The organism is Streptomyces sp. NPDC107521, from assembly GCF_055598485.1.
The window spans coordinates 1-57,671 of sequence record NZ_JBVKAT010000013.1; the positions used below are offsets into that span (position 1 = coordinate 1).

A 57,671-nucleotide genomic window follows, 5' to 3' on the forward strand; every position below is an offset into this window, starting at 1 on the left:
ACCCTCGACAGCACCAGAGACCCCGGACACCCGGACGCCCTGGTCACCGGCACCCTGCGCCGCGGCGAAGGCGGCTGGACCCGCCTCCTCACCTCACTCGCCGAAACACACGCCCACGGCGCCACCGTCACCTGGCCCGGCCTCGACCCCACCGGCCGCACCCTCGACCTCCCCACCTACCCCTTCCAACGACAGCGCTACTGGCTCACCCCATCCCCCGCAGGAGACCCCCGCGCCGCCGGCCTCGACACCGCGCACCACCCCCTGCTCTCCGCCGCACTGCCCCTGCCCGACGACGAACTCCTCCTCACCGGACACCTCTCCACCACCACCCACCCCTGGCTCACCGACCACGCCGTCCGCGACATCGTCCTCCTCCCCGGCACCGCACTCGTCGAACTCGCCCTGCATGCCGGGGACCAGGCCGGCTGCGACGTCCTCGACGAACTCACCCTCCAGGCGCCGCTGCTGCTGCCCGAGGACGGCTCCGTCCAGGTGCAGCTCCGCGTCGGCGCCCCGGACGGCGAGGGCCGGCGCCCGCTCACGGTCCACTCCCGCCCCGACGCCGAACGGCCCTGGACCAGACACGCGGACGGCCTGCTGGCCACCGGCGCCGAGCGGCCCGGCTGGGATCTCGCCGCTTGGCCGCCACCCGGTGCGGAGCGGATGGACATCGAGGACCTGTACCCCCGCCTCGCCGGGGACGGCCTCGGCTACGGTCCCGCGTTCCAGGGCCTGACCCTGCTCTGGAAGCGCGGCGAGGAGCTGTTCGCCGAGGTCCGGCTGCCGAGCGAACTCCACGAGGACGCGGCCCGGTTCGGGGTGCACCCGGCCCTGCTGGACGCCGCTCTGCACGCGGCCGCGGCCGCCGCCGGACCCGGCCCGGTCCGGTTGCCGTTCTCCTTCGACCGGGTGACCCTGCACGCCACGGGCGCCACCGCCGTGCGGGTGCGGCTGGCCCCGGAGGGCGCGGAGGGCGTCTGCGTCCGGATCGCCGACGGCGCCGGTGCCCCGGTGGCCGAGGTGGCGTCGCTGTTCAGCCGTCCGGTCGCCGAGGAGCAGTTGCGGGCCGCCCGCGCCGAGCACGCGGATCCGCTGCTGACGGTGGAGTGGACCGAACTGCCGGCCTCCGGCCCGGACCCGGCCATCACCCCGGTGCTGCTCGGCGGCGACGCCGCGCTGCCCTTCCCCTCCCACCCGGACCTGGCCGCGCTCGCCGAGGCCGTGGAGCGCGGCGCGGCCGTCCCGGACGCCGTCCTGGTACCGGCCGTCGCCGACGCGGAGCAGCCCGCCCCGGCCGCCGTCCGCTCCGCCCTGGAGGGGGTGCTGACGCTTCTCCAGCAGTGGCTGGCCGACGAGCGGTTCGCCGCCGCCCGGCTGGTGCTGCTCACCCGGGGCGCGGTCGGTGCCGCCGAGGGCGAGGGCGTGCGCGACCTCGTCCAGGCCCCGCTGTGGGGGCTGCTGCGCTCCGCCCAGACCGAGCACCCGGGCCGGTTCGTCCTCCTCGACGTGGACGACCACCCGGCCTCGCGGGCCGCGGTGACCGCCGCGCTCGCCACCGGGGAGGAGCAACTGGCCTTGCGTGGGGGCCGGTTGCTGGCACCCCGGCTGGTCCGGTCCGCCTCGGAGGAGTTGCTGCTCCCGCCGGCCGATGCCGGGCACTGGCGCCTGGACACCACCGGCAAGGGCACCCTGGAGAACATCGCCCTGCTGCCCCACCCCGACGCCGGGGCGCCGCTCGCCCCCGGCCGGGTGCGCGTCGCCGTGCGCGCCGCGGGCATGAACTTCCGCGACGTGCTGCTCGGCCTCGGCATGGTCGACCAGGACGTGATGGGCGGTGAGGCCGCGGGCCTGGTGCTCGAGGTCGCCCCGGACGTCACCGGCTTCGCCCCCGGCGACCGGGTGATGGGCATGGTGCCCGGCTCGTTCGGCCCGGTCGCCGTGGTCGATCACCGGCTGCTCGTCCCGCTGCCCGCGGGCTGGAGCTTCACCGACGGCGCCACCGTGCCGATCGCCTTCCTCACCGCCTACTACGGCCTGGTCGACCTCGCCCGGCTCTCCCCCGGTGAGTCGGTGCTGATCCACTCGGCCACCGGCGGCGTCGGCATGGCCGCCACCCAGCTCGCCCGGCATCTGGGGGCCGAGGTGTACACCACGGCCAGCCCCGCCAAGTGGGAGACGCTGCGGGCGCTCGGCGTCCCCGAGGACCGCATCGCCTCCTCCCGCAGCCTCGACTTCGAGCAGCGGGTCCGCGAGACCACCGGCGGCCGGGGCGTGGACGTGGTGCTGAACTCGCTCGCCAACGAGTTCGTCGACGCCTCGCTGCGGCTGCTCCCCGAGGGCGGCAGGTTCGTCGAGATGGGCAAGACCGACATCCGGGACGCGGACCGGGTCGCCGCCGACCACCCCGGCACCCGCTACCTCTGGTTCGACCTGATCGAGGCGGGCTACGAGCGCATCGGCCGGATGATGGGCGAGCTGATGCCGTTGTTCGAGCGGGGCGTACTGCGGCCGCTGCCCGCCGCCACCTGGGACGTGCGGCGCGCACGGGACGCGTTCCGGTTCATGGGCCAGGCGCGGCACACCGGCAAGGTGGTGCTCACCATGCCGACCGCGCCGGACCCGGACGGCACCGTGCTGATCACCGGTGGCACCGGCATGCTGGGCGGTCTGGTCGCCCGTCATCTGGTCACCGAACACGGCGCCCGCCACCTGCTCCTGCTCGGCCGCCGCGGTCCGGAGGCCACCGGCGCCGGAGAACTGCGCGACGCGCTCACCGCGCTCGGCGCCGAGGTCACCATCACCGCCTGCGACACCGCCGACCGCGACGCCCTCGCCGAGGTACTGGCCGCCGTCCCCGCCGAGCACCCGCTCACCGCCGTCGTCCACGCGGCCGGCGTCCTGGACGACACGTTGATCGCCTCGCTCACCCCGGACCGGCTCGCATCCGTACTGCGTCCGAAGGTGGACGCCGCCTGGAATCTGCACGAGCTGACCCGGAGCGCCGACCTCGCCGCCTTCGTCCTGTTCTCCTCCTCCGCCGCCGTGCTCGGCGGGCCCGGCCAGGGCAACTACGCGGCGGCCAACGCCTTCCTCGACGCGCTCGCCCAGCGGCGCCGGGCCGAGGGCGCGGGCGGTCTCGCCATCGCCTGGGGCCTGTGGGAGCAGGCCAGCGCGATGACCGGCCACCTGGACGCGGCCCAGCTCACCAGGATGCGCCGCTCCGGGATCGGCGCGCTCGGCGACGCCGAGGGCCTGGCCCTGTTCAGTGCGGCGCTGCGGGCCGACCGGGCACAACTGGTGGCGATGAAGCTGGACATCGCGGCGGCCCGCGCCGGGTTCGCCGCCGGTCCGGTGCCGCCGCTGCTGCGGCGGCTGGTCGGCGGCACCGCCCGGCGGGCCGTCGCGGCGGCGGCCGGGGGTGACGGCGGGAGTCCGGCGCTGGCCGCCCGGCTGGCCGGGCTGCCCGAAACCGGCCGGGCGCGGGTGCTGCTCGACCTGGTGTGCGGCCATGCCGCCGTCGTGCTCGGCCATGCGGGCGACGACGCGATCCAGCCCTCCCGAGCGTTCAAACAGCTCGGCTTCGACTCGCTGACCGCCGTCGAACTGCGGAACCGGGTGAGCCAGGCCACCGGGCTCCGGCTGCCCGCCACGCTGGTCTTCGACCACCCGACACCCGAGGCGCTGGCCCGGTTCCTGCTCGCCGAACTGGCGCCCGCCCGGGCGGAGTCGACGGACGCCGATCCGGTGGCGGACGCCGAGCTGGCCCGGCGGCTGGCCGCCGTCCCGCCGTCCCGGCTGCGCGCGGCCGGACTGCTGGACGCGGTGCTCGCCCTGGCCGACGGACCGGGACCGGACGGCCCCGCGGCACCGGGCGGGGACGGCCGGGCCGAGGAGGACGAGCTGGCCGAGATCGACGGCATGGGCGCCGACGACCTGATCGGCCTGGCGCTCGGCACCGGCGATCACGACGACCTCGGCACCACTGACTTCTGAGAGCGCGGAGACCAACGATGGCTGCATCACAGGACAAGGTGCTGGAGGCGCTGCGGGCCTCGGTCAAGGAGACCCGGCGGCTGGAGCAGCAGAACCGCCGGCTGACCGAGGCCCGGCACGAGCCGATCGCGATCGTCGGCATGGCCTGCCGCTTCCCCGGGGACGTGCGCTCCCCGGAGGACTTCTGGCGGCTGCTGGCCGACGGCCGGGACGCCGTCGCCGAGTTCCCGGCCGAACGCGGCTGGGACACCGAGGAGTTGTACGACCCGGACCCGGACCGCGCGGGCAGGAGCTATGTCCGGCACGGCTGCTTCGTGCGGGACGCGGAGCGCTTCGACGCCGCGTTCTTCGGCATCAGCCCGCGCGAGGCGGTGGCGATGGACCCGCAGCAGCGGCTGCTGCTGGAGACCTCCTGGGAGGTGTTCGAGCGGGCCGGCATCGACCCGTCCTCGGTGCGCGGGAGCCGTACCGGCGTGTTCGTCGGCGTGTCCCCGCTCGGCTACGGCGCCGGGCCGCACACCGCCGAGGGCGCCGAGGGCTATCTGCTGACCGGCACCACCGTCAGCGTCGCCTCCGGGCGGCTCTCGTACGCCTTCGGCCTGGAGGGCCCGGCGGTCACCGTGGACACCGCGTGCTCCTCCTCGCTGGTGGCCCTGCACCTGGCGGGCCGGGCGCTGCGCGACGGCGAGTGCACCATGGCGCTGGTCGGCGGTGCGGCCGTGATGGCGGCGCCGCACATGTTCATCGAGTTCAGCCGTCAGCGCGGGCTCGCCCCGGACGGCCGGATCAAGGCCTTCGCCGGGGCGGCGGACGGCACCGCCTGGGGCGAGGGCGTCGGCGTGCTGCTGGTCGAGCGGCTCTCCGACGCTCGGGCCAACGGGCACCCGGTGCTCGCGGTGGTGCGCGGCTCGGCCGTCAACCAGGACGGCGCCTCCAACGGCCTGACGGCGCCCAGCGGCCCGGCCCAGCAGCGGGTGATCCGGCAGGCCCTGGCCGACGCCCGGCTGACGCCCGACCAGGTCGACGCCGTGGAGGCGCACGGCACCGGCACCCGGCTCGGCGACCCGATCGAGGCACAGGCGCTGCTCGCCACGTACGGGAAGGAGCGGCCCGCCGAACGTCCTTTGCAGCTCGGCTCGGTGAAGTCCAACATCGGCCACACCCAGCTCGCCGCCGGTGTCGCCGGGGTGATCAAGATGGTGCTGGCGATGCGCCACGGCGAGCTGCCCGCGACGCTGCACGTGGACGAGCCGACGCCGCAGGTCGACTGGGGGCACGGCGGCGTCGAGGTGACCACCGAGCGGCGGGCCTGGCCGGGTGTCGACCGGCCCCGGCGGGCGGCCGTGTCCTCGTTCGGGATCAGCGGCACCAACGCCCACGTCATCCTGGAGCAGGCCACCACCCCCGGGGAACCGCGGGAAGCGCCCGCCGGGGCGCCCGCCCTCACCCCGTGGCCGCTGTCCGCCCGCACCCCGCGGGCGCTGGCCGCCCAGGCCGACCGGCTCGCCGCCGCCGTCGCCGCACACCCCGGCTGGAGCCCGGCGGACGTCGCCCACACGCTCGTCACCGCCCGGGCCGACCTCGACCACCGGGCCGTGGTCCTCGGCCACGACCGCGCCGCCCTGCTCGCCGGGCTGGACGCGCTGCGCACCGGGACGGCCGCCCCGCAGGTGGTGCGCGCCGACGCGACCCGCCCCGGAAAGCTCGCCTTCCTGTTCACCGGCCAGGGCTCCCAGCGGCCCGGCGCGGGCCGTGAAGCGTACGCCCGCTTCCCGGTGTTCGCCGCCGAGCTGGACCGGGTCTGCGCCCTGCTGACGGAGCGCACCGGTCTGCCGGTGCGCGAGGTGCTGCTCGCCGGGGACGGCGCGGACAGGGCCCGGCTGGACGGGACGGCGTTCACGCAGGCCGCGCTGTTCGCGCTGGAGGTGGCGCTGTACCGGCTGGCCGAGTCCTGGGGGCTGCGGCCCGACTTCCTGCTCGGCCACTCCATCGGCGAACTGGCCGCCGCGCACGTCGCCGGGGTGTTCTCGCTGGAGGACGCCGTCACGGCGGTCGCCGCGCGCGGCCGGCTGATGCAGGAACTGCCCGTCGGCGGCGCCATGGTGGCCGTCGAGGCGGAGGAGGCGGAGGTCGCCGCCCTGCTGGCCGGGAAGGAGGCGCTCGCGAGCGTCGCCGCCGTCAACGGCCCCCGCGCGGTGGTGGTCTCCGGCGACGAGGCGGCGGTCACCGAGCTGGCGGAGCGGCTGCGCGCCGAGGGCCGGCGCACCAAGCGGCTCACCGTCAGCCATGCCTTCCACTCCCCGCGGATGGAGGGCATGCTCGACGCGTTCCACGAGGTGCTGTCCGGCCTGGATTTGCGGGAGCCGCTGATCCCGCTGGTGTCCGACCTCACCGGGCTGCCGGTGGACGGGGCCGCGGTCCGTACGCCCGAGTACTGGGTGCGCCACGTCCGGGAGGCGGTGCGCTTCCACGACGGGGTGCGCCACCTGCTCGGCCAGGGCGTCACCACGTTCCTGGAGCTGGGCCCGGACGGCGTGCTGTCCGCGCTGGCGCAGAACGCCGCCGGCGAGCGGGCCGCGGCGATCGCCGCCCTGCCCCTGCTGCGCAAGGGCCGCCCGGGGCCGGAGACCGCGCTGACCGCCCTCGCCGGGGCGCACGCGCGCGGTGTCCCGGTGGACTGGTCGGCCGTCCTCGGCACTCCGGACGCCCGGCGGCTGGACCTGCCGACCTATCCGTTCCAGGGCGAGCGGCACTGGCTGGACGCCACCCGGGCCGCCCCGGCCGAGCCCGCCGGTCTGGGCGTCGCGCCCGCCGGGCACCCGCTGCTCGGCGCGGTCGTCACCCCGGCCGAGGGCGGCGGGCTGATCCTCACCGGGCGGCTGTCCGTCCGCTCGCACCGCTGGCTGGCCGACCACGTGGTGCTCGGCTCCGTCGTGGTGCCCGGCACCGCCTACCTGGACCTGGCGCTGCACGCCGCCCGGCTGACCGGCTGCGCGGTCGTAGAGGAGCTGGACCAGGAGGCGCCGCTGGTCCTCACCGGCGACCGCGCCCACCAGATCCAGCTGGTGGTCGGTGCCGACGACGGCACCGGCCGACGGCCGATCGCCGTCCACTCCCGACCGGACGACGGCGACGCGTCCCCGGAGGCAGCCGGGCCGCGGCCGTGGACCCGGCACGCGGGCGGCGTCCTCGGCGTCGCCGGAACCGGCGGACCCGGCTGGCGGGCGGACGGCGTCTGGCCGCCCGAGGGCGCCGAGCGGGTGTCCGTCGACGACTTCTACGAGGCCGTCGCCCACGCGGGCTTCGCCTATGGTCCGTCGTTCCAGGGGCTGCGGGCGATGTGGCGGCGCGGCGAGGAACTGTTCGGCGAGGTCACCGCACCCGAGCAGGCCCGCGACACCGGCTACGGCGTGCACCCGGCGGTGCTGGACGCGGCGCTGCACACCGGCCTGGTCGGCACCACCGGCGAGCGGGTGCTGCTGCCGTTCGCCTGGAACGGCGTGCGTCTGCACCGGACCGGCGCGACCGCGCTGCGGGTCCGCCTCGCCCCCGCCGGTCCGGACGCGATGTCCCTGGACGTGGCCGAGGCGACCGGCGCGCCGGTCGCCTCGGTGGCCTCGCTGCGGGCCCGGCCGGTCTCGGTCGGGCAACTGCGGGCGGCCTCCCGGGCCGGGGCCGGCGACGCGCTGTTCCGCGTCGACTGGACGCCGGCGGAGCCGGTCACGGGCGGCGTCGGCCGCTGGGCCGTCATCGGCGACGGCGCACTGGGCGCGGACATCGCCGCCGAGCGCCACCCGGACCTGGCCGCGCTCGCCGCCGCCGGGGCGCCCGACGCCGTCTTCCTGCTGCCCGGGGAGCCGGGCGACGGCGGCCTGCCCGGCGCCGTGCGCGCCGCGCTGCACCGCACCGCCGCCTTCCTGGCCGCCTGGGCGGGGGACGAGCGGTTCGCCGCCTCCCGTCTGGTCGTGGTGACCCGGGGCGCGGTCGCCGCCGGTGCCGACCGGGACGTGCCGGACCTCGTCCAGGCACCGCTGTGGGGCCTGGTCCGTGCCGCCCAGGCCGAGCACCCGGGCCGGTTCGTGCTGCTCGACCTCGACCCGGCCGGCGCCGACCCCGCCGACGCCCTGCGCACGGCGGCCGTCACCGGGGAGCCGCAGCTCGCCCAGCGGGCCGGGGCCGTGCTCACGCCCCGGCTGGTCCGGGCCCGGTCCGCCGATCCCGTCGCGCCCATGGCCCTCGATCCCGGGGGCACCGTCCTGGTCACGGGTGGCACCGGCATGCTGGGCGGTCTGGTCGCCCGTCATCTGGTCACCGAACACGGCGCCCGCCACCTGCTCCTGCTCGGCCGCCGCGGTCCGGAGGCCACCGGCGCCGGAGAACTGCGCGACGCGCTCACCGCGCTCGGCGCCGAGGTCACCATCACCGCCTGCGACACCGCCGACCGCGACGCCCTCGCCGAGGTACTGGCCGCCGTCCCCGACGAGCACCCGCTCACCGCCGTCGTCCACGCGGCCGGAGTGACGGCGGACGGCGCCCTCGCCGCTCTCGACCCGTCGCACTTCGACGCCGCGCTGCGCCCGAAGGCCGACGCCGCCTGGCACCTGCACGAGCTGACCCGGGACACCGGGGCCGCCTTCGTCCTGTTCTCCTCGGCGACGGCCACCCTCGGCGGCGCCGGGCAGGGCGCCTACTCGGCGGCCAACGCCTTCCTGGACGCCCTCGCCCGGCACCTCAGCGCTCAGGGCCGGCCCGCGCTCTCGCTGGCCTGGGGGCCGTGGGAGCAGCGTGGCGGCATGGCCGGGGCGCTCGACGGGGCGACGCTGGGCCGGATGCGGCGCGCCGGGGTCCTCCCGCTCACCGAGGCGGAGGGCCTGGCCCTGTTCGACGCGGCGCTGACCGGCGGCGAGCCCGCCCCGCTGCCCGTACGGCTCGACCCGGCGGTCCTGCGCAGCGCCGGCCCCGGCCTTCCGCCGCTGCTGCACGGACTGGCCGGCCCCGCCCGCACCCGGGAGGCCGGGGCGGCCGAGGACCTGCGGCTCCGGCTCGCCGGGCTGGCCGGGCCGGAGCGCGACCGCGCCCTGCTGGATCTGGTCAGGGCCCAGATCGCGGTCGTGCTCGGCCACGCCGACGCGGCGGCGGTCGGCGCCGAGCGCACCTTCGACGACCTGGGCTTCGACTCCCTGACCGCCGTCGAGCTGCGCAACCGGCTGACCGACGCCAGCGGCCTGCGGCTGCCCGCCACGCTGGTCTTCGACTACCCGACCGCCGCCGAGCTGGCCCGATACCTGGACGGCGCGCTCCCCCGCGAGGGCGCGCCGGCGGCCGCCCCGGTGCTGGACGACCTGGACCGCCTGGAGTCCGGCCTCGACCGGCTCGCCGCCGACCACCCCGACCGGGCCCGGATCGGCGCCCGGCTGCGTGCCCTGGCCGCCCGCTGGAGCGACCAGCGCGCCACCGGCGAGGGCGAAGCGGCGGAGAGCGCGCTGGAGCTGGAGTCGGCCGACGACGACGAGGTGTTCGACTTCATCACCAACGAGCTCGGCATCTCCTGACCAGCCGTCCGCCTGTCCCACCGTCCAGTCCTCCTGAAGGGTTTGCACCACCGTGGCGAACGAGACCGAGGAAAAACTCCGCTACTTCCTCAAGCGGGTGACCGCCGATCTGCAGGAGACGCGCAGGCGTCTCCAGGAGCGGGAGTCCGTCGAGGGCGAGCCGATCGCGATCGTCGGCATGGCCTGCCGGTACCCCGGCGGCGTCGACTCCCCCGAAGCCCTCTGGCGACTGGTCGCGGACGGCACCGACGCGGTCACCGGCTTCCCGGCCGACCGCGGCTGGGACGTCGAGGGCCTGTACGACCCGGACCCGGACCGGGTCGGGCACACGTACGCCCGTGAGGGCGGCTTCCTGGACGCCGTCAAGCGCTTCGACGCCGGGTTCTTCGGCATCAGCCCGCGCGAGGCGCTGGCCATGGACCCGCAGCAGCGGCTGCTGCTGGAGTCCACCTGGGAGGCCTTCGAGCGGGCCGGCATCGACCCGGCCACCCTGCGCGGCTCCCGCACCGGCGTGTTCATGGGCACCGGCCAGCAGGACTACGCGGCACTCGCCCAGCGCGCCACCGAGAGCCTGGAGGGGTACCTGCTGGCGGGCGGCGCGGCCAGCGTCATCTCCGGCCGGCTGTCCTACACCTTCGGGCTGGAGGGCCCGGCGATCACCGTCGACACGGCCTGCTCCTCCTCGCTGGTCTCGCTGCACCTGGCCGTCCAGTCGCTGCGCCGGGGCGAGTCCACGATGGCGCTCGCGGGCGGCGCCGCGGTGATGGCCTCACCCGGCATGTTCGTCGAGTTCAGCCGTCAGCGCGGACTCTCCCCGGACGGCCGCTGCAAGGCCTTCTCCGCCGCCGCGGACGGGACGGGATGGGGCGAGGGCGTCGGCGTACTGCTGCTGGAACGGCTCTCGGACGCGGAGCGCCTGGGCCATCCCGTGCTGGCGGTGGTGCGCGGCTCCGCCGTCAACCAGGACGGCGCGAGCAACGGACTCACCGCGCCCAACGGCCCCTCGCAACAGCGCGTCATCCGCCAGGCACTGGACAACGCCCGGCTGGCGACGGGCGACGTCGACGCCGTGGAGGCGCACGGGACGGGCACCACGCTGGGCGACCCGATCGAGGCGCAGGCGCTGCTGGCCACCTACGGGCAGGACCGGCCCGCCGAGCGGCCGCTCTGGCTCGGCTCGGTCAAGTCCAACATCGGCCACACCCAGGCGGCGGCCGGGGTCGCCGGAGTGATCAAGATGGTGCTCGCGATGCGGAACGGGGTGCTCCCGCGCACCCTGCACGTGGACGAGCCGACACCGCACGTCGACTGGGACTCGGGCGCCGTCGCGCTGCTCACCGAGGAGCGGGAGTGGCCCGAGGTGGACGGGCGTCCGCGCCGGGCGGCGGTCTCGGCCTTCGGCGCGAGCGGCACCAACGCGCACGTGGTCCTGGAACAGGCGGCCGACGGAGAACGGACACCGGACGGCGCGCGGGCGGCGGACGGCGCGCGGGCGGCGGACGGCGCGCGGGCGGCGGACGGCTCGCAGGGGACGGACGGCGACCGGGGAACGGACGGGACCGACTCGCCGTCCACCGTGGTGCCGTGGGTGCTCTCCGCGCACGGTGAGCGCGCCCTGCGGGCCCGGGCCGGGCAGTTGTCGGCCTATCTGCGGGAGAACCCCGACGCAGATCCGCGGGCGGTCGGGCACACCCTGCTCACCGGCCGGGCCTCGCTGGAACAGCGCGCCGTCGTCCTCGGCCACAACCGCGAAGAACTGCTCACCGGCCTCACCGCCCTCGCCGACGGCACCAGCGCGCCCGGACTCGTCACCGGAACCGGCAGCTCCGACCGCCCCGTCTTCGTCTTCCCCGGCCAGGGCTCCCAATGGCTCGGCATGGGCACCGAACTCCTCGACACCAGCGACGTCTTCGCCCGGTCCATAGCCGACTGCCAGGCAGCACTGGCGCCCCACATCGACTGGGACCTCACCGACGTCCTGCGCGGCAACGGCGACCTCACCCGCGTCGACATCGTCCAACCCGCGCTCTTCGCCATGATGGTCTCCCTCGCCGAACTCTGGAAATCCCTCGGCATCCAGCCCGCCGCCGTCATCGGACACTCCCAGGGCGAAATCGCCGCCGCCACCGTCGCCGGAGCCCTCACCCTCCACGACGGCGCCCGCATCGCCGCCCTCCGCAGCCAGGCCATCCGCCACCACCTCGCCGGACAAGGCGCCATGGCCTCCCTCGCCCTCCCCCCAACACAAACCCAACAACTCCTCACCCCGTGGCAAGGCCGCATCTCGGTCGCCGCCATCAACGGACCCAACTCCACCGTCATCGCAGGCGACCCCGACGCCCTCGACGAACTCCTCACCCACTGCGACACCACCGGACTCCGCGCCCGCCGCATCGACGTCGACTACGCCTCCCACACACACCACGTCGAAACCATCCAGAAACACCTCGCAAAAGCCCTCGCAGGCATCACCCCACGCCCCACCGACATCCCCTTCTACTCCACCGTCACCGGCACCCGCCTCGACACCACCCGACTCGACGCCGACTACTGGTACACCAACCTCCGCCACACCGTCCGCTTCACCGACGCCACCCACGCCGCACAAACAGACGGCCACCACACCTTCATCGAAACCAGCCCCCACCCCGTCCTCACCCCCGCCATCGAGGAGACGTTGGACAGCGCCGAGGGCACCGGCAACGAGACGGTCACCGTGACCGGCACCCTGCGCCGCGGCGAAGGCGGCTGGACCCGCCTCCTCACCTCCGCCGCCCACCTCCACACCCACGGCACACCCGTCGACTGGACACCGCTCCTCCCCGCCGGCACCCACCCCGACCTCCCCACCTACCCCTTCCAACGGCGCCGCTACTGGGTCGAGACCCTCCCTGACGTGGCCCCGCACCCGGGTGTGTCCGCCGCCGAGCCGGACGAGAGCGAGAGCGGTACCCCGGGGTCCGGACTGCGCGCGCGGCTCGCGGCCCTCGCCCGGCCCGACCGGGAACGGCTGCTGCTCGATCTGGTGACCGAGCACATCACCGCCGTGCTCGGCCTGGACGACCCGGTCGTCCCCGGCCGCCCCTTCCGCGATCTGGGCTTCGTCTCGCTCACCGCCGTGGAACTGCGCAACCGGCTGATGGCGGCCACCGGCCTGCGGCTGCCGGCCGCCATCGCCTTCGACCACCCCACTCCCGAGGGGCTGGCCGGATACCTGCTCGCCGAGCTCGCCGGCGCCCCGGGCGAGGACCGCGCCGCCCCGGTACGGGCCGCCGCCGACAGCGACGAGCCGATCGCGATCGTCTCGATGGCCTGCCGCTATCCCGGCGAGGTCGCGGGGCCGGACGACCTGTGGCGGCTGGTCGCGGAGGGCCGCGACGCCGTCACCCCGTTCCCCGGGAACCGCGGCTGGGACCTGGACGGCGTCTACGATCCCGACCCGGACCGCCCCGGCCGCAGCTATGTGCGCGAGGGCGGGTTCCTGCACGACGCCGACCGCTTCGACGCCGCCTTCTTCGGCATCGGGCCGCGCGAGGCCCTGGCCATGGACCCGCAGCAGCGGCTGCTGCTGGAGACGACCTGGGAGGCCGTCGAGAACGCCGGGATCGACCCGACCACCCTGCGCGGCTCCCGCACCGGTGTGTTCGCCGGTTCCAGCGGCCAGGACTACCCGCTGCTCACCCAGGGCACCGGCGGCGAGGGCTACATGCTGACCGGCAACGCGGCCAGTGTCATCTCCGGCCGGCTCGCCTACACCTTCGGGCTGGAGGGCCCGGCCGTCACCGTCGACACCGCGTGCTCGTCCTCCCTGGTCGCGATGCACCTGGCCTGCCAGTCGCTGCGCTCCGGCGAGAGCACCCTGGCGATCGCCGGCGCCGTCACCCTGCTGACCACGCCGCACGCGTTCATCGACTTCAGCCGCCAGCGCGGCCTCGCCCCGGACGGGCGCTGCAAGCCGTTCGCCGCGGGAGCGGACGGCACCGCCTGGGGCGAGGGCACCGGCGTGCTGCTGCTGGAGCGGCTCTCCGACGCGCGCCGCAACGGGCACCCGGTGCTCGCCGTGGTGCGCGGCTCGGCCACCAACCAGGACGGTGCCAGCAACGGCCTGTCCGCCCCCAACGGCCCCGCCCAGCAACGGGTGATCCGCCAGGCGCTCGCCAACGCCCGGCTCGCCCCGGGTGACGTGGACGCGGTGGAGGCGCACGGCACCGGCACCCCGCTCGGCGACCCGATCGAGGCCGAGGCGCTGCTCGCGACGTACGGCCGGGACCGGCCGGAGGGGCGCCCGCTGTGGCTCGGCTCGATCAAGTCCAACATCGGCCACACGGCGGCCGCCGCGGGCATGGCCGGGGTGATCAAGATGGTGCAGGCGATGCGGCACGGCGTGCTGCCGCCCACCCTGCACACCGACGAGCCGACCCCGCACGTGGACTGGTCCGGCGGTGGCCTCGCGCTGCTCACCGAGCCGGTCGCCTGGCCGGAGCACGACGGTCCGCGGCGCGCGGGCGTGTCCGCCTTCGGCATCAGCGGCACCAACGCGCACGTCGTGCTGGAGCAGGCGCCCGCTTCGGCGCCCCGGCCCGCGCCGGCCCCGGCCGAGCGGGCACCGCTGCCGCTGGTTCCCTGGCCGGTGTCGGCCCGGGGCGAGGCCGCGCTGCGGGCCCAGGCCGAGCGGCTGGCGGCGCACCTGGCCCGGCCGGGGACCCGGGGCGATGCCACGGCGCCGTCCCCGGCCGAGCCGCACCCGCTGGACCCGGCCGCCGTCGGCCGCTCCCTGGCGCTGACCCGGGCCGCCCTGCCGCACCGCGCCGTACTGCTCGGCCGCGACCTGGACGAACTGCGCGCCGGACTGGAGGCTCTCGCGGCGGGTACGCCGGCACCGGGTCTGGTGCGCGGCACCGCGGTCGGCGGCGGCCGGGTCGGATTCCTGTTCCCCGGCCAGGGCAGCCAGCGACCGGGCATGGGCCGCGGTCTGCACGAGGCGTTCCCGGTGTTCGCGCGCGCCCTGGACGAGGTGTGCGACGGGCTGGACGAGCACCTGGCGGCCCCGGGCCGCCCCGCGCTGCGCGAGGTGCTGTTCGCCGAGGAGGGCACCCCGGCGGCCGCGTCGCTGGACCGGACGGAGTACACCCAGGCCGGGCTGTTCGCCGTCGGCCTGGCGTCCTTCCGGCTGCTGGAGTCCTGGGGTGTCACCCCGGACTGGGTCGGCGGCCACTCGATCGGCGAGCTGACGGCGGCCTGCGCGGCCGGGGTGCTGTCGCTGGACGACGCCTGCCGACTGGTCTCGGCGCGCGGCCGGCTGATGCAGGCGTCGCCGGAGGGCGGCGCGATGACGGCGGTGGAGGCGGCCGAGGCGGAGGTGCTGCCGCTGCTGGCGGGCCGGGAGGGCGTGCTCGCTCTGGCCGCCGTCAACGGGCCCCGGGCGACGGTCGTCTCCGGGGAGGCCGAGGCCGTGGAGGAGGTGGCGGCGCGGCTCGCCGCGCAGGGCCGCCGCACCAAGCGGCTGCGCGTCACCAGGGCCTTCCACTCGCCCCTGATGGACGGTGTGCTGGACGAGTTCCTGAGGGTGGCCCGGGAGTTGGAGTACCGGCCGCCGCGGATCCGGCTGCTCTCCAACCTGACCGGCGGGCCAGCGGTGACGGAGGAGGTGTGCACCCCCGAGTACTGGGTGCGGCACATCCGGGAGACGGTGCGCTTCCACGACGGGGTGCGCGCGATGGCCGGGGACGGGGTGACGGCCTTCCTCGAACTCGGGCCGTCCGGTGTCCTGTCGGCGCTGGTCCGGGACGCGTCGGCGGACCGGCCGGAGACCGCCGCGCCGGTGGCGGTGCCGCTCCTGCGGTCCGGTCGGCCGGAGGCGGAGAGCGCGCTCACCGCGCTCGCCCGCGCCCATGTGCACGGGGTTCCGGTCGGCTGGGCGGCGGTGTTCGCCGGCGTCGCGGCGGAGCCCCTCGCCCTGCCCACCTACGCCTTCCAGCGCCGCCGGTTCTGGCCCGAGGCCGTCGCCGGGGCGGCCGTCGGCGCGGCGCCGGTCCTCGCCGCGTCCGCCGCGTCCGCCGCGCCGAGCGAGCCGGCCGAGCCCGTCGGAGCCGCTCCGTCGCAGCCGCTGCGGGAACGGCTCGCGGGCCTCGAAGCGGCCGAACGGCACGCGCTGCTGCGGGATCTGGTGGCCGCCCAGGTGGCCGCCGCGCTCGGCCACGCGTCGGTCGAGGAGGTCGAGTCGGGTCTCCCCCTGCCGGAGCTGGGCCTCGACTCGCTCGCCGCCACCGAGCTGAGCGCCGCGCTGGGGGCCGCCACCGGTCTGTCCCTGCCGGCCACGGCCGTCTTCGACCACCCCACCCTGGACGCGCTCGCCGCCCGGCTGCGGGACGGGCTGGACGCCGCTCCCGCCGGGGCGGACGCCGCCGCGGCCGGTGGCGGCCTGCTGACCGCGCTGGCCCCGCGCGCCGCCGCCGAGGGCCGGTTCGCCGAGTTCGGCGAACTCCTCGCGGCGGCGGCCCGGTTCCGGGACACCTTCGACACCCCGCCCGCTCCCGGCGAGCGCCCCGCACCCGTGCGGCTCGCCCGGGGACCGGCCGCGCAGCGCTTCTTCTGCTTCCCGTCCTTCGCCACCCGCTCGGGCGCCCAGCAGTACGCCCGGCTGGCCGCGGAGGTGCGGGGGCGGCACGAGCTGTGGGCACTGCCCGCGCCCGGATTCACCGCCGGTGAGCGGCTGCCCGCCGACCTCGACGCGCTGGTGGACCTGCACACCGAGGACGTCGAACGCCTCGCCGCGGGAGCGGCGTTCGTCCTGCTGGGGCACTCGGCGGGCGGCTGGATCGCGCACGCCGTCGCCGAGCGGCTGGAGAAGCGGGGCACCGCACCGGACGCGCTGGTCCTGCTGGACAGCTACCGGCCCGGGAGCGAGGTCCTGCCCCGTGTCCAGGAGCGGATCGCCGGCCATCTGACGGACGACCGGACCGCCTGGGACGACGCCTGCCTGACCGCGATGGGCGGCTACGGCCGTCTGTTCGCGGACTGGCGGCCGCACCCCCTGGCCACCCCCACGCTGCTGTTCCGGGCCGACCGGCCGCTCCCCGGCTTCCCGGCCGCCGGGTGGCGGGCGGACTGGCCCCTCCCGCACACCGGGACCGAGGTCACCGGCGACCACTTCACCCTGACCGGCGAGCACGCCCCCGCGACCATGCGGGCCGTCCTCGGCCGGCTCACCGCACCGACCGCGTGACCCGCGGGCCCCGAACCGAACCAGCAGCCCGAACGAACCGGAGAAGAGCAGGATGACCAGCACCGACCACGACCACCGCCCCGGCGTCTCCCTGGAGCAGGCGGTCGACGACGGGCAGTCCCCGTACCACAGCCGCAACCTCGCCTTCTACGACTTCATCGTCTTCCGCGGCAGCGCCCCGCTGTTCTGGCGCGCCTCGCCGCGCGACTTCCTGAAGATGTACAACACCTGCCTCGGCGCCAAGCACCTGGAGATCGGCGTCGGCACCGGCTACCTGCTGGACCGGGCCCGCTTCCCCGTCTCGAACCCCGAGATCACGCTGGCCGACCTCAACCCCACCACGCTCGACTTCGCCGCGCAGCGGCTCGCCCACCTCAGGACCACCAAGGTCGTCGCCAACTGCCTGGAACCGCTTCCGGTCCCCGAGGCCAGTCACGACTCCGCCTCGCTCAGCTTCCTGCTGCACTGCGTGCCCGGCAGCCTGCGCGAGAAGGGCCGGGCGATCCGGCACGCGGCCACCGCCGTCCGCTCCGGCGGCACCGTGTTCGGCCACACCGTCCTGTCCTCCGGAGTGCCCGTGTCGGGCCCCGGCCGCTGGCTGATGAAGAACCTCAACCAGAAGGGCGTCTTCCACAACGACGAGGACGACCTGGCCGATCTGCGCGACCAGCTCAAGCAGAACTTCGACGATTTCGACCTGGTGACGCGCGGCAGCGTCGCCCTCTTCCGGGGCCGCAAGCCGTAGTTCCGCAGAGCCCTCGCCCCCACCCCCTCACGCACCGACCGCACGTCCCGGGAAAGGACCCGTCCCCATGGCCCGCCGCTGGTATCCGATCGAGGAGGCCGACGACTCACTGTTCGCCTCCGCCCCGCTGTACCACGCCCGCTCCGTCGAGGTGCCGTTCTCCGCCGAGGAGACCTGGGCCGCCCTCGTCGGGGACGGCGTGTCGAGCTGGACCAAGGGCATGCGGCAGCTGACCTGGACCTCACCGCGCCCGTTCGGCGTCGGCACCACCCGCGAGATCGAGATGAACAGCGGCCTCGTCCTGCGCGAGCGCTTCTACCGCTGGGAGGAGGGCACCCGCAAGACGTTCACCGCGGTCGAGGGGACCAGCCCGATCTTCCGCCATCTGGTCGAGGACTACGTCGTCGAACCGTCCGGGGACGGCTCCAGGTTCAGCTGGCGCTGGGCGGCCGAGCTGAACCGCCCGTACTCCTTCGTGGGGGGCGCGCTGGACCGCTTCTTCTTCGCACCCACCGGACGCTCGCACATCGACGGCCTGCCCACCTACATGGCCGCGCGGCGGCGCGACCCGCTGAGCTGACCCCCTCGGGGGCATCCGGCCCCCTGCTCCCCTCTCCCGACCGACCGAAGGAACACGCGAATGTGCGGGATCGCCGGCTGGATCGACTTCCAGCTCGACCTCGAACGTGAACTGCCCGCCCTGCGGGCCATGACCGAGACCATGGTCTGCCGCGGCCCGGACTCCGGCGGCACCTGGGTGTCGCGCGGCGCCGCCCTGGGGCACCGCCGGCTCGCGGTGATCGACCTGGAGACCGGCCTGCAGCCGATGGTGGTCGAGACGCCGGACGGCCCGGTCGCGCTGACGTACAGCGGCGAGGCCTACAACTTCACCGAGCTGCGCGACGAACTGCGCCGCCGCAACCACGAGTTCCGGACCACCAGCGACACCGAGGTGGTCCTGCGCGGCTACCTGGAGTGGGGCCTGGAGATCGCGGACCGGCTCAACGGCATGTACGCGATGGGCGTGTGGGACGGCCGGGTGGACCGGCTGGTGCTGCTGCGCGACCGGCTCGGCATCAAGCCGCTCTACTACCACCCCACCGAGAACGGCGTGATCTTCGGCTCCGAGGCCAAGACGCTGCTCGCACACCCGGCGGTCCCGCCGGTGGTCGACACCGACGGCTTCCGCGAGCTGTTCGGCTTCGTCAAGGAACCCGGCCGCTCCGTCTGGGCGGGCATGCACGAGGTCAAACCGGGCACCATGGTGACCTTCGACCGCTCCGGACTGCGCGAGCACGTGTACTGGCGGCTGGAGGTCGACGAGCACCACGACGACACCGAGACCACCGTGCGGCGCGTCCGTGAGCTGCTGGAGGACAGCGTCGCCCGGCAGCTGGTCGCGGACGTCCCGCAGTGCGTGCTGCTCTCCGGCGGTCTCGACTCCAGCGCCCTCACGGCGCTGGCCGGCCGGCAGATGGCCGACCGGGGCGAGCGGACCCGCACCTTCACCGTCGACTTCGAACAGCCCGCGGCCTTCCGCCCGGACGACTGGCGCGGTTCGCAGGACGCGCCGTTCGCCCGCGCCGTCGTCGAGCACGTCGGCACCGAGCACCACGACATCGTGCTCGACCACCAGGAGCTGGCCAACCCCGAGGTGCGCCGGGCCACAGTGACCGCGCGGGACCTCCCGTTCGGCTTCGGCGAGGCGGACAACTCGCTGTACCTGCTGTTCAAGGCGGTCCGGCAGCACTCGACGGTCGCGCTGTCGGGCGAGTCCTCCGACGAGGTCTTCGGCGGCTACCCGTGGTTCCACCTCCCGGCCGTCCAGGAGGTCGAGATGTTCCCCTGGGTGACCGCCGCCGGGCTCATCCCCAAGTCCCACCCCACCAAGCTGATCGACCCGGAGCTGCTGCTGCGCACCCTGGACGTGCCCGGGTACTGGGCGCAGCGCTACGCCGACACCGTCGCCGGGCTCCCGGTCCTGCCGGGCGAGTCCCCGCACGAGCAGCGGATGCGCCGGTTCTGCTACGTGCACCTGACCAGCCTGCTGGGCCAGCTCCTGGACCGCAAGGACCGGATGAGCATGGCCGTCGGTCTGGAGGTGCGGGTGCCCATCTGCGACCACCGGCTGGTGCAGTACGTGTTCAACACGCCGTGGGCGATGAAGACCTTCGACGGCCGGGAGAAGAGCCTGCTGCGCGCCGCCGTCGCCGACGTGCTGCCGCGTTCGGTGCTGGAGCGGCGGAAGGCGCTCTACCCGAACACCCAGGAGCTGCGCTACGTTGCCGAACTGCAGCGACAGGTCGGTGAGTTGCTCTCCGGCGGCCACCAGGCGGTCGAGTTCTTCGACCGCGCGGCACTCACCGGCGCCGCTCGCGGCGCGGCCGGGGCCGTCAGCCGGGACGAGCGGGAGGCCTTCGAGCGCGTCCTCGACCTGGCCGTCTGGCTCGACCTCTACCGCCCGACCATCAAGCTCTCCTGAGGGGTACCCGACCGTGGCTGTCGACAACGACGTATACAACAACCTTTCCTGGTGGAACGACGACCAGCCGTTCGCCACCCTGGAGGCGTTCACCCCGGCGCGGTTCGCGTACTTCCGCAAGGTGCTGACCACCCGCCTGGGGATGGAGCTCAAGGGCCTGAAGGTGCTGGACATCGGCTGCGGCGGCGGTCTGCTGGCCGAGCTGTTCGCCGGCGCGGGCTGCGACGTGACCGGGATGGACCCGTCCGGGCCCTCACTGGCGGCCGCGGCCGCGCACGCGAAGGAGTCCGGCCTGGAGATCGGCTACCAGCAGGGCGTCGCCGAGGAACTGCCCTTCGACGACGCCGGCTTCGACCTGGTGTACTGCTGCGACACGCTGGAGCACGTCACCTCGGTGGAGAAGGCCGTCTCCGAGGCGGTCCGGGTGCTGAAGCCCGGCTCCTACTACCTCTACGACACCATCAACCGGACCTTCCGCTCCAAGCTCGCCATGATCAAGATGGCGCAGGACTGGAAGTCCGTCAGCTTCGCGCCCAAGGACCTGCACGACTGGAAGGCCTTCATCAAGCCCCAGGAACTGCACGCGGTGTTCCGCCGGCACGGGCTGGAGAACCAGGACCTGATCGGCTTCGCCTCGAACCGGCCGCAGCTGGACCTCCTGCGCGACATGCGGCTGCGCGCCAAGGGCGGGATCACCTACGGCGAGCTGGGCCGCCGCTTCCAGCTCACCGAGCACAAGGACACCTCGGTGGTCTACGCCGGGTACGCAAGGAAGGCTTCCTCGTGAACGACCGCGCCACCCCCGACGTCCGCGTCCCCGTCCTGATCGTCGGAGCCGGCCCCGCCGGCCTGACCGCCTCGCTGGCGCTCTCCCGCTACGGCGTGCGTCACCTCGCGGTCGGCAAGTACCCGGGCACCGCGCACACCCCGCGCGCCCACCTGCTCAACCAGCGCACCGGCGAGATCCTCCGCGACCTCGGTGCCGAGCGGGCCGTGCTCGCCCGGGCCACGCCCCGCGAACTGCTCGCCGACTTCGTCTTCATGACGACGTTCGCCGGTCCCGAGGTCAGCCGTCTCGGCGCCTACGGCAACGGCCCGGACCGGGTCGGCGACTACCAGGCCGCCAGCCCCAGCGTCATGTGCAACCTTCCGCAACATCTGATGGAGCCGCTGCTCGTGGACCAGGTCCGCGAGGCCGGTGTCGGCGAACTGCGCTTCGGGCACGAGTTCCTGAGCCTGGAGCAGGACGAGGACGGCGTCACCGCGGTGATCGCCGACCGGCGGTCCGGGCTGCGGTACACCGTGCGCGCCGACTACGTGATCGGCGCGGACGGCGCCCGCAGCCGGGTCATGGAGCAGCTCGGGCTCACCGTCGAGGGTGCCACCGGCCTGGCCAAGGTCGCCTCCATCTGGTTCGAGGCCGATCTCTCCCGCTACAGCGCCCACCGCCCCGGCATCCTGTACATCGGCGCCGTCCCCGGCAACCCGCCCGAGGACGGCCGGGTGTTCGTCAACGTCCGCCCGTGGAACGAGTGGATGTATCTGCGGTTCCACAAGGACGGCGACTCCTTCGACCCGGAGGACCACGCCGAGATCATCGCCCACCTGCGGGAGAGCATCGGCGACCCGGTCGTGCCCGTCACGGTCAAGCGGGTCTCCCCCTGGGAGGTCAACGCCACGGTCGCCCCGCGCTACGGTGCGGGCCGGGTGTTCTGCGTGGGCGACGCCGTCCACCAGATGCCGCCCACCAACGGTCTCGGCCTCAACACGGCCATCGCCGACTCCTTCAACCTCTGCTGGAAGCTCGGGCTGGTCCTGGACGGCACCGCCGCCCCGAGCCTGCTCGACACCTACCAGGAGGAGCGGCAGCCGGTCGGCGGCCAGGTCGTCGACCGCGCGGTGCGCAGCATGCTCGACTTCCTCGGCATCCCCGCCGCGCTCGGCTACACCGCCGGGCAGAGCGCCGCCGAGCAGTGGGAGCTGCTGCGCTCCCTCGGCGACGTCGGCGAGGAGGCCGATGCCCGGCGTGCCGCGCTGGCCGCCGCCACCGACCGCATCAACTACCAGGCCAACGCGCACGGTGTGGAGATCGGCTACCGCTACCGCGGCGGCGCCCGGGTCGACGACGGCACCCCCGAGCCGGCACCCGAGCGCGACCCCGAGCTGTACTACCGGCCCACCACCTGGCCAGGCGCCCGGGTGCCGCACGCCTGGCTGGAGGACGGCGGCCACCGCCGCTCCACCCTGGACGTCACCGGTCGCGGCCGCTTCGTCCTGCTCACCGGCCGGGGCGGCGCCCCCTGGCACGACGCCGCGCGCGAGGCCGCCCGCCTCACCGGCGTCGAGGTCACCGTGCGGGTGATCGGCGCGACCGAGGGTCTGCGCGACCCGTACGGGCAGTGGGAGCGGCTGCGCGAGGTCGAGGCCGACGGCTGCGTGCTGGTCCGCCCCGACGGGCACGTCGCCTGGCGGGCCCGGACGGCGGAGGCGGCCGGGGAGCTGCCGAAGGTGCTGGCGGACGTGGTGCACTCCGCGCGGGCCTGAGCAGGGCCGGCGGCCGGTGCCGTGGGCGTGGTCCGGGGGCCGGCGTCCGGCCGGGGCCGTTCGTGTCCCTCCGGTGCCGGCCGCGCGGCCCCCGGTGGCGCGGAAGCGGCCGGACGGCCCCGGAACGGTCCCGCCCGTCGGGGCAGAGCGGGGGGCGGGACACCGATGGCGCGGGTGGCCGGGCGGTGCCGCCGCCCGGCCCGCCCCGGTCGGCGGGGCCGGGAGTCACCGGCGCCGCCGGCCGGCCACGACCCCGCCCCCGTACCGGGCGGGCCCGTTCCTCAGCACCGGCCGACGACCGGGTCCCCGCGCAGGATCGTGCCGAACAACTGCTGCAGCTCCGCGCCGGGGTCGACGCCGTACTCCTCGGCCAGCGCCCGGCGGGTGCGGTGGTAGGCCTCGATCGCCTCGGCCCGCCGGCCGGTCCGGTAGAGGGCCTTCATCAGGAGCCAGCTGAACCGCTCGCGGGTCGGGAACCGCATCGTCAGCGTCGGCAGTTCGGCCGCGATCACCGAGAAGTCGCGCTCCTCGGCCAGTTCGGCCTCCCACAGGGTCTCCAGGGCCAGCAGCCGTAACTCCTCGAACCGCGACGCCGTCTGCGCACCGAGCGCGTAGTCGCTCACCTCGGGGAACGCGGGTCCGCGCCACAGGGCCAGCGCGCCGGCCAGCGTCAGGCCCGCCTGCCGGTAGGCCCCCGACTTCAGCTGCCGACGCCCCTCGTACAACTGCCGCTCGAAGCAGACCGCGTCGATGCCCTCCGGGTCCACCACGAGCACGTACCCGGCCGGTTCGCGGCGCAGCATGGTGTCCCGGCTGCGCGGCTGACGGCCGGGCTCCAGGATCCGCCGGAGGTTGGAGACGTAGCTGTGCAGGTTCGCCATCACGTCGTTGGGCGGGTTCCGGGGCCAGACGGCCTCTTTGAGCTGTGCCGGTGCGACCGGCTGTCCGGGCGTCAGCAGAAGGGCCGTCAGGACCGCGCGCTGCCGGGCCGAGCCCGGATTCACCGGGATTCCGTCGGACCGAACTCCCAGCGGACCCAGCACGTCGAATCGAATCGCGTGAGCCTCCGCCACAAGTCACCCCCCAGTAACGAAGAAACGTGGTCGACCGTGCACCGGAATCGCTCCCGGTGCCGACAACACCCCGGGAAGTCGAACTGGCTCTCGCACGGCAGGTGACAGCGTACTGGCAAAACATTGCGGGAGAAGGGCTGGATACCAGGGGCTCGTGCTGGTATGGCGGACGAACGGACGGCCGCGCCGCGGTGGCCCAACAGCCCTCTGACGTCGTTGATGTGACGCGATATCACCCCTCTGGGGCGATGAACTGTTTGAACTCTGCACGACCTTTCGTTCGGGTGTCCGATCCCGTCGGCCCAACGCCGGTTCGGTAAGCGGGAATCCGGCCAACTCGCTTCCCGCGCGCCGGACGGAACGGGCGTCGGCGGGGGACATTTTTCGGTCGAGTCCCGATCCGGGCGGCGGGATTTCCCATGGAAATCTTTCGCGATTCATGGTTTGAACTCCGTGAGCTCGGTATTTGGGACTTCTCCAAGATCGATTCGAGCAGGTCAGGCGCGGAACGAGGACGACCGGGCCGGGACGGTGACGCCGGACGCGGACCGGCTCGGCCCGGACGGGTGGCGCCGCCTGCTCGGGGCGGGTACGGCCCGCCCGGCGGGTCGCGCCTCCTCACGGCGACGTCCCGGCGGCCCGCCCTCCCACGGAGAGCCGCTCCCGGCGGACGCCCGCACCGTCCCCCGGTCGCCGGCGGCGGCGGGCGCGACCGGTGCTCGCGTTCCTCGCGGGGCGGACGGCTTCCGGAGCGCCGGGGCCCGGGGCCCGGGGCGGAGGACTGAGCGGCGGCCCGCCTTTCGACGGGAGCCGGGCGGGGCGGTGCCAAGCGGGGGTGGTGCCCGGCGGGGCGTGCCGCGCGGCCCCTCCGTCACGGCGTCGGCTCGGCGGTGTGTCGGGCCGTTTCGGGTTCGTGAACGGGATCGCGATCTTCTTGACCGGCTCACCGGGCGGCTGGGAGCGTCCCTGGGCATGGGGCCGTCGCCGCCCGGCGGCGGCCCGCCCGGCTCACCGGGTCCTCCGCCCTCCCCGTCGTCCCCCACCCCCGAGGATCACTCATGCCCGGAATATCCCGTCGTGCCTTCGGTGGTCTGGTCGGTGGCGGGGCGGTGGCGAGCGCCGCCGGTGTCACCGCGCCGGCCTCCGCCGCCCCCTCCCCCACCGTCGAGCGTCCGTTCCGCTCCCGCCCCGGCTCCCCACGGCCCCGCTCCCGGCCCAACTTCCTGTTCATCCTCGGTGACGACCTCGGCTGGGCCGATCTGTCCTCGTACGGCGCGCCGCACATCAGAACCCCGCACCTGGACCGGCTCGCCGCCCGGGGTGTGCGGTTCACCGACGCCTACTCCGGGTCCGCGACCTGCTCCCCGACCCGGTTCAGCCTGTACACCGGGCGCTTCCCGGGGCGCACCCCCGGCGGACTGGCCGAGCCCATCGGCAACCGCGCCCAGGGGCTGGACCCGGACCACCCCACGCTGGCCTCACTGCTGAAGAGGGCGGGCTACGACACCGCGCTGATCGGCAAGTGGCACTGCGGCTGGCTGCCCCGCTACAGCCCCACCCGCTCGGGCTGGGACGAGTTCTTCGGCAACTTCGGGGGCGCCCTGGAGTACTTCTCGAAGCTGGGCCAGCTCGGGGAGTACGACCTCTACGAGGGCGACGCCACCCACCAGGACCTGCGGTACTACACCACGGTGCTCACGGAGCGGGCCGTCGAGTACGTCGGCCGGCGCCACGACCGGCCGTGGCTGCTGAACCTCAACTTCACCACTCCGCACTGGCCCTGGCTCACCGAGGAGGACGGGGAGACGGGCGCGGAGATCGCCGGGCGGATCCGTTCCGGCGAGGTGCTGGGCGCCCTCCAGCACCGCGACGGCGGCTCCGTGGACAAGTACCGGGAGATGGTGGAGAACCTGGACGCCTCGGTGGGCGAGGTCCTCGCCGCGCTGCGGCGCTCGGGCCAGGAGGAGAACACGGTCGTCGTCTTCGCCAGTGACAACGGCGGTGAGCGGTTCTCCTACCAGTGGCCGCTGAGCGGCGGCAAGTCGGAGCTGCTGGAGGGCGGCATCCGGGTGCCGACGGTGCTGCGCTGGCCGGCCCGGGTGGACCCCCGCCAGGTCAGCCGGGTGCCGGTGTACTCGCCCGACTGGACGGCGACGCTGCTGGAGCTGGGCGGCGCCCGGCCGGACCCCGGCCACCCGCTGGACGGCCACAGCCTCGCCGGGTACCTGCTGCGCGGGGAGCGGGTGCCCGAGCGCGACCTGTTCTGGCGGGTGCGGCGCAACCGGGCACTGCGGCGGGGCGGCTGGAAGTACTACCGCGACGCGTCCGGCCGCGACCACCTCTACGACCTGGCGTCCGACGTCCGCGAGCAGGCGGACCGCGCCGCGGACCGACCGGAACTGCTGGCGGAGCTGAGGTCCGCCTGGGAACGGGTCGACGCCCAACTGCTGCCGTATCCGGCGGGCTGAGCGCTCCGGTCGGCACCACTGCGGACGGCTGCCGCGCCGCGCGGCACCGCCGGGGCCGGATGCCGGTCCGCCCGGTGCCGTTCGCCGACCGTGCGCACGGGAGGCGGGGCGACGGCCGGGCAGGGGTGTGTCCGGCCCCGTCATCGGGGCCGGACACTCGACCGGTGGGCGCGCTCGCGCTCCGCCGGGAACCGTGGAGCGCCGCCCGCGCCCGGTCAGGCGGTGGGTGCGGTGCGCTCCTCGATCATTAGCAGGGCCTGCTTCAGGTAGGGCGCGAAGCGCGGGTAGTTCTCGCTCATCGGGAAGTGGCCGATGTCCTTCATCTCGATGAACTCCGCGCCGCGGATCCGGTCGGCGGTGCGCCGTCCGTCCTCGGGGGTGGTGAGGTAGTCGTAGTCGCCGGTCAGCATGATGACCGGACACCGTTCGCCGTCGATCTCGCCGAGCCGGTCCCGCAGGTCGTGGTCGACGGAGTAGAAGTACAGGTCGCCCTTGAACGCCTCCGAGCCCTGGCTGTAGTAGAACCAGGTGGCCCAGCGGTCCGCGTCGGGCGACTGCGGCGCCATGAGGTCCCACACGCCGCTGGCGCACACCTGGGCGGCGTTGGCGTGCGGGTGCTGCCACCAGTCCAGGTAGAAGCCGGGCGAGTGGTCGGCCGCCTCGACCGGGATGACCCCCTTGAAGAGGTCCGGATGGCGCAGCGCGAGCTGCAGTGCCACGTTGCCCCCGAACGACGAGCCCATGAAGATCGGGTCCTCGAGTTCCAGGGCCTCGCAGAAGGCCGTGATGAAGGCGACGTAGTGGTCGGCGGTGAGCTGGTACTCGGACTTCCACCACTCCTGGTTCAGGGGCGGATCGCTCTTGCCGTGCCGGGCGAGGTCATAGGCGATCACACGGTAGTTCTGCGTGATCTCCTCGTCCTCCAGGAGGTCGCGCCACTGGTGGTTGTGGGCGCCGGCGGTGTGCTGGCACACCAGGGGCTGCCCCTGGCCGTTCTCCAGATAGAAGACCTTGTACTGGACACCTTCCACGTCGATCGTGACGTAGCGGCCGGTCACCGGGGAAATGCGGGAAGAAGTCATCGGATTCCTTTCGGTGCGAATCGAATCGGGGTCAGCCCAGCGGTCCGGTGACGCGCAGGAGTTCCAGCTGCCGGGTCAGGCAGCGCAGGTTCTGCATGAGGACCAGAAGGTCCCCTTCCAGGCGCATGCCGCTGCGGAAGGTCGCCGACCAGATGCCGTGGTGCATGGGCGGCGGGACAGGCCGGCAGAAGCCCTGCCAGGTCCCGGCGTCGGCGCGGATCGCGAAGTCGTAGCCCGCCAGCGGCTCGGGGTCGACGATCAGTTCCTCGACCCGTCCCCGGTGCATGCGCACCAGGAAGGAATGGGATTCCATGTCGAGCAGGAAACTGCACGAATAGAATGCGCCGTGGGCCTGCAGTTCAGCATCGCTGTCACTGAGCCGGCGGAAGTGATCCACCGGCTGCTCCGTTGCGGTTGCCATGTCGCTCTCCTCGTAAATGCGGAGTTTTTGTGGCGAAGTTTCCGCAAACATTAATGCCGTGCATGAGCGGAAGACCAATACTTGTTCCGCCGCGATCCATAACCAGGAGCTATCGATCGGGAGGTCCGCCGCACAGTGGTGGGGCGCGCGAACGGAGGTAGCATCTCCGGATGGATCTGGACGTGCGTGTGCTCAGATACTTCGTCGCCGTGGCCGAGGAACTGCATTTCGGTCGCGCGGCCGGGCGGCTCCACATCTCCCAGCCCGCGCTCAGCGTTCAGATCCGCAAGCTGGAGCGCATGCTGGGTGTGGATCTGTTCGAGCGCACCAGCCGCCGCGTCGAGCTGACCGAGGCGGGCACGGCGATACTCGACGAGGCGCGCGTCACGCTGGCCGCGGCCGACCGGACCCTGGCGGTGGCGCGCAGCGCCGCCCACGGCAAGCGCCGCCTCACCGTGGGATTCGTGGCCAACGCCGCCGCCGAGCTCACTCCGGTCATCCTCCAGGAGTTCGGGCGCCGCCATCCGGGCGTCGACGTCCGGATGCGGCAGTACGCGTTCGCCGACCCGCTCGCGGGACTGGGCAACGGGGAGGTGGACGTGGCGTTCGTCCGGCCTCCGGTCCCGTCGGGTCCGGCCATCGGGAGCGCCACGATCCTGAGTGAGGAACGGGTGCTGATCCTCTCCGAGCGCCATGCGCTCGCCCAGCAACCGTGGGTCACCATGGGCATGCTGCTGGACGAGCCGTTCGTGGCGCGCAGGGCTCCGAACGACTGGCGGGACTTCTGGCTGGGCGTCGAACATCGCGACGGCCACGAGGTCCGGATCGGCGCCGAGGTCTCCACCGTCGACGAGTGCCTGGAGGCGGTCCTCACCGGCCGGGGCGTCGCCTTCACCCAGGCGTCGTCGCAGCGGTTCTACGCCCGCCCCGGGCTCGCCTTCGTTCCGGTGGCCAGCCTGTCCGGGAGCACCGTGGTCGTCGCCTGGCGGCGGGACTCGGCCGGCACGCTCGTGGACGACTTCGTCTCGGCCGCCCGCGTCGTGGGGGACAGCGGCTGCGGAATGCTGGTCCCGGACCGTCCGGCCCTCGCACGGCCTCCGGACGAGTGACTGGTCCCCGCGGTGGACGCACGGAGCGGAGTACCGCAACCGGGTGGTCCCGGCCGCGGAGCCTCATGCCGGGTACCGGGCCCCGGCGGTGAGGAGGTCGTCGTGGACGATCGAGGCGTTCACCAGCGGATCGCCGACGACGGTGCGGCGAAGCCCCGCCCGACGGGCGCGCCGTCGACGCCCGCGCGCAGCAGGGGCAGCACCGGGCCCCTGCGTCCGGCACCGCCCGGCCGGCCGGTGACCGGGCCTCCGTCCTTGCCCGCCCATCCGTAGTGGTGGCGGACGGCGTCGAGGAGCGGCGGAGGCAGGCGCTCCACCACCCTCCGGACGGCCGGATCGATGATCCTCCCTCCCTCGTCGAAGATCTCCTCGGCCGCACGGCGACCGGCGCGCGGGGCAGCGGGCATGCCGGTGGTCCTCGGCTTTCGGGGTGCGGGGTCCGCGCCCGGGGTTTCGTCATCGGCCAACGAGCCGACGGCACCGGACGACACGGTGCGCACCGATGCCGTCGAGCACGTGGCCCGTTGGTGCCGACCGCACTCCGGGAGCCCGCCGGCCGACGACGTCTCGGTGCCGTGCGCTCCGGATCCGACGGCAGAGGGCACCGCCCCCTCCGTCTTCCTGGTGGCCGGCGGATCCGGGACTCCGGCGGCATGCGGCCGGTACGTCGCCGAGCGGGGCGACGGCGAAGGCCCACCGCCGAGGTCGGCCGGCCCCCGGTTTCCACCCGTCCGGTTCCCTGCGGTCGTGGCCCGGCCCCCGGCACGAGTGGTCGTCACCGACACAGGACCAGGGCTCTGTCACGGTCCCGGTGACACCGCGCGGCCGCGGGCCGGGGACCGGGTGAGCACGCGGACGCTTCCGAGGCGGTCCGAGAGCCAGCCGCCCACCGGCCGCGTCGCCACCGCGAGGAGCACGAGGCCGCCATGCGGTTCGCGGCGTCCGCCCTGGGCCGGTGCGTAGCCGATGTGCGGAGGGCCACGGCCCGGACCGGCCGAGCCGCGCGGAGGGCGCCCCGGTGCCGTTCCCGCCGGGGGAACGGCCGCGTCCGGCCCCGGACTACGGGCCGGACGCGGCGACCGAACCGCCCGCCACGCCTCGTACGCTCCGCCGCCCGGGCGGCCGGGACGGGGACGTGGCCGCCGACGCGGGCGCGGAGTGCCGTCGTACGGGGCGTACCGATGGGCGGCATCGGTTCGGTCACCACCCAGCATGGGCGCTTCCCCGGCTCCGCCTCACCGGCCGACCGGGCCCCGCCCGCAGGGCCGTTGGTCCCCTTCCCGGCGCCCCCGGTGGGGCCACTGGTCCGGCGGTGCCGGGTCCTCCGGCCCCGGGTGCGCCGCAGCGCGGTCACCTGGCGTTCCGGGCCGGGGCGGCACGGAGTCGTCAACTCACCTTCGGAACAGGGGTGTTCACCATATGACGCGGCCCCATTCGTCCCGCCGGCCCATACGGCTCCGACATCCCGGTGCGCCCGGTGGGGCCGGTGCGCCCGGTGCGGCCTCGCGAGCGGCGGCGGCCCGCGCCCCGTCGTGCGGCCGGGCGCACGACGGGGACCGCTCAGCTCCGCCGGGCCCCGATCCCGCCTCGGGCTCCCGCCCCCAGCTCCCCCGCAACCCACGCCGGGCTGCCGCCGGTTCCGGGCGCCGGGCGCAGGCGCCGCGCGGGAGGGCCGGGAGGGTGCGCCCCGGGGCCGGTCGGCCCTGCCGGGAGGGACCCGACGGGCCCTCACCCGGTCCCGCCCGGTGCCGCACGCTGACCGCACGGGGTCGGTTCGTACCGGAGGGAACACATGGTGAGGGACGGCCGTACGGTGTGGTTCCGGCGCCTGCGGCGCGGCCCGCTGCGGCGGCGGGTCGACATCGTGGACGCCTGGGCCGCCCTGATGGCGGTGCTGCTGCTCCTCCTCGCGCCGGTGGCCGGTGTGCTGACCGCGTCCGCGGTCGAGCGCGCCGCCCTCGCCCCGGCCGACGGGCTGCGCCGCACCACCGCCCGCCTCACCGAGGACGCGACCGGGTCACCCGCCGGGCTGCCCGCCGCGGCGGCGCCCCCGGTGTGGGTGCCCGCCCGGTGGACGGCGCCCGACGGCGGGCCGCGCGTCGGCACGGTCCCCGTGGTCCCCGGCAGCGCCGCCGGAACACCGGTCGCCGTCTGGACCGACGGCTCCGGGGTCCTGCGCCCCGGCCCGCCCGGTCCGGCCGCGGCCCGCTCGGAGGGGATCGTGCTGGGCGCGGCGACGGGGACGGCCGTGTTCCTGCTGGCCCTGTGCGGCCGGCGGGTGGTGCGCGCCGGGCTGGACCGGACCCGCCACGCCCAGTGGGAGCGGAGCTGGGCCGCCTTCGACGCCCAGCGGGGCCACCGGACCGTCTGAGGGCCTTCGGGGAACACATCCGGAAGCGGCGCGTCCGGCTCCTGCCGACCGGGACTTCTCGGACACCTCACCCACCGCCCGCGTCCCAATGCCCGATGGCCGAATGACACTCCCGGACAATCGCTCCCCGGCCGCGCCGCGTTCGTGGCCGAGCACCGCCTCGCGCGCCCCGGCCGGGCCCGCCGGACGCCACCGCTCCCCTCTCCGGGCGGCCGTCGCCCCGGGGGCGCCCCATGCATCGCCCGTCGGTCACCGCAGGGCCCCACCCGCAGTTCCGCCCCGTCCGCGACCGCCCCGGACGCGCACAGGACACACCACGGGACGCCTCCGTCCACGCCGGCGCCGCAGCGCCTCGCGCCCGCGAATCCCGCACCGGGCCGCTTTTGTCCAGACCCATAAGCAGCCATCCTCGGAATACCCCCGCCCCCTTCTCCATCTCATCAGAATTACCGCGATGACCTGCGTCGACAAAGATTTTTCCGGTCTTGCTCACGATTTGAGCTCTGGCATATGCACGGTTGACGTTTGGCTGACTGTGGCTATAGCTTCCGGACGAATTCAGGGGGGTACCGCCGAATGGGTGCCCCCGGCCGAACCGGCGGTCTGCACAGGAACGTCTCCACCGCCCGGGAGAAAACCCCGGGCGGCGGGCTTGTAGCGTGTTCAGGGGGAACCTCTTGATCAACTCGGTCACCAAGCTCTATGTCGAAAGGTGCGCCCGAACCGGAACGCCGCTACGGCACGCGGCACGGAACCTGGAACTCCCGGACGTCTACGCCCGGTCGTTCGGCCAGGTCCTGCTGGACCGCCCCCTCTTCGCCGGCCGGGTGGAGACCGAGGCATTCGCGGACGACCTCCGCACCCTCTTCCACGTCCTGACGTCGCTGCCCGGGCGTCTCCACGGAGGCGATCTGCGCGCCTATTGCGCGTCCATCGGAATGGACGACCGCCTCGCCGCGCTGATGTGCCGCGGCTCGGAGGCATCCCGCCCCGCCCTGAACGCCCGCGCCGACGCCTACCACGACGGGGACCGGTTCCACCTGCTGGAGCTGAACGTCGGCAGTGAGCTGGGCGGCATCGACACCGCCCAGCAGAACCGGGCGTGGCTGCGGGTGCCCGAGTTCGCGGCCTTCGCCGAGGAGCACGGCCTGCGCCACGTCGACACCGTGCCCCGGGTCGCCGCCGCCCTGCGCCGCGCCGCCGAGCCCGTCACGGGTGGTAGCGAACCGGTCGTCGCGCTGATCGAGAGCACCGGCGGAATCGCGGCCCACGAGCACGTGTTCGCCGCGATCCGCGAGGCAATGGTCGCCCAGGGCATCCGCCTCCTGCTGGGCGAGATCCACGAACTCGGCGAGCGCAACGGCAAGATCACGCTGCGCGGCACACCCCTCGACGTCGTGCTCCGCTACTTCGTCGCCGGCGAACTGCTCGACGACCCCACCGGCCAGGCCGTCCTCGACACCCTCGTCCGGGCCGACCGCGAGCACCGCACCGCGCTCTTCCTGCCCCTGGACTGCGGCGCCTACGCCAGCAAGGGAAGCCTCGCCCTGCTGCACGACCCCTCGGTGCGCACCGCGCTGACCGGGGCGGAGCTGGCCGCCGTCGACCGTGTCGTCCCGTGGACCAGGCTCCTCGGGGAGGACCGGCTGACCGACCGGGACCGCTCCGCCCTCGTCGAGCGCTGCCGCGCCGAGCGCGAGGAACTCGTCGTCAAGCCGGGCGTGGGATACGGCGGTGTCGGCACCGTCATCGGCCATGAGACGGACGACGCGGGCTGGAGCCGGGCCCTGGCCGACGCGGCCGCCCAGGACGGCGTCGTCCAGCGGCGGGTCCGCCCGGCGGGCGAACCGGTGCTGGACGCGGCCACCGGACGCGTCGAGGACTGGTCCGCCAACTGGGGGGTCTTCGTCGACGACGACGGGTACGCCGGAGCCTTCGTGCGCGCGCTGCGCCCCACCCAGGGTGCCGTCATCTCCTTCTCCAACCCGGGGACGCGCAGCACCTGCGTCTTCACGGCCGGCTGACCGGCCGGAACCGCGCCCCCGCGCAGCCCCTCCCCGCACCTCCTCCCCACCGCTCTCCCCCGATTCCCTCCCCACCGCCGCTTCTCCCCCTCCGCTCCCCACCCCGATCCCCCTCTCCCCCCATCCGTTCCGCGCGCCGTCGCACCAAGGGCGCGCCACGCCCTCATCCGTCACGCGCCAAGCTGCCATGCCGTCGTCCCGCGCCCGGGACGGGCAGCCGTGAAGGGATCACCGATGTCCGGACACGCCCCACGGGGGCAGGACCGCCCCCACACCGTCGTCATCAACCGGTGGCAGGAGCACTACGCCCACTACGCCGCCTACCTCGACCACTCCGCCCACCGGGTCAGCTATGTCTCCACCGAGGTGGGGCTCGGGTCGGTGCCCGCGGCCGCCGCCGGCACCGAGGTCGTGCGGGCCACGGACGACCTGCCCGCCGTCCGGGCCGCCGTCGACCGGCTGGCCGCCCGCCACGGGGAGCCGCGGGCGGTCGTCGCCCTCAAGGAGGACGACCTGCTCGTCGGCGCCCGGCTCCGCGAGGAGCGCGGGCTGCCGGGTCCCCGGCCGGACGACCTGCTCCGGTTCCGCGACAAGTACCTGATGTGCCGGGCGGTCGAGGCCGCCGGGCTGCCGGTGCCCGCCTTCGCCGCGGCCGAGCGGCCCGCGGACGTGCTCGCCTTCGCCCGCGGCGCGGGCTGGCCCGTCGTCCTCAAGCCCCGCGTCGGCAGTTCCAGCGCGGGCGTCCGCGTCCTCACCGGGCCCGACGGCCTGGCGCCGGACGAGGAGTTCGGCGAGCCGATGCTCGCGCAGCGCTTCGATCCCCGTCCCATCCACCACGTGGACGGCGTCTTCGACGGCCGGCGCGTCGCCCGGCTGCGGGTCTCCCGCTACCTCAACACCTGCCTCGGCTTCCGCGAGGGGACCTTCCTGGGCTCCGTGGAAGTGGACGACCCGGCCGTGACCTCGGCCGTGGAGCGGGCGGCCAGCGCCTATCTGGCCGCTCTCACCGACACCGTGACCCCCTTCCACCTGGAACTCTTCATCAACACCGGCCCCGGGGGCACCGAGTGCTCCTTCCTGGAGGTCGGCGCCCGGGTGGGCGGCGCGGAGATCCCGTTCATCTGGCGCGACCTGCACGGCTACGACCTGATGCGGGCCGCCTTCGAGATCCAGCTCGGCCGCGCCCCGTCCCCGGCCGGGGGACGGCCGACCGGTGAGGTCGGAGGCTGGCTGCTGGTGCCCGCCCCGGCCACCCGCCCCTGTCTGATCACCGGCGTCACCTCGATGCTGGGCCTCGACCCGGGGCCGTACGCCGAGGTCATGCTGAGCCCCGGCGGCATCCTGCCGGAGGCCGACGCCTACTACGAGCACGTCGGCGGGCGCTTCCGCTTCCGGGGGCGCAGCAGCGCCGAGGTGACCGAGGTCCTGACCCGCACCGCCAGGGGCTTCCGGGTCAGCGCCGAACCCATCCTGCGGACCCCGCCCGGTCGTCCGGCACCGGACGACCGGGTCCCGGCCCGCTCCGCACCGGCCGCACCCGTGGAGGCGACCCGATGAAGGACTACTCCGAACAGATCCTCGACGGCGAGGGCGACAACGACTACACCCGCTACATGCGCACGGACGCCCTGCTGTCCCTGCAGCGGACCCCCGGGGAGTGGATCCACCGGGACGAGATGCTCTTCCAGGTCGTCCACCAGACGACCGAGCTGTGGCTGAAGCTGGCCTGCGCCGAGGTGGACGAGGCGACGGCACGCATCGAGGCCGGTGAACTGGACCCCGCCGCACGGTTCCTGGAGCGCGCCTCGCTGGGCGCGCGGCTGGTCACCCAGCAGTTGGAGATGCTGCGCCGGCTCTCCCCGTGGGACTTCCAGACCATCCGCACCATCCTCGGCCACGGCTCCGGCGCCGACTCCCCCGGCTGGCGGGGGGTGCGCGGCAGCAGCCGTCTGGTCGGTGCCGCCTTCGGCAAGCTCGTCGCCGACCGGGGCGTCGATCTGGCCGAGGTCTACCGCACCGGCGAGGACACGCCGGAGTACCGCCTGGCCGAGGCGATGATCGACTGGGACGACCGCATCTCGCTCTGGCGCGTGCAGCACTTCAAGGTCATCACCCGGATCATCGGCCACGAGTCCGTCGGCACCCAGGGCACCCCCGTCGACATCCTCGCCAAGCTGATATCCCACAAGTTCTTCCCCGAACTGTGGGAACTGCGGACCGAGTTGACGGCGACCGGCCCGATGGGCGACCAGCCGGTGCGGGAGGGTCTGTGAGCGGCCCCGCTCCCTCCGCCCCCCTCCCCTCCGTCCCGGCCGCCGACGCGCGGGCCGCCGACGCCCCGGCCGCCGACGCGCGGGCCGAGGCGCCGCGCCCGCCGTCCCTGAGCAGCGCCGGGTTCCGGGCGGCGTTCCCGATGCTGGAGCGCACCACCCATCTCGCCTGCTGCGGGCTGGCCCCCCGCTCCACCGCGATGGACGACGCCCTGTCCGAGATGCTGGAGGCGATGTCCGAACACGGCGCCCCCTGGCACCTGTTCGAGGAGCGCACAGAGCTGGCCCGGCGGCGGTTCGCCGCCCTGGTGGGCGCCGCGCCCGAGCAGATCGCCGTGGTGCCGAACGCGTCGGTCGGCGCCTACCAGACCGCGTCCACCATGGACTGGAGCGCCCGGCCCCGCCTGGTCACCACCCCGCTGGAGTTCCCCTCGCTGGCCCATGTGTGGCTGGCGCAGCGCCCTCGGGGCGCCGAGGTGGTCCACGCCGAGGGTGCCGAGGGGTACGCCGACGCGGTCGACGGGCGGACCCGCCTGGTGTCGGTGCCGATGACGGGGTTCCAGGACGCGCTGCGGATGCCGGTTGCCGAGCTCGCGGAACTGGCCCACGCGCACGGCGCCGAGCTGTTCGTCGACGCCTACCAGGCGGCGGGCGTCGAGCCCGTCGACGTGGACCGCCTGGGCTGCGACTACCTGGTGGCCGGCACCTCCAAGTACCTGCTGGGCCTGCCGGGGCTGGCGTTCCTCTACGCGCGTCGTCCCGAACAGGCCGACCGGGAGCCGTCGTTGACCGGCTGGTTCGGCCGCCGGAACCCGTTCGCGTTCGATCCGCGCACGCTGGACTTCTCCCCGACCGCCCGCCGCTACGAGACCGGGACACCGCCGGTGCCCGCCTGCTACGCGGCCGCCGCCGGGCTCGGCCTGCTCGCCGGGACCGATCCGGCCGCCGTGCGCTCCCATGTCTCGGCGCTCACCGCGCACGCCGCCGAGGCCCTCACCGCCCAGGGCGAACGGGTCCGGGAGGTGCCCGCCGGGCGGCGCGGCGCCCACGTCGGACTGCTCGACGAGCGGCCCGCCGAGCTGGCCGAGGCGCTGGGGCGGCGCGGCGTCGCCGTGAGCGCCCGGGGCGACGTCGTCCGCGTCGCCTTCCACTACTACAACGACCCCGACGACATCGCCTCGCTCTGCGAGGCACTGCGCGAGCACAGGTCCCGCTGAGCAGCACCGCACCGAGCACACTCCTACGACCAGTGGCAGGAATGATGTTCACAGCCGAACTCGCGTCCTGGGCCGGAGAACCCGACCCCGGACGATTCCCCTACGACGCCGTCCTGCGCGAGTACCAGCGCGTCGGCAAGCACTTCGTCTCCCCCGCGCTCCTCGGGGAGCTGGCCCGGGTGCGCGACACCCTGCCCGATGTGCACGGGCCCTGGCCCGAGGTGCGCGCGCTCGCGGCGTTCCTCGACACCGCGCTCGACAAGCACGACGGACGCTACGACTACCCCACCTATCTGGCGCTGTCCGTCCTCGAACTGCCGGGCCGCGACGACCCGGTGGCGACCGCGCCGTTCGCCCGCTCCCGGTGCGACCGGCTCACCGCCCAGCTCATCGCGGACGCCCTCGACTTCGAGCTGGCCGCGCTCGACGGGGTGAGCGTGCGGCTGCCGGAGGCGCGCCCGGACGGCGACCTGGTCCTCAAGCGCTGCAAGCACGGGTTACGGACCGTCATGCCGGCCCTGGAGCGGATGGCCCTGGACCGCGGCGTGACCGCCGGGGGTCACATCGACCGGGCCCGCCAGGTGCGGAGCCTGGTGCGCACCGACATGTCCCTCGCCGAGCGGCGAGCGGTCGGGCTCAGCATGCTTCCGGTGTACGTCTCGCACGACGAGTACATGTTCCTGCGGGTCCTGCAGTGCTTCGAGACCGTCTTCGTCCTGCTCTCCACCCATCTGCGGGCCGCCATCCACGCCCTGGGCGAGCGGCGGGCCGAGGAGGCCGTGCACTTCGTCCGCGGCGCCGAGCGGGCCGTGCGCGAGTCGGCGCCGCTGTTCTCCATGCTCGCCACGATGCAGGTCGACTCCTTCCGGACGTTCCGCGAGTTCACCGAGGGCGCCAGCGCGATCCAGTCCCGGGGGTACAAGCTGGTCGAGGCACTGTGCCGGACTCCTGACCGGGAGCGGGCCGAGTCGCCCGCCTTCCACTCGGTGCCGGAGATCCACGCCCGGCTGGAGGGGCACCCCAACCTCGACGACGCGTACCGCGAGGCCCGCGACTCGGGCGGCCTCGACGCCGACGCGGCGGACGCCGTGGCGGCGGCGATGACGGCCTTCGCCCAGGCGCTGGGGCGCTGGCGCAGCACGCACTACCGGCTCGCCGTGCGGATGCTCGGCGACGCGACCGGCACCGGATACACCGAGGGCACCCCGTATCTCGCGGCGGTGCGCGACATTCCCGTGTTCCATCACACCGCCCCCGCGGGCACCCGGACGGTGAAGAGCCGATGACGACCGTGGACGCTCCCGTGGGCATCGTCGGCGCGGGCCCCGTCGGCCTGGTCGCCGCCCTGCGACTGGCCGGGCTCGGCGTGGCCAGCGTGGTCCTGGACGCAAAGCCCTCCCTGGTCAAGCAGGGGTCCAAGGCATGCCTCATCCAGGGCGACGTCCTGGAGATCCTCGACAAGGAGGGGTGCGCCGACCCGATCGACGACGAGGGGGTGACCTGGCGGGTCGCGCGGACCTACGTCGCCAACGAGCAGATCCGCGCGGTCACCCACCCGAAGCCGCTGGGCTACGGCCCGTTCGTCAACATCTCGCAGTTCCGCATCGAGCAGGTGCTGGCCGAGCGCGCCGCCGCGGAGCCCCTGATCGACCTGCGCTGGAACCACCGGGTCGAGGAGGTCGCCCAGGACGGCGAGGGGGTGACCGTCACCGTCGCCTCAGGCGAGGAGCGGCGGAGCCTGCGGGTGCGCCATCTGGTCGCCTGCGACGGGGTGCGCAGCACGCTGCGCGAGCTGCTGGGCGTGGAGTGGACCGGGTACACGCACAAGGACCGGTTCCTCATCACCGACATCAAGGCGGAGCTGCCGCTCGCCAAGGAGCGGCACTTCCACTACAACCCGTCGTTCAACCCGGGCCGCCAGCTGGTGATGCACCCGCAGCCGGACGACATCTGGCGCATCGACTGGCAGTTGCCGCCGGACGCGGACATCGACGCCGAGCGGGCCGACGGGCGGTTCGACGCCCGGGTGCGCGCGGTGATCGGCGACGTCCCGTACACCGTCGACTGGGTGAGCACCTACCGCTTCCACCAGCGGGTGGTGGCGCGGCTGCGGGTGGGCCGGGTGCTGTTCGCGGGGGACGCGGCGCACGCCCTGCCGCCGTACGGGTCGCGGGGGATGAACAGCGGCATCCAGGACGCCGACAACCTGGCCTGGAAGCTCGCCCAGATCGAACGCGGGCTGGCGGGCGAGGAGTTGCTGGAGAGCTACCACGAGGAGCGCTACGCGGCGGCCCGGGAGAACCTGCGGGTCACCGAGGCCACCATCCGCTTCATGGTGCCCCCGCACCCCCTGCGCCGCTGGGCCCGCGCGGCGCTGCTGCGGCTGTCGAAGGCGCTGCCGTTCGCCGAACGGCGGGTCAACAGCGGCCACATGGCCGAGCCGTACGTCTACCGGGAGTCGCCGCTGGTCCCGGGGGCGGCGGGGCATCCGCTGCTGGGCCGCTTCGCCCCGGACGCGGCGCTCACCGGCGACGGTGCCCCCGGGCGGCTGCGGCGCCTGTTCGGACGCGGGTTCACCGCCCTGCTCGTGGCCGCCGACGGGGCGTCGGCCGCCCGGCTGGCCGAGCGGGCCCGCTCCCGGCCCTGGGCGGTGCCGGCCGAGCTGGTCGCGGTGCTCCCGGCCGGCGCGTCCGCCGACGGGCTGCCCGAGGACGTGACGGTGGTGCGCACCGGTCCCGACGGGCTGCCCGCCGGATACACCGACGGCGCCCCGGTGTGGTGGCTGGTCCGGCCGGACGGCCACCTCGCCGCCCGCTCCACCCGCGGCGAGGACTTCGCCGCGGCGCTCGCGACCGCCGCGGGCGCGTCCGCCGGCGGACCCCCCGCCGGCCGTACGTCCGGGAACGACGGGGCGACGGTCCCCGCGCTGAGAGGAACCCAGGCATGACCGCACAACCACCTCCGTTCGCCTGGCTGAACGGGTCCGTCGTCCCCTGGGACCAGTGCGTCCTGCACGCCCGCAGCCAGGGGGCGTTCTGGGGGGCCAACGTCTTCGAGGGGCTGCGCGCCTACCGCGACCCGGACGGGCGGCGGCAGGTCTTCCGCGTCCAGGACCACCTGGACCGGCTGCGGCGGTCGATGAAGAGCCTGCACCTGGAGATCGGGTACTCCGACGCGGAACTGGTCCGTGCCTGCATGGACCTGCTGATCGCCAACGACTTCGACGCCGACACCCATGTGTGCGTGGTCGCCTACTTCGGGCTGGGAGCCACCTTCGACCCGATGGCGCACACCACGGAGACCGGTGTGCACATCACCTCCACGCCGGTCCCGCGCGGCGCGGCCCACCGGGAGGGGGTCGCCGCCTCGGTCTCCTCGTGGCGCCGCATCAGCGACGACACCATGCCGCCGCGGATCAAGACCGGTGCCAACTACCACAACAGCCGGCTCGCCCAGCACGAGGCGCTGCGCAACGGCTACGACACCACGCTGCTGCTCAACCAGCGCGGCACGGTGGCCGAGGCGCCCGGTTCCTGTGTGGTGATCGTCCGGGACGGCGAGCTGATCACCCCGCCCGGGACCAGCGGCGTGCTGGAGGGGATCACCGTGGACACGGTGGCCCGCCTCGCGGACGAGCAGCTGGGGCTGCGGCTGCGCCACCGGGAGGTCGACCGCACCGAGCTGTACGTGGCCGACGAGATCTTCCTGTGCGGCACCATGTCGGAGCTGCTGCCGGTCACCAGTGTCGACCGGCTGACCATCGGCGACGGCACTCCCGGTCCGCTGACCCGTCTTCTGCAGGACCACTACGACGACGCCGTCCGCGGCCTGGGCAAGCACCCCGAGTGGTGCGTCCCGGTCACGGATCCGGCCGGAGGTGCCGCGTGAGCGTGCTGGACGCACTGGTGAGGGCGGTGCGGGCGGGAGACGTCCGCGTCGTCGACCTGACCTCCCCGCTCAGCGAGGAGACCCCGATCATCGACCTGCCCCCGGACCGGGGCCAGCCCTGGCCCTTCAGCCGGGAGGTGATCAGCCACTACGACGCGGCCGGTCCCACCGTCTACTGGAACAACATCCGCCTCTCCGAACACACCGGCACCCACTTCGACGCCCCGGTGCACTGGCTGTCCGGCAAGGAGGGCCACGACGTGTCGCAGGTGCCCGCCGACCGCCTCGTCGGACCGGCCGTGGTGGTGGACCTCTCCCGGGAGGCGGCCGAGGACCCGGAGTTCCTGATGCGCCGCGAGCACGTGGAGGCGTGGCAGGAGGAGCACGGGCCGCTGCCCGAGGGCGGCTGGCTGCTCTACCGCACCGGCTGGGCGGAGCGGCAGGACGATCCGGCGGCCTTCCACAACGGCCGCCGCACCCCCGGTGTCAGCCCGGACTGCGCGCGCTGGCTGGCGGAGGAGACCCCGCTGAACGGCATCGGCGTGGAGACGGTCGGCACCGACGCGGGTCTCGCGGGCGAGTTCGAGGACCGCCCCTTCCCCTGCCACTGGTACTTCCACGGGGCGGGCAAGTACGGCCTGACCCAGTTGCGGAACCTGGCCCGGCTGCCGCCCACCGGGGCGGTCCTGATGGCCGCTCCGCTGCCCATCGTGGGCGGTTCCGGCAGCCCGAGCCGGGTCCTCGCCCTCGTCGAGAACACCCCCGAAGGAGGATGACCGTGGAGGACGCCACCGGCTTCGAGCGCGGGGTCGACCTGCTGCACCGGCACGCCCAGGACGCGGCGCGCCCGGAGGAGTTCACCCTCCTGGACCGCCAATGGGAGCTGCTGGACGGGGTGTTCAGCCCCACCTACACCCCCGTCACCGGACTGTTCACGAGCTGGCTCCCGCTCCCCCGGGGTGGTTCGTTCCTGGAGGTCGGTTCGGGCGCGGGGGTCACGGCCGTGGTCGCGGCGCAGGAGGGCTGCGACCGGGTGGTGGCGCTCGACCTGAGCGAGGCGGCGGTGGAGAACACCCGGCGCAACGCCCGGCGGCACGGTGTCGAGGACCGGGTGCGGGTGCTGCGCAGCGACCTGTTCTCGGCGCTGGGCCCCGAGGAGCGCTTCGACCTGATCTACTGGAACTCCAACTTCGCGGAACCGCCCGAGGGTTTCGTCAACGAGACCGATCTGCACCACGCCTTCTTCGATCCCGGCTACGACGCCCACCGGCGCTTCCTCGCCGAGGCCCCGGGCCGGCTCAACCCGGGCGGGCGGGTGCTGCTGGGCTTCTCCAGCATCGGCAACATCGATCTGCTGCACCGGCTGGCCGCCGAGTCCGGCCGGGAGCTGGCGCTGATCCACCGTCAGGCGCGGGACCTGGGAACGCTGGTGATCGAATTCCAGATGTGGGAGCTCACCGGGGAGTGAGCCAGGACACAATCGACGGACCGGCCGTGCAGCACGGCACCGGCCCCCGACCGAAGGACCGCACGTGGCCCACCAGGACGCAGCCAGCAGCACCCCCGCCCTCCTCGACCGGCACCGCCGGGGTGTGGTGGTCACCCTCAAGAGGGACGGCCGCCCGCAGCTCTCCAACGTGGACTTCACCCATGACCCCGCGACGGGTGCCGTCCGCTTCTCCACCACCGACGATCGCGCCAAGGTCCGCAACCTGCGGCGCGATCCCCGGATCAGTCTCCATGTGACCACCCCGGACGGCGGCGCCTACCAGGTGTACGAGGGCACGGCCGCCCTCTCCGCCGTCGCCGCCGACCCCGGCGACGAGGCCGTCGAGGAGCTGATCGACGTCTACCGCGCCGTCCAGGGGGAGCACCCCGACTGGGACGAGTACCGCGCGGCCATGGTCCAGGACCGCCGCCTGGTCGTCCGGTTCACCATCGAGCACACCTACGGCTGGGTGCCCGGCGCCTGACCGGCGCCGCCGCCCCGCCCGCCCCGCCCCTTCCGCCCCCATCCCGCGAGGAGTTCCGCACATGCCCCGCCTGCACATCGTCATCGCCTCCACCCGCCCCGGCCGCACCGGCCCCGCCGTCGCCGACTGGTTCCACCGGATCGCCGAGGAGCACGGCGGGTTCGACGTCCACGTCATCGACCTGGCCGAGGTCGGCCTGCCGCTGCTGGACGAGCCGCACCACCCGGCGGAGCGCAACTACACCCAGCAGCACACCAAGGACTGGAGCGCCTCGGTCGACGCCGCGGACGCCTTCGTCTTCGTCGCGCCCGAGTACAACTACGGCATCAACGCGGCCCTCAAGAACGCCCTCGACTACCTGTACTTCGAGTGGCAGTACAAGCCCGTGGGCATCGTCAGCTACGGCAACACCTCCGCCGGGCTGCGGGCCGCGCAGATGACCAAGCAGGTCGTGACCACGCTGAAGATGGTGCCGGTCAACGAGTCCGTCGCCATCCACTTCATCGGCAGCCACATCGCCGAGGACGGCGCCTTCCGGGGCACCGAGCAGATGGCCGAGGCGGCCACCGGGATGCTCGACGAGGTCGCCAGGCTCGCCGGGGCGCTCCGTCCGCTGCGCGAACCCGCCGTCTGATCCGACCGTCCCGACACCGCCTGGAGGTACTCCCGTGCCGCAAGCCCACATCATCCTGGTCGGAAGCGGCGGACAGCCCTACCGCGACTACGCCTTCCGGTCACTGCTCGGACGGTACCGGCTCTCCGCCCTGCTGCCGTCGGAACCCACCTGGCAGCGGGAGTACCTCCAGGACTGGCGGACCGCCGACCTGTCCGACCCGGACGCCGTAGCCGGTGCCCTCAAGGAACTGGTCGGGGCCGGGTCGGCGGTGCTCACCTGGGACGAGACGGCGCTGGAGGTGACCGCCGAGGCGGCCGAGCGGCTCGGGCTGCACCACATGAGCGCGCGGTCGGCCCAGCGGTGCCGGGACAAGTACCTCACCCGCCGCCTGCTGGACGGGGCGGGCCTGCCCTCCGTGCGGTACGGGCTGGCCCACGACGCGGCGGAGGCCGGGGAGATCGCCGCCGGGCTCGGCTTCCCCGTCGTCGTCAAGCCCCGCGCGCTCGCCGGGAGCGTCGGGGTGGTCCGGGTCGAGTCGGCCGGGGCGGTGGCCGACGCCTTCCGCCTCGCCTGCGGCGCGGGCTACTCCACCCTGCCCACCGGGCACGGCATCCTCGTCGAGGAGTTCCTCGACGGCCCCGAGATCAGCGTGGACAGCGCGGTCCTGGACGGCGAGGTGACCTGTGTGCAGGTGGCCGTCAAACGGCTGGGCTACGCGCCGCACTTCGAGGAGACCGGGCACCTCGTCAAGGGCTGGGACGGCTCGGAGCCCTGGGCCGACGAGGTGCGGGAGCTGGTGGCCGCCGCCCACGCGGCCCTCGGGGTCGAGGCGGGCGTCACCCACGCCGAGGTGCGCCTCACCCGGTCCGGCCCCCGCCTGGTCGAGCTGAACGGCCGGCTCGGCGGCGACCTCATCCCCTACGCGGGCCACCTGGCCACCGGCGTCGACCTGGTCCGGGCCGCCGCCTCCGTCGCGCGGCGCGAACCGCCCGCGCTGACGCCCGGGCGGGCGCTGTGCGCCGAGGTCCGCTTCGTCTACCCGCCCCACGACGGCACCGTGGCCGCGGTCTCGGTCGGCGCGGCCGCGGACCTGCCCGGCATCGCGCACGCCGACACCCTGGCGGCGCCGGGCGACACCCTGCTGCTGCCGCCCCGCCAGGCCATACCCCGGCTCGCGGTGCTGGTGGCCCGGGCCGAGGACCCGGCCGGGTGCGCCGCCGCCCTGGACCGGGCGCTGGCCGAGGTCACCAGCGAGATCGTCCCCCTGGCCGATGGGCCGGGCCGGTGATCCGCCTCGGCCGGTTCCGCCCCGTCGACCGGCTGATCGTCACCCACGGCCTCTCCTCGTTCTGCCTCGGCCTGGTCTTCCCCTACACCGCGATCCACCTCGCCTCCCAGCCGGGCGTCGGCACCGGCGGCGTCGCCCTCTTCTACGGCGCCGCCGGGGTCGCCAACCTCGGTGTGGCGCTGCTGCTGACCGGCGGGGTGCTGCGCCTGCCCCGGGTGACCCTCGGGGTGCTCGGCACCCTCCTGTGGTTCTGCGGCTACCTGGCCATGCCCCTCGTCACCTCGCAGCCGCTCGCGCTGACCGCCGGGGTCGCGATCGGCTGCGGTCAGGGCGGCTTCCTCGCGGCCATCGTGCCGCTGGTCAACTCCCTGGTCGACGCGGAGGAGCGGCGCAAGGTCTTCGCCCGCCGCTACGCCGTCCTCAACGCGACGCTCGCCACCGGCTCACTGGTCGCCGGGGCGCTGACGCTCCTGCTGCCGCGCACCGTCATCCCGTACTTCTTCGTCGCCAACGCCATCGGCATACTGCCGCTGACCGTGGCCATGATGACGGCGGGACGGCACGCGCGGGCCGCCGACGAGGCGGAGGAGGAGCGCGGAGGGCGGGAGGACGGTCCGCCGCTGCCCACGGCCGCGCTGGTCCGGCTGGCGCTTCCGGCCGCCGCCATGCAACTGGCCGTCTTCCTCGTCGGGTTCAGCCAGTTCGAGGCCACCGCCCCGCTGGTCTCCGAACGGCTCATGGACATGGGCCTGTTCGTCGTGTCCGTCCTGCTCGTCGTCAACGTCCTGGTCATCGTCGGCACCCAGGGCCGGGTGACCCGGTTCCTCGAGGGACGCCCGGAGACCGACGGGCTGCGGATCGCCGTCGCCCTGTGGACCGTCGGCTACGCCACGGCCGGGGTGACCGCGTTCCTCCCCTACGGCTTCCGGCTCACCGGACTGCTGGTCTACGCCGTCCTGTTCGCGCTGGGCGAGTGCGCCTACTCGTGCTCCTTCCACCCGTGGCTGATCTCCCTGGTCCCGTCCCGCGAGCTGACCCGCGCCAACGCGCTGGCCAACTCCATGATGGGGGTGGGGAACTTCGCCGGGCCGTCCATCGGCGTGGCGCTCGCCGTCACCGGCAGCGCCCCGGTCGTCTGGTTCGGCCTCGGGGCGTGCTGCACCCTGGTCAGCGTCGCCGTGGGAATGCTGGCCCGCCGCCGCGCCCTGCCACCGGCCGCGGCGCCCGCGACCCCGACGGGGGTGTGAGACGGCCGGCCCCCGGCGGGGGCGGCCGTCGCCCCCGCCGGTTCGGCGGGGGCGAGGCCGTGCCGGTCACCGGCCGCGCGCCTGGCGTGCTTCACGCGGGACGGGGCGGGCCGGTCACGGCCGACGCCGTACGTCTGCCGCAGCGGTGCCTCGGTGCCGTGCGGGAGTCGCACACTGGTCCGGGGTGTCCCACGGAACAGGGCGCGGCCCTGGTCGTACGAGCCCCGGAACAGCCTCGGGAAGCCAGGGCCGACCGGGGCTCCCGGGTCGCCGTCGCCGCGCACGACGGTCATGTCCGAGGCCGGTCGGGTCGTACGACGGGACTCCGGCGCGGCAGCCAGGACCGCCCCGTCGTCCGGACGGCTGACGACGCTTCGGCACACCCGGCAACGCGGACACCGGGGCGACTCGCGGTGAGGTCCGGTCAGTCCCCGATCGGTTCGGCCTCGCTCAGGTCCTCCAGCCGGACCGGCCGCAGTCCCTCGAACAGCACCCCCACTCCGTACGGCTCGCAGATGGGCACATCCCCCTCCACGAACCGCAGCATCCACCCGTCGGTGCAGAAGTCCACCTCCGGGGCGTCCAACGCCGCTTGCTCCTCCGGCACGCCCAACCGCGCACAGGCGAACCACCGGGCCTCCGCCACCACCTCGTCCAGGCGTGCCAGCACCTGCCCGAGCAGTCGCAGATCCACCGACCGGACGTCCTCACCCGCCTCCACCATCACGTTAACGTCCACGTCCCACCGCTCCGGCTCGGCCACGCCCCACACCGAGAGCCCGCCCGGCCCGTCGGACACGTGCACCAGCGGCCCCACACCCTGGATCATCCCTGCCGCCTCCTCGCCGCCACCCTACGGCCGGGGCGGGACCATGGATCCCTTCGGCTCCCGGCGGCTCGTAGCCGGTGACGACGAGCCGCCGCCACGCATCGTGATCCCGGCGGGTGGAGGAGCCGAGCGAGGCCGAACCCACCGGTCACCGACCGGCCCCCGCCGCAAGGGGCCCCGTACGGCAGCCCGGAGGGCGCCGCATCACCCGGTCCGAACGGAGCCGGCCGATGGTCCCGGCCGGCAGCCTCCACATCCGACGAACTGCGAAGCACTGACCGAGTGCGAGCCGCGTTCGTTGTCGGACGTCGAAGGACAGGCTGATGGCACGGCGCCCGCGCGGACGGGCGGCACGGCGACGATGTCGCCCGGGCAGGCCACCCCGCCGCTGTCGGCGCGGCCGGCGTCGAGAGCGCGGCACCGGTCGGTGGCGATGTCGCACAGGGCCCGGCGTCCGGGTGCGTCCCGCCCGCCCGGGCGGGCATGCGCCCTCCCGGCAGGAGGGAGTGCTCCGCCAAGGGGACAGGCGCGGGGAGTCCCCCGTGTGCCGCAAGGACCCGCCCGGCGCGTCGCCGGCGTCCGGGACGACGGAGCCGAGGATCCGACGGCGCGGGTGATGGTCGGTGACGTGACCCGACCGACCGCCCGCCGATCACCACCGCGTCCGTGTGCCGTGTCACGGGGCGGTGGTCATCCCGTCGGGGGCGAACCTCCTGCGCCAGGCGAGAGCGACGTACACCAGGCCGATCAGGACCGGCACTTCGATGAGCGGGCCGACGACACCGGACAGGGCCTGGCCGGAGGTGACCCCGAAGGTGGCGACGGCGACCGCGATGGCCAGCTCGAAGTTGTTGCCCGCCGCGGTGAACGCCAGGGTCGTGGTGCGGTCGTAGGCCAGGCCCAGGCCCCTGCCGAGCAGGAAGGTGCCGAAGAACATGACCGTGAAGTAGACCAGCAGCGGCAGCGCGATCCGGGCGACGTCCAGGGGCCGGGAGGTGATGGTCCTCCCCTGCAGGGCGAAGAGGATGACGATCGTGAACAGCAGCCCGTACAGCGCCCAGGGCCCGATCCTCGGCAGGAACCCCGCCTCGTACCCGGCACGGCCCAGCTTCCGCTCGCCGACGCGGCGGGTCAGGAAGCCGGCCAGCAGCGGGACACCGAGGAAGACGACGACGTTCAGGGCGATGTGCCACACGGACACGTCCAGGCCCTGGCCGTCGCCCAGATTCATCCGGCGCGGCAGCAGGTCGAGGTAGAACCAGCCCAGCAGCCCGAACGCGATCACCTGGAACACCGAGTTCAGCGCGACCAGGACGGCCGCCGCCTCCCGGTCGCCGCGGGCGAGGTCGTTCCAGATGACGACCATGGCGATGCACCGGGCCAGCCCGACGATGACCAGACCGGTGCGGTACTCGGGAAGGACCGGCAGGAAGACCCACGCCAGCGCGAACATCACCGCCGGACCCACGACCCAGTTGACGACCAGCGAGGAGAGCAGCAGCCTCCTGTCGCCGGTCACGCGGTCGAGCCGGTCGTAGCGGACCTTCGCCAGGACCGGGTACATCATGACCAGCAGGCCGAGCGCGATCGGCAGGGAGATCCCGCCGATCTCGATCCGGGCGAGCGCGCCGTTCAGGCCGGGAACGACCCGGCCCAGACCCAGGCCGACGGCCATGGCGAGCAGGATCCACACCGCGAGGTAGCGGTCGAGGGTGGAGAGCCTCTTGACGACCGAGTCGTCACCCGCCGGGCCGTCTTCCCGCGAGGAGACGGCGGTGGGCTCGGCGGAGGTCACGGACAGGCCCTCCTGTTCTCGCCGGCGGTGGCGGCGGAGGCCGCGAGTGCGGCGAACCGCTCGGCCAGACCGGCCAGCACCTCGGGCTTGAGCCTGTAGTACGTGAAGCGGCCGCACGGCTCGGTCTCCACGATCCCGGCTTCGCGCAGCACCTTCATGTGGTTGGACAGGTTGGTCTGCCTGGCTCCGGTCTCCTCGACCAGATGCGTCGTGCACAGCGTCTCGCGCGCCAGCAGGGTCACGATCTTCAGACGGAGCGGGTCGCCCAGCACCCGCATCACATCAGGATCGACTGAAGTCAGCATGCGCTGATACTTTCACATCAGTGTTCGCTGATGCCAGCGGAGGCGCGGACGTCGGCGGCGGCCCCGTTCCGCCGTGCGACAGGAGAGGACCAGCACTATGGCCGACCGACAAGCCCTCCGTCCTGTTCGTCCGCGTCCACAACGCCGGCCGCTCCCGGATGGCCGCCGCGTGGCCGACCCACCTGGCCGGGGACCGCATCGAGGCCCGCTCCGCCGGCACCGCCCCGCGCACCAGGATCGACCCGGCCGTCGTCGAGGCCATGGCCGAGGCCGGCATCGACATCTCCCGGCAGGCCCCGAAGGCCCTCACCGCCGACACGGTCCGCGAGTCGGACGTCCGCGTCACCACGGGCCGCGGCGACACCTGCCGCGTCCTCTCCGGGAAGCGCTACCTCGACTGGCGACTCGACGACCCGTCCGGCCTGGGCGTCGAGGCCGTCCGTCCGGTCCGCGACGTGATCAGAACCCTCGTGGAGGCCCTGATCGCCGAACTCGCCCCCGGGAGGAGGGGGACGACCGCGTGAACACCACGCGCGAGGCCGTCGGCCCGGGGCCCGTCGGCCGTCCGGCGGCACCCGGCGGATGAGTACGGGCACTCAGGCGCGCCGGCGGCCGTGCGAGCGACGATGGAGCTCGTCTCGAACGCCCTGGAGAGGAAGCACATGCTCAGCCGCCTCGCCGACCGTCTGGTCCCCGCCTTCGGGCGGTTGACGGTCACTGCCGACGAAGGCGCGGACCGCCTTCCCGCCGGTATCGTCGCCGCCAACCACAGCTCGCTCGCCGATCCGGCGGTCGTCCTGGCCGCCCTGCACCGCCTCGGAGCCAGGCCCGTCGTCCTCGCGGCAGCCGGCCTCTGGCGGGTGCCGCTCCTCGGCCGCCTCCTCGCCCGGGAGGGCCACATACCCGTCCACCGCGGCGACCCGCGCGCGCTCCGGGCGCTCGACCTCGCACAGGAAGCGCTGGAACAGGGCCGGCACATCCTGATCTACGCCGAGGGCGGGCTCCCCGACCGCAGGGACTCGGCCGAAGCCGCGCCGGGCACCTTCCGCCGCGGTCTCGCCCGGCTCGCGCGGCGCACAGGCGCCCCCGTCATCCCGCTCGGCCAGGCCGGTGCCCGCCGCATCGTCTCCGGCCCGCCTCTCAAGCAGCTCGCGGGCCTGACCACCGCGCCGGTGCGGCGCCCGCGCCTCCACGTCCATGTCGGGTCCCCCCTGCTGCTCAACGGTGACGGGCCGACAGCAACCGCCCAGGCCCGCCTCGCGGTGACGGCCGCCTGGAGGACCGCCGCAGCACATGCGGCGGGAACTGCCGCACCACCTGCCCGAACGTCACCGGCACCCCTCCCGGGGCAGATGCCGCCCGACACCGGTGACAGCGAACCGGTCCGGCCCACCGGAACCGGCCACGGCAGCCGGCCCCCGCAGCACGACGCCCGGGCGCCCACGGCCCACTGATCGGACAGGGACCGGAGCACGGCCCCGCCCGCCTCCCCGGCGCCGGACGACGGCCCCCCGTCCGACCACGCGGGCCGCCCGGCCGCCGGTGGCGGCCCAGCCGCCGGTACCGAGCGGGACACACCCGGGCCCCGTGGTCCGAGTCCGGGGATCGTCCCGGTACGCCCGGCGCGCGGGTCGTGGCGGAAGAGGTCGTGTTTCCGTCGGGACCGGAAGTCCCGCAGGGAATTCCGTCCTGTCGTGCCGCGAGACCCGCGAGGCAGCACGACCGCGGTGGAATACCGCGGCGGTCACCGCCGTTCACACGGACAACCGACCGGTCACGATCGGTTCGCACCACAGCGCACAGAGGGAAGAATCGACGATGTCAGTGTCATTTGATTTCTCCGGGAAAACCGTTCTCATCACCGGCGGTGCCACCGGCATCGGTCGCGCCACCGCGATCGCCTTCGCCAAGGCCGGTGCCAAGATCGTCATCGGCGATGTCGACGATCGCGCCGGCGAGACCCTGGAGACCATCGGGGCCAACGGCGGCACGGGGATCTTCGTCAGGACCGACGTGACCGATGACGAATCCGTGAAGCACCTGGTGGACGCCGCGGTGGCCGAGTACGGGACGATCGACATCGCGTTCAACAACGCCGGTGTGCTGCCGCCGACCGCCCCGCTGCACGAGCAGACGGTGGAGGACTGGAACCGCACGATGGGCGTCGACGCCACGGGCGTCTTCCTCGCCATGCGCCATGAGATCCCGGTGATGCTGAAGGCCGGGGGCGGTTCCATCGTGAATACCGCGTCCGTGGCCGGCGTCACGGCAGACCCGGGAATGGGACCGTATGTCGCGGCGAAGCACGCCGTCGTCGGCCTTTCGAAGGGAACGGCGCTCGATTACGCGGACAAGGGAATCCGCGTCAATGTCCTCGCGCCGGGCCTGATTCGGACGCCGATGACCGAACGCTGGCTCGACGACCCGGAGATCGCCGAGCGTGTGCTCGCCGATTCGCCCATCGGACGCGCCGCCGAACCGGAGGAGGTCGCCTCGACCGTGCTGTACCTCTCCTCGGACGCGGCGGACGCCGTGACGGGTTCGGTCTACCGCGTGGACGGCGGTCGCACCGCGCACTGAGGCCCACCGTCACACCGCGCGCCCGACCCGGACGGTCGTTGGCGGGCGGTGGGGCTGGTGCCCCGCGGCGCGGCCCCACGTCGCTCCGGATCAGTCCCACCGTCCCCGACACGGCTGCCCCACCCTCATCACCGGTATGAGGATGGGGCAGTGGCCGTCCGGGGTCCGCTCGTCGTCTCGTCGGCCCGCCGTGACGGGGTCGGATCAGCCGGACTTCTTCACGACGCTCGACTTGAGCTGCATGCGGCCGAACCCGGGTACCGTCGCGTCGATGTCGTGGTCGCCGACACCGTCGAGGATCAGCCGGATGCCACGCACCTTGGTGCCGACCTTCACCACTCCCCCACCGGCGCCCTTCACCTTGAGGTCCTTGACGACGGTGACCGTGTCGCCGTCGGCCAGCTCGTTGCCGACCGCGTCGCGGATCGCCGCGGGCGCGGTGCCCTCGTCCGCGACGGGCCCGGCCGACCACTCGTGGCCGCACATCGGGCACACCAGCAGCGCGCCGCTCTCATACGTGTACGCCTCGCCGCACTCCGGGCACGCCGGCAGCTGCTCAGACATCGAGACGGAATGCCCGCGGGCCGAACCCGACCTGCGACGGAGCCCCGTCCAGGGATCCGGCCCAAGGGTTTGTGGTTTTCATGCGCTGACTCCAGACGGCTGTTCACGAGTGTCCCGCGGACTGGCTGCGGACTGGCAGGGTACTCCGAGGAGAGAAGAGCACCGCACACCAGCGGTGACCGCGACCGGACCGCTCGGCCGGGCGACTCCCACCCTGCCCCTGCCGCGGGCACGGCGTACCGGGTGCGCCGTCGCCGGCCTCGTGCGGCGCGCTGGCGGACCGGGAACGGCTCGCCGCTCCGCGTTCACCGGCGCACCCGCCCGGCGCCCTCCATCACCCCTTCCTCGCGCGGCCGCGCACCCGCCGTCGCCCGCGTGCCCGTACCCCCGGCCCCCCGAAGTAACCCGTGCGTTTCGCACCTCGGAGACATGACAGCGGCGACTGTCCGGGACACCGCCGTGCGTGACAGCGTCTTCCACGGCAACGACCGGCGGAGGGAGCGGCTGTGAACAAGGGCTACGCCGTGTACTGCGACGCGGACCCGTCCTTCTACGACGCGCCGCACCGCACGGCACCCGGCACCGCCGCGGCGGACACCCGCTACGCGGCGGCCACCCTGCCCGTCCCCGAGGGATGGTGGAGCGGCGAGAGCGGCGACTGGCTCGCGCTGCGTCCCGTGGGCGTCGAACTGCCCCCGCAGGGCTGGAAGATCCATGTCTCCGCCCGCCTCGACAACGCCGAGTCGGTGCTGGAGCGTGTCCGGCGGTACTGCCTGGAGCACGGGGTCGCCTTCAAGTTCGTGCCCAGCCGCTACCTGCTCCACCAGCGCAACGCCAAGTACGCCGACCGGGCGGGCAGCGGCAAGTTCATCACCGTCTACCCGCCCGACGAGGAGCGGTTCGAGCGGATCGCGGGCGAGCTGTCCGCGCTGCTGGACGGTGAGTCCGGCCCGCACATCCTGAGCGACCTGCGCCTCGGCGCCGGCCCGGTGCACGTGCGCTACGGCAGCTTCACCCGGCGCAACTGCTACGACGAGGAGGGCGAGTTGCGCCCCGCGATCGCCCGCCCCGACGGGGTCCTCGTGCCCGATCCGCGCGGCCCGGTCCTCCGGACGCCGGACTGGGTGGGCCTGCCGGAGTTCCTGCGCCCGCATCTGGAGGCGCGGTCCACCACGACGCTGGCGGACATCCCGTACACCGTCGAGGCGGCGCTGCACTTCTCCAACGGCGGCGGGGTCTACCGCGCCCGGGACACCCGCACCGGGGAGACCGTGGTCCTCAAGGAGGCCCGCCCGCACGCCGGTCTGGCGGCCGACGGGGCCGACGCGGTGGCCCGGCTGGAGCGCGAACGCCGGGCCCTGGAAAGGCTGTCGGGACTGGACTGCACCCCCGAGGTGCGCGACGCCTTCACCGTGGGCGAGCACCACTTCCTGGTCCTGGAGTACCTGGACGGCAAGCCGCTCAACACCTTCTTCGCCCGCCGGCACCCGCTCATCGAGGCCGACCCGGACGAGCGGCGCCTGGCCGAGTACACCGCGTGGGCGCTGGACGTCCACGCCCAGGTGGAGCGGGCCGTCACCCAGGTCCACGAGCGGGGCGTGGTCTTCAACGACCTCCATCTCTTCAACATCATGATCCGCGAGGACGGGCGGGTCGCCCTGCTGGACTTCGAGGCCGCCCACGGCGTGGACGAGCCGGGCCGGCAGACCGTCGCCCACCCCGGCTTCGTGGCACCCCCCGGCCGACGGGGCCCGGCCGTGGACCGCTACGCCCTGGCCTGTCTGCGGCTGGCCCTGTTCCTGCCGCTGACCAGTCTGCTGGCACTGGACCGGCGCAAGGCCGCGCATCTGGCCGCCGTGGTCGCGGAGCAGTTCCCGGTCCCCCGGTCCTTCCTGGACGCGGCGGTCGACGAGATCGCCGGGACGGCCGCACGGCCCCCGGCCCCACGGCGCTCCGGCGACCGCTTCGTGCCGGTGGAGCCCGGGGACTGGCCCCGCAGCCGGGACTCGATGGCCGGGGCGATCCGCGCCTCCGCCACCCCGTCCCGCGACGACCGGCTCTTCCCCGGTGACATCGCCCAGTTCGCCACGGCGGGCGGCGGCCTCGCCTTCGGCCACGGCGCCGCCGGGGTGCTGTACGCGCTCGCCGAGAGCGGCGCGGGGCGCGACGAGGACGGGGAGCGCTGGCTCCTGGACCACGTCAAGGAGCCTCCGTCGGGCATGCCCCTGGGCTTCCACGACGGCGTCGCGGGACTCGCCTGGACGCTGGACCACCTCGGCCACCGGGATCAGGCGCTCGATCTGGCCCGGCTGCTCCTCGACCACCCCCTGGAGCACCTCGCGGCGGACCTGCACGGCGGCACCGCCGGGGTGGGGCTGGCCCTCGACGCGCTGGCCGCCGCCACCGGCGACCCGGCCCTGCGCGACGCGGCCCTGCGGTGCGCCGAGCTGAGCGCGCGCCCCCTCACCACCGGGGCCGCCGGGCGGGCCCCGGGACACCGGCCGCGCGCCGGACTGCTGCACGGCGCGACCGGCAGCGCCCTGCTGTTCCTGCGCCTGTACGAACGCACCGGTGACACCGGGCTGCTGGACCTCGCCGGGACCGCCCTGCGCCAGGACCTCGCGCGCTGCGTCCGCGGCGCGGGCGGGGCGCTCCAGGTCGACGAGGGCTGGCGCACCATGCCGTACCTGGGGGCGGGCAGCGTCGGCATCGGCATGGTCCTCGACGACTACCTGGCGCACCGTGCCGACGAGGCGTTCGAACGGGCCAGGAGCGAGATCGTGCGCGCCGCGCAGGCCATGTTCTACGCGCAGCCCGGCCTGTACCGGGGCGTCGCGGGCATGGTGCTGTACCTCGGCCGGACGACGACCCCGGGCGACGGCACCGGCCCCGCGGCCGTCGACCGCCAGCTCTCCGCGCTGACCTGGCACGCCATGGCGTACGAGGGACGGCTCGCCTTCCCCGGCGAGCAGATGATGCGCCTGTCCATGGACCTGTCCACCGGGACGGCCGGCTGTCTGCTCGCCGTCGCCTCGGTACGCGGCGACCGGCCCGCCGGTCTGCCGTTCCTCCCCCCACCGCGGCGCCCGGGCGCCGCCCATGAGCCGGTCTCACCGGAGACCGTGAAGTAACACGTTGTCCTACGAAGGGATGAGCGATGAACCTGTTCGACCTGCAGTCCATGGAGACCCCGAAGGAAGAGGCCATGGGCGACGTGGAGACCGGCAGCCGCGCGAGCCTGCTGCTCTGCGGCGACAGCAGCCTGAGCATCACCACCTGTAACTGACGCGACCGGCGCGACGCGCCCGCGTGACATCAGGTCGGCCCGCCGCGTTCAGCGCGGCGGGCCGTGCGTTCCGGCACCGGCGCGCCCCCGGACATTCCCGGGGGCGCGCCGATGCCGATCCCAGGAAGGGGCGGCTGTGAGGGACGGGACCACCAGGGTCCGCCGGACGGAGCGGATGGCCGGCGACTCCCCGGAGCCGGGACCGGGCCGGCTGCCCGAACTGCTGGTGCTCGTCTGCTCCCTGGCGGCGGCAGCGGTCGCCGTGGCCCAGCCCCTGGTCCTCGGCCGGGCACTGGATCTGCTGCTCCGCGGGGAATCCGCCGACCGCTGGCTTTCGATGAGCGTGGCCCTGCTCACCGGCGAGGTGCTCCTGGACAGCCTGACGGCCCTGCTCACCGGGCGGTGCACGGCGGGCTGGACCGCCTCGGTCCGCTCCCGCGCCCTGTCCGGGCTGCTGCGCGCCGTCCCGGACGCCGCCCGCCCGCACTCCCCCGGGGACACGGCGACCCGGCTGACGCTCAACGCGTCCGACGCGGGCGGCGGGCCCGCGGCGAGGGCCGCGCTCGCGGCCTCACTGATCACTCCGGCCGGGGCGCTGGCCGCGCTGGCCCTGGTCGACCTCTGGGTGGCCCTGTGCGTGCTGGCCGGGCTGCCCGCGCTGGCCCTGGTGCTGCGGGTCTTCGCCCGCGACACGGGCGCGTCGGTGCGGGACTACCAGCGGGTGCAGTCGGACATCGCGGGGCGGCTGCTGGAGACCCTGGAGGGCGCCGAGACCATCGACGCCGCCGGGACGGCGCCCCGGGAACGGGCACGGGTCCTGGCCCCGCTGGGCCGCCTCTCCGCGCTGGGCCGGCGGATGTGGACGCTGCACGGCCGGGCCCTGGCCACCGGCAACGTCCTGGTGCCGCTGCTGACCCTGGCGGCCACGGCGGTCGGCGGGCTCCGGCTCGGCGCGGGCGCCCTGAGCGTCGGGGGGCTGCTGGCGGCGTGCCGGTACGCGCAGCTCGCCGCGGGCCTCGGCAGCGCGGCCACCGTGCTCGGCGCGCTGGTCCGCAGCCGGGCGGCGCGGGAGCGGACCGCCGAGCTGGAGTCCCTGCCCGCCCTGCGCCACGGCACCGCGGTGCTGCCGCCGGACGGCCCCGGCACCCTGGAGCTGCGCGGGGTGCGGGTCCTGCGGAACGGGACCGAGGTGCTGAGGGCGGACGGGATCGTGGTGCCCGGCGGGCTGACCGCCGCGGTGGTGGGCCGCAGCGGCGCCGGGAAGTCCGTACTGGCCGCCGTCGCCGGGCGGCTGGCCGACCCGGACGCGGGCGAGGTGCTGCTCGACGGGGTCCGGCTCGACGCCCTGACCCGGGAGGAACTGCGCACCGGCGTCGGCTTCGCCTTCGCCCGTCCGGTCCTGGGGGACGGGACCGTGGCCGGGGCCGTCGCCGCCGGGGCGCGCACGGCGCCGCCCGACCGGGTGCGGGAGGCCGTGCGGATCGCGGACGCGGACGCCTTCGTCCGGCGGCTGCCGGACACCTACGACACCCGGCTCGACGAGGTGCCGCTCTCCGGGGGCGAGCACCAGCGCCTCGGTCTGGCCCGCGCGTTCGCGCACACGGGACGGCTGCTGGTGATGGACGACGCGACCTCCAGCCTCGACACGGCCACCGAGCACGCGGTGGACCGGGCGATGCGGCGCGCGCTCGGCCACGCCACCCGGCTGGTGGTCGCGCACCGCCCGTCGGTGGCGGCACGCGCCGATCTGGTGATCTGGCTGGACGCCGGGCGGGTACGGGCGGTGGGTCCCCATGAGCGGCTCTGGGAACAGGCCGGGTACCGGGCGGTGTTCGCGACGGGCACGGAGGGGTCCGCCGGGACCGAGACGCCCGCCGGGGCGGAGGGGCCCGTGGGGGCGGAAGGGCCTCATGGGACGGACGGTCCGGTGGGGGTGGGGGACGGCACTGGAGCGGAAGGCTTCGCCGGGCCCGGGGCCATGGAGCACGCGGGGGCCGGCGACGGCATTCGGGCCGGAGGCTCCGCGGAGCCACGGCGCGCCACCGGGGGCGGGGTCCGCGAGCCCTCGGGGGCCGGGAACGGCACCGGAACCGGGACCACCGACCGGTCCCCGGCGGCCGGCGCCGGGCGCACGGGCCCCGATCCGGCCACCGGAGCGGTCAGCGCCCTCGCCTCCGCCGCCCTGACCGGCCCCGAAGCCGACGCCGACACCGACACCGACGCCGACGCCGGTGGACGCACCTGCGCGGCCGGCGGCGCGGGCACCGTCCGGGACGGCGGCACCACCGGAACGCACACACACGCAGGCTCGGACACCGCCACGGGCACGGGCACAGGCGCGGGCACGGGCACGGGCACAGGCGCGGACGTCGACGACGGCACAGGCATCGGCACCCGACCCGAGGCCGGGCCGCCGCGCCCGCGCCACGCGCTGCGCGGGGAGGCGCGGGCATGACCGTTCCGCACGACCGCCCCCGGGCCGGGGGCCACGAAGGATCCGGCGTTGTGCGGCGCGTCCTGCCGCCCGCCCGCCGGTTCCTCGCCCGCCGCAAGGGCGCCGTCGCCCGGCTGATGCTGTGGTCGCTGGCCGAGTCGGCGCAGACGTTCCTCATCGGGTACGGCGTCGCCCGCTCGCTGGACGCGGGGTTCCTCGCCGGGAGGACGGCGGTCGGGCTCGGCTGGCTGGCCGCCGCCGGGGTCGCCGTGCTGCTCGGGGCGCCC

Annotated in this window: 37 protein-coding genes and 3 pseudogenes (1 of these 40 running past the window's edge); 31 read left to right on the forward strand and 9 right to left on the reverse strand. The window is 74.6% G+C overall.

Annotated features, from left to right (window positions below):
• Positions 1-162 precede the first annotated feature (162 nt).
• From ACZ7LB_RS19920 to ACZ7LB_RS19955, 8 genes and pseudogenes are all read left to right on the forward strand, one after another.
• Positions 163-3,996, forward strand: a pseudogene (locus tag ACZ7LB_RS19920) (SDR family NAD(P)-dependent oxidoreductase); the annotation flags it as partial.
• 38 nt (positions 3,997-4,034) lie between these two features.
• Positions 4,035-9,548 (forward strand): type I polyketide synthase, encoded by a 5,514-nt coding sequence (locus ACZ7LB_RS19925; RefSeq protein WP_471470111.1) that lies wholly within the window; start codon positions 4,035-4,037, stop codon positions 9,546-9,548.
• Positions 9,549-9,600: 52 nt separating this feature from the next.
• Positions 9,601-16,773, forward strand: coding sequence for a type I polyketide synthase (locus ACZ7LB_RS19930; protein WP_471469815.1), 7,173 nt, complete (start codon positions 9,601-9,603; stop codon positions 16,771-16,773).
• 52 nt (positions 16,774-16,825) lie between these two features.
• Positions 16,826-17,518: a class I SAM-dependent methyltransferase gene (locus tag ACZ7LB_RS19935; RefSeq protein ID WP_471469817.1), complete on the forward strand. Its 693-nt coding sequence runs from the start codon at positions 16,826-16,828 to the stop codon at positions 17,516-17,518.
• A 67-nt stretch (positions 17,519-17,585) separates the two neighbouring features.
• On the forward strand, positions 17,586-18,098 hold the full coding sequence (locus ACZ7LB_RS19940; RefSeq protein WP_471469819.1) for an SRPBCC family protein: 513 nt from the start codon (positions 17,586-17,588) through the stop codon (positions 18,096-18,098).
• Between the two features lie 60 nt (positions 18,099-18,158).
• Entirely contained in the window at positions 18,159-20,000 is a 1,842-nt protein-coding gene (gene asnB / locus ACZ7LB_RS19945) for an asparagine synthase (glutamine-hydrolyzing) (RefSeq protein ID WP_471469821.1), read from the forward strand.
• Between the two features lie 13 nt (positions 20,001-20,013).
• Positions 20,014-20,787, forward strand: coding sequence for a bifunctional 2-polyprenyl-6-hydroxyphenol methylase/3-demethylubiquinol 3-O-methyltransferase UbiG (gene ubiG, locus ACZ7LB_RS19950; protein ID WP_471469823.1), 774 nt, complete (start codon positions 20,014-20,016; stop codon positions 20,785-20,787).
• Positions 20,784-22,544, forward strand: a complete 1,761-nt coding sequence (locus ACZ7LB_RS19955) for an FAD-dependent monooxygenase (RefSeq protein ID WP_471469825.1) — start codon at positions 20,784-20,786, stop codon at positions 22,542-22,544. The genes ubiG and ACZ7LB_RS19955 overlap by 4 nt, the downstream gene beginning before the upstream one ends.
• Before the next feature lie 281 nt (positions 22,545-22,825).
• On the opposite strand, the gene ACZ7LB_RS19960 is transcribed toward ACZ7LB_RS19955, so the two are convergent.
• Entirely contained in the window at positions 22,826-23,548 is a 723-nt protein-coding gene (locus tag ACZ7LB_RS19960) for an AfsR/SARP family transcriptional regulator (protein ID WP_471469827.1), read from the reverse strand.
• 1,127 nt (positions 23,549-24,675) lie between these two features.
• On the opposite strand from ACZ7LB_RS19960, the gene ACZ7LB_RS19965 reads away from it, so the two are divergent.
• Positions 24,676-26,085 (forward strand): sulfatase family protein, encoded by a 1,410-nt coding sequence (locus ACZ7LB_RS19965; protein WP_471469828.1) that lies wholly within the window; start codon positions 24,676-24,678, stop codon positions 26,083-26,085.
• A 215-nt stretch (positions 26,086-26,300) separates the two neighbouring features.
• Here the strand turns inward: ACZ7LB_RS19965 and ACZ7LB_RS19970 are convergent, their stop codons facing one another.
• Together ACZ7LB_RS19970 and ACZ7LB_RS19975 are read right to left on the reverse strand one after the other, a co-directional pair.
• Complete coding sequence (locus ACZ7LB_RS19970) at positions 26,301-27,167, reverse strand: alpha/beta fold hydrolase (protein ID WP_471469830.1); 867 nt, start codon at positions 27,165-27,167, stop codon at positions 26,301-26,303.
• A gap of 31 nt (positions 27,168-27,198) precedes the next feature.
• Positions 27,199-27,480 (reverse strand): hypothetical protein, encoded by a 282-nt coding sequence (locus tag ACZ7LB_RS19975; RefSeq protein ID WP_471469831.1) that lies wholly within the window; start codon positions 27,478-27,480, stop codon positions 27,199-27,201.
• A 278-nt stretch (positions 27,481-27,758) separates the two neighbouring features.
• On the opposite strand from ACZ7LB_RS19975, the gene ACZ7LB_RS19980 reads away from it, so the two are divergent.
• Positions 27,759-28,697 (forward strand): LysR substrate-binding domain-containing protein, encoded by a 939-nt coding sequence (locus ACZ7LB_RS19980; RefSeq protein WP_471469833.1) that lies wholly within the window; start codon positions 27,759-27,761, stop codon positions 28,695-28,697.
• 119 nt (positions 28,698-28,816) lie between these two features.
• Here the strand turns inward: ACZ7LB_RS19980 and ACZ7LB_RS19985 are convergent, their stop codons facing one another.
• Entirely contained in the window at positions 28,817-29,104 is a 288-nt protein-coding gene (locus tag ACZ7LB_RS19985; protein ID WP_471469835.1) for a hypothetical protein, read from the reverse strand.
• 1,385 nt (positions 29,105-30,489) lie between these two features.
• Between ACZ7LB_RS19985 and ACZ7LB_RS19990 the strand changes: the two genes are divergently transcribed.
• The 14 genes from ACZ7LB_RS19990 (at position 30,490) to ACZ7LB_RS20055 (ending at position 45,591) form a co-directional block, all read left to right on the forward strand.
• The gene (locus ACZ7LB_RS19990) at positions 30,490-31,068 is read left to right on the forward strand and encodes an Rv1733c family protein (RefSeq protein ID WP_471469836.1); all 579 of its coding nucleotides are present in this window, start codon (positions 30,490-30,492) and stop codon (positions 31,066-31,068) included.
• 677 nt (positions 31,069-31,745) lie between these two features.
• On the forward strand, positions 31,746-33,092 hold the full coding sequence (locus ACZ7LB_RS19995) for a hypothetical protein (RefSeq protein WP_471469838.1): 1,347 nt from the start codon (positions 31,746-31,748) through the stop codon (positions 33,090-33,092).
• Positions 33,093-33,326: 234 nt separating this feature from the next.
• On the forward strand, positions 33,327-34,649 hold the full coding sequence (locus tag ACZ7LB_RS20000) for an ATP-grasp domain-containing protein (protein ID WP_471469840.1): 1,323 nt from the start codon (positions 33,327-33,329) through the stop codon (positions 34,647-34,649).
• On the forward strand, positions 34,646-35,365 hold the full coding sequence (locus tag ACZ7LB_RS20005) for a tryptophan 2,3-dioxygenase family protein (RefSeq protein ID WP_471469842.1): 720 nt from the start codon (positions 34,646-34,648) through the stop codon (positions 35,363-35,365). Before ACZ7LB_RS20000 ends, ACZ7LB_RS20005 begins: the two co-directional genes overlap by 4 nt.
• On the forward strand, positions 35,362-36,579 hold the full coding sequence (locus ACZ7LB_RS20010) for an aminotransferase class V-fold PLP-dependent enzyme (protein WP_471469844.1): 1,218 nt from the start codon (positions 35,362-35,364) through the stop codon (positions 36,577-36,579). Before ACZ7LB_RS20005 ends, ACZ7LB_RS20010 begins: the two co-directional genes overlap by 4 nt.
• A gap of 44 nt (positions 36,580-36,623) precedes the next feature.
• Complete coding sequence (locus ACZ7LB_RS20015; RefSeq protein WP_471469845.1) at positions 36,624-37,865, forward strand: tryptophan 2,3-dioxygenase; 1,242 nt, start codon at positions 36,624-36,626, stop codon at positions 37,863-37,865.
• Positions 37,862-39,526, forward strand: coding sequence for an FAD-dependent monooxygenase (locus ACZ7LB_RS20020; RefSeq protein ID WP_471469847.1), 1,665 nt, complete (start codon positions 37,862-37,864; stop codon positions 39,524-39,526). The genes ACZ7LB_RS20015 and ACZ7LB_RS20020 overlap by 4 nt, the downstream gene beginning before the upstream one ends.
• Positions 39,523-40,467 carry a branched-chain-amino-acid transaminase gene (gene ilvE / locus ACZ7LB_RS20025; protein WP_471469849.1) on the forward strand — a complete coding sequence of 315 codons (945 nt, stop codon included), beginning with the start codon at positions 39,523-39,525 and terminating at the stop codon, positions 40,465-40,467. The genes ACZ7LB_RS20020 and ilvE overlap by 4 nt, the downstream gene beginning before the upstream one ends.
• A complete protein-coding gene (locus ACZ7LB_RS20030; protein ID WP_471469851.1) occupies positions 40,464-41,243 on the forward strand; it encodes a cyclase family protein in 780 nt (259 codons plus the stop codon). Before ilvE ends, ACZ7LB_RS20030 begins: the two co-directional genes overlap by 4 nt.
• Complete coding sequence (locus ACZ7LB_RS20035) at positions 41,240-41,935, forward strand: methyltransferase (RefSeq protein WP_471469853.1); 696 nt, start codon at positions 41,240-41,242, stop codon at positions 41,933-41,935. The genes ACZ7LB_RS20030 and ACZ7LB_RS20035 overlap by 4 nt, the downstream gene beginning before the upstream one ends.
• 64 nt (positions 41,936-41,999) lie before the next feature.
• Positions 42,000-42,440 (forward strand): PPOX class F420-dependent oxidoreductase, encoded by a 441-nt coding sequence (locus ACZ7LB_RS20040; protein ID WP_471469855.1) that lies wholly within the window; start codon positions 42,000-42,002, stop codon positions 42,438-42,440.
• 61 nt (positions 42,441-42,501) lie between these two features.
• Complete coding sequence (locus ACZ7LB_RS20045; RefSeq protein WP_471469856.1) at positions 42,502-43,074, forward strand: NADPH-dependent FMN reductase; 573 nt, start codon at positions 42,502-42,504, stop codon at positions 43,072-43,074.
• A gap of 34 nt (positions 43,075-43,108) precedes the next feature.
• Complete coding sequence (locus ACZ7LB_RS20050) at positions 43,109-44,344, forward strand: ATP-grasp domain-containing protein (protein WP_471469858.1); 1,236 nt, start codon at positions 43,109-43,111, stop codon at positions 44,342-44,344.
• On the forward strand, positions 44,341-45,591 hold the full coding sequence (locus tag ACZ7LB_RS20055) for an MFS transporter (protein ID WP_471469859.1): 1,251 nt from the start codon (positions 44,341-44,343) through the stop codon (positions 45,589-45,591). The genes ACZ7LB_RS20050 and ACZ7LB_RS20055 overlap by 4 nt, the downstream gene beginning before the upstream one ends.
• Positions 45,592-46,015: 424 nt before the next feature.
• Here the strand turns inward: ACZ7LB_RS20055 and ACZ7LB_RS20060 are convergent, their stop codons facing one another.
• From ACZ7LB_RS20060 to ACZ7LB_RS20075, 4 genes and pseudogenes are all read right to left on the reverse strand, one after another.
• Positions 46,016-46,420: a hypothetical protein gene (locus tag ACZ7LB_RS20060; protein WP_471469860.1), complete on the reverse strand. Its 405-nt coding sequence runs from the start codon at positions 46,418-46,420 to the stop codon at positions 46,016-46,018.
• A gap of 336 nt (positions 46,421-46,756) precedes the next feature.
• Positions 46,757-46,870: pseudogene (locus tag ACZ7LB_RS20065) on the reverse strand (pyridine nucleotide-disulfide oxidoreductase); the annotation flags it as partial.
• A 226-nt stretch (positions 46,871-47,096) separates the two neighbouring features.
• Positions 47,097-48,215, reverse strand: a complete 1,119-nt coding sequence (arsB, locus tag ACZ7LB_RS20070; RefSeq protein ID WP_471469862.1) for an ACR3 family arsenite efflux transporter — start codon at positions 48,213-48,215, stop codon at positions 47,097-47,099.
• Positions 48,212-48,520: an ArsR/SmtB family transcription factor gene (locus ACZ7LB_RS20075; RefSeq protein WP_471469864.1), complete on the reverse strand. Its 309-nt coding sequence runs from the start codon at positions 48,518-48,520 to the stop codon at positions 48,212-48,214. The genes arsB and ACZ7LB_RS20075 overlap by 4 nt, the downstream gene beginning before the upstream one ends.
• A 122-nt stretch (positions 48,521-48,642) precedes the next feature.
• Between ACZ7LB_RS20075 and ACZ7LB_RS20080 the strand changes: the two genes are divergently transcribed.
• From ACZ7LB_RS20080 to ACZ7LB_RS20090, 3 genes and pseudogenes are all read left to right on the forward strand, one after another.
• On the forward strand, positions 48,643-49,044 hold the full coding sequence (locus ACZ7LB_RS20080; protein ID WP_471470113.1) for an arsenate reductase/protein-tyrosine-phosphatase family protein: 402 nt from the start codon (positions 48,643-48,645) through the stop codon (positions 49,042-49,044).
• Positions 49,045-49,182: 138 nt separating this feature from the next.
• A pseudogene (locus tag ACZ7LB_RS20085) lies at positions 49,183-49,833 on the forward strand (lysophospholipid acyltransferase family protein); the annotation flags it as partial.
• Positions 49,834-50,344: 511 nt separating this feature from the next.
• The gene (locus tag ACZ7LB_RS20090; protein WP_471469866.1) at positions 50,345-51,100 is read left to right on the forward strand and encodes an SDR family NAD(P)-dependent oxidoreductase; all 756 of its coding nucleotides are present in this window, start codon (positions 50,345-50,347) and stop codon (positions 51,098-51,100) included.
• A gap of 204 nt (positions 51,101-51,304) precedes the next feature.
• Here ACZ7LB_RS20090 and ACZ7LB_RS20095 read toward each other — a convergent pair whose 3' ends face one another.
• Positions 51,305-51,664, reverse strand: coding sequence for a zinc ribbon domain-containing protein YjdM (locus tag ACZ7LB_RS20095; RefSeq protein WP_471469868.1), 360 nt, complete (start codon positions 51,662-51,664; stop codon positions 51,305-51,307).
• A gap of 506 nt (positions 51,665-52,170) precedes the next feature.
• Between ACZ7LB_RS20095 and lanKC the strand changes: the two genes are divergently transcribed.
• The 4 genes from lanKC to ACZ7LB_RS20115 all read left to right on the forward strand — a co-directional run.
• A complete protein-coding gene (gene lanKC, locus ACZ7LB_RS20100; RefSeq protein ID WP_471469870.1) occupies positions 52,171-54,795 on the forward strand; it encodes a class III lanthionine synthetase LanKC in 2,625 nt (874 codons plus the stop codon).
• A gap of 26 nt (positions 54,796-54,821) precedes the next feature.
• Positions 54,822-54,950: a mycelium formation morphogenetic lantipeptide SapB gene (ramS, locus tag ACZ7LB_RS20105; protein ID WP_003972313.1), complete on the forward strand. Its 129-nt coding sequence runs from the start codon at positions 54,822-54,824 to the stop codon at positions 54,948-54,950.
• 136 nt (positions 54,951-55,086) lie between these two features.
• Positions 55,087-57,405 (forward strand): ABC transporter ATP-binding protein, encoded by a 2,319-nt coding sequence (locus ACZ7LB_RS20110; protein ID WP_471469872.1) that lies wholly within the window; start codon positions 55,087-55,089, stop codon positions 57,403-57,405.
• Positions 57,402-57,671 carry the 5' portion of an ATP-binding cassette domain-containing protein gene (locus ACZ7LB_RS20115; protein ID WP_471469874.1) on the forward strand. Its footprint extends 1,722 nt past the window's final position, so the window shows 270 of its 1,992 coding nt (coding positions 1-270); its start codon is at positions 57,402-57,404; its stop codon lies off the right edge, out of view. The genes ACZ7LB_RS20110 and ACZ7LB_RS20115 overlap by 4 nt, the downstream gene beginning before the upstream one ends.

Bases quoted from the DNA above. Each gene is read 5' to 3' on its own strand.
- ACZ7LB_RS19935 (WP_471469817.1), top strand. From the start codon at position 16,826: ATGACCAGCACCGACCACGACCACCGCCCCGGCGTCTCCCTGGAGCAG.
- ACZ7LB_RS19940 (WP_471469819.1), top strand. From the start codon at position 17,586: ATGGCCCGCCGCTGGTATCCGATCGAGGAGGCCGACGACTCACTGTTC.
- asnB (WP_471469821.1), top strand. From the start codon at position 18,159: ATGTGCGGGATCGCCGGCTGGATCGACTTCCAGCTCGACCTCGAACGT.
- ACZ7LB_RS19965 (WP_471469828.1), top strand. From the start codon at position 24,676: ATGCCCGGAATATCCCGTCGTGCCTTCGGTGGTCTGGTCGGTGGCGGG.
- ACZ7LB_RS19970 (WP_471469830.1), bottom strand. From the start codon at position 27,167: ATGACTTCTTCCCGCATTTCCCCGGTGACCGGCCGCTACGTCACGATC.
- ACZ7LB_RS19975 (WP_471469831.1), bottom strand. From the start codon at position 27,480: ATGGAATCCCATTCCTTCCTGGTGCGCATGCACCGGGGACGGGTCGAG.
- ACZ7LB_RS19980 (WP_471469833.1), top strand. From the start codon at position 27,759: ATGGATCTGGACGTGCGTGTGCTCAGATACTTCGTCGCCGTGGCCGAG.
- ACZ7LB_RS19985 (WP_471469835.1), bottom strand. From the start codon at position 29,104: ATGCCCGCTGCCCCGCGCGCCGGTCGCCGTGCGGCCGAGGAGATCTTC.
- ACZ7LB_RS19990 (WP_471469836.1), top strand. From the start codon at position 30,490: ATGGTGAGGGACGGCCGTACGGTGTGGTTCCGGCGCCTGCGGCGCGGC.
- ACZ7LB_RS20000 (WP_471469840.1), top strand. From the start codon at position 33,327: ATGTCCGGACACGCCCCACGGGGGCAGGACCGCCCCCACACCGTCGTC.
- ACZ7LB_RS20005 (WP_471469842.1), top strand. From the start codon at position 34,646: ATGAAGGACTACTCCGAACAGATCCTCGACGGCGAGGGCGACAACGAC.
- ACZ7LB_RS20015 (WP_471469845.1), top strand. From the start codon at position 36,624: ATGTTCACAGCCGAACTCGCGTCCTGGGCCGGAGAACCCGACCCCGGA.
- ACZ7LB_RS20020 (WP_471469847.1), top strand. From the start codon at position 37,862: ATGACGACCGTGGACGCTCCCGTGGGCATCGTCGGCGCGGGCCCCGTC.
- ilvE (WP_471469849.1), top strand. From the start codon at position 39,523: ATGACCGCACAACCACCTCCGTTCGCCTGGCTGAACGGGTCCGTCGTC.
- ACZ7LB_RS20035 (WP_471469853.1), top strand. From the start codon at position 41,240: ATGACCGTGGAGGACGCCACCGGCTTCGAGCGCGGGGTCGACCTGCTG.
- ACZ7LB_RS20045 (WP_471469856.1), top strand. From the start codon at position 42,502: ATGCCCCGCCTGCACATCGTCATCGCCTCCACCCGCCCCGGCCGCACC.
- ACZ7LB_RS20060 (WP_471469860.1), bottom strand. From the start codon at position 46,420: ATGATCCAGGGTGTGGGGCCGCTGGTGCACGTGTCCGACGGGCCGGGC.
- ACZ7LB_RS20075 (WP_471469864.1), bottom strand. From the start codon at position 48,520: ATGCTGACTTCAGTCGATCCTGATGTGATGCGGGTGCTGGGCGACCCG.
- ACZ7LB_RS20095 (WP_471469868.1), bottom strand. From the start codon at position 51,664: ATGTCTGAGCAGCTGCCGGCGTGCCCGGAGTGCGGCGAGGCGTACACG.
- ramS (WP_003972313.1), top strand. From the start codon at position 54,822: ATGAACCTGTTCGACCTGCAGTCCATGGAGACCCCGAAGGAAGAGGCC.